At 59.4% G+C, this 55123-nt stretch carries 55 protein-coding genes and 2 pseudogenes (1 of these 57 only partly in view); 25 read left to right on the forward strand and 32 right to left on the reverse strand.

Annotation, left to right across the window (positions count from 1 at the left end):
* The first annotated feature begins 60 nt into the window (after positions 1-60).
* The 6 genes from J2887_RS05290 (at position 61) to mtgA (ending at position 5355) form a co-directional block, all read left to right on the forward strand.
* Positions 61-897, forward strand: coding sequence for a formate/nitrite transporter family protein (locus tag J2887_RS05290; RefSeq protein WP_227174683.1), 837 nt, complete (start codon positions 61-63; stop codon positions 895-897).
* 5 nt (positions 898-902) lie between these two features.
* Positions 903-2672: a bifunctional protein-serine/threonine kinase/phosphatase gene (locus J2887_RS05295; protein WP_227176053.1), complete on the forward strand. Its 1770-nt coding sequence runs from the start codon at positions 903-905 to the stop codon at positions 2670-2672.
* Between the two features lie 30 nt (positions 2673-2702).
* On the forward strand, positions 2703-3152 hold the full coding sequence (gene cynS, locus J2887_RS05300; RefSeq protein ID WP_227174685.1) for a cyanase: 450 nt from the start codon (positions 2703-2705) through the stop codon (positions 3150-3152).
* Between the two features lie 156 nt (positions 3153-3308).
* The gene (locus tag J2887_RS05305) at positions 3309-4313 is read left to right on the forward strand and encodes an alpha/beta hydrolase family protein (protein WP_227174687.1); all 1005 of its coding nucleotides are present in this window, start codon (positions 3309-3311) and stop codon (positions 4311-4313) included.
* The gene (locus tag J2887_RS05310; protein ID WP_227174689.1) at positions 4306-4656 is read left to right on the forward strand and encodes a DUF1294 domain-containing protein; all 351 of its coding nucleotides are present in this window, start codon (positions 4306-4308) and stop codon (positions 4654-4656) included. Before J2887_RS05305 ends, J2887_RS05310 begins: the two co-directional genes overlap by 8 nt.
* 3 nt (positions 4657-4659) lie before the next feature.
* Positions 4660-5355, forward strand: a complete 696-nt coding sequence (gene mtgA, locus J2887_RS05315; RefSeq protein WP_227174691.1) for a monofunctional biosynthetic peptidoglycan transglycosylase — start codon at positions 4660-4662, stop codon at positions 5353-5355.
* Positions 5356-5376: 21 nt separating this feature from the next.
* On the opposite strand, the gene J2887_RS05320 is transcribed toward mtgA, so the two are convergent.
* From J2887_RS05320 to J2887_RS05330, 3 genes are read right to left on the reverse strand one after another with little or no spacing between them, the layout of a single operon-like run.
* The gene (locus J2887_RS05320; protein WP_227174693.1) at positions 5377-5556 is read right to left on the reverse strand and encodes a hypothetical protein; all 180 of its coding nucleotides are present in this window, start codon (positions 5554-5556) and stop codon (positions 5377-5379) included.
* A gap of 3 nt (positions 5557-5559) precedes the next feature.
* Positions 5560-6570 (reverse strand): ribonuclease Z, encoded by a 1011-nt coding sequence (locus tag J2887_RS05325; protein ID WP_227174695.1) that lies wholly within the window; start codon positions 6568-6570, stop codon positions 5560-5562.
* Positions 6571-6580: 10 nt separating this feature from the next.
* A complete protein-coding gene (locus tag J2887_RS05330; RefSeq protein ID WP_227174697.1) occupies positions 6581-7009 on the reverse strand; it encodes an HIT family protein in 429 nt (142 codons plus the stop codon).
* A gap of 227 nt (positions 7010-7236) precedes the next feature.
* Here J2887_RS05330 and J2887_RS05335 point away from each other — a divergent pair, with 227 nt between their 5' ends.
* Complete coding sequence (locus J2887_RS05335) at positions 7237-9012, forward strand: acyl-CoA dehydrogenase C-terminal domain-containing protein (protein ID WP_227174698.1); 1776 nt, start codon at positions 7237-7239, stop codon at positions 9010-9012.
* A 74-nt stretch (positions 9013-9086) separates the two neighbouring features.
* Here J2887_RS05335 and J2887_RS05340 read toward each other — a convergent pair whose 3' ends face one another.
* Together J2887_RS05340 and J2887_RS05345 are read right to left on the reverse strand one after the other, a co-directional pair.
* A complete protein-coding gene (locus J2887_RS05340) occupies positions 9087-9500 on the reverse strand; it encodes a tautomerase family protein (protein ID WP_227174700.1) in 414 nt (137 codons plus the stop codon).
* Between the two features lie 10 nt (positions 9501-9510).
* Positions 9511-9810 carry a carboxymuconolactone decarboxylase family protein gene (locus J2887_RS05345; protein WP_227174702.1) on the reverse strand — a complete coding sequence of 100 codons (300 nt, stop codon included), beginning with the start codon at positions 9808-9810 and terminating at the stop codon, positions 9511-9513.
* Between the two features lie 101 nt (positions 9811-9911).
* Between J2887_RS05345 and J2887_RS05350 the strand changes: the two genes are divergently transcribed.
* Complete coding sequence (locus J2887_RS05350) at positions 9912-10793, forward strand: LysR substrate-binding domain-containing protein (protein ID WP_227174704.1); 882 nt, start codon at positions 9912-9914, stop codon at positions 10791-10793.
* Here the strand turns inward: J2887_RS05350 and J2887_RS05355 are convergent.
* On the reverse strand, positions 10790-11125 hold the full coding sequence (locus J2887_RS05355; RefSeq protein ID WP_227174706.1) for a hypothetical protein: 336 nt from the start codon (positions 11123-11125) through the stop codon (positions 10790-10792). The genes J2887_RS05350 and J2887_RS05355 overlap by 4 nt on opposite strands.
* A 100-nt stretch (positions 11126-11225) precedes the next feature.
* On the opposite strand from J2887_RS05355, the gene J2887_RS05360 reads away from it, so the two are divergent.
* Positions 11226-12032 carry a helix-turn-helix domain-containing protein gene (locus J2887_RS05360; RefSeq protein ID WP_227174716.1) on the forward strand — a complete coding sequence of 269 codons (807 nt, stop codon included), beginning with the start codon at positions 11226-11228 and terminating at the stop codon, positions 12030-12032.
* Between the two features lie 42 nt (positions 12033-12074).
* Here the strand turns inward: J2887_RS05360 and J2887_RS05365 are convergent, their stop codons facing one another.
* The 7 genes from J2887_RS05365 to J2887_RS05395 form a co-directional block, all read right to left on the reverse strand.
* Positions 12075-13010 (reverse strand): alpha/beta hydrolase, encoded by a 936-nt coding sequence (locus J2887_RS05365; protein WP_227174718.1) that lies wholly within the window; start codon positions 13008-13010, stop codon positions 12075-12077.
* Positions 13004-13387: a hypothetical protein gene (locus J2887_RS05370; protein ID WP_227174720.1), complete on the reverse strand. Its 384-nt coding sequence runs from the start codon at positions 13385-13387 to the stop codon at positions 13004-13006. Before J2887_RS05370 ends, J2887_RS05365 begins: the two co-directional genes overlap by 7 nt.
* A complete protein-coding gene (locus J2887_RS05375) occupies positions 13384-13779 on the reverse strand; it encodes a MaoC/PaaZ C-terminal domain-containing protein (protein WP_227174722.1) in 396 nt (131 codons plus the stop codon). Before J2887_RS05375 ends, J2887_RS05370 begins: the two co-directional genes overlap by 4 nt.
* Before the next feature lies 1 nt (position 13780).
* Positions 13781-15295 carry an AMP-binding protein gene (locus tag J2887_RS05380; RefSeq protein ID WP_227174724.1) on the reverse strand — a complete coding sequence of 505 codons (1515 nt, stop codon included), beginning with the start codon at positions 15293-15295 and terminating at the stop codon, positions 13781-13783.
* A gap of 64 nt (positions 15296-15359) precedes the next feature.
* Positions 15360-17504, reverse strand: coding sequence for an NHL repeat-containing protein (locus J2887_RS05385; RefSeq protein ID WP_227174726.1), 2145 nt, complete (start codon positions 17502-17504; stop codon positions 15360-15362).
* 380 nt (positions 17505-17884) lie between these two features.
* Positions 17885-18652: an enoyl-CoA hydratase/isomerase family protein gene (locus J2887_RS05390; protein ID WP_227174728.1), complete on the reverse strand. Its 768-nt coding sequence runs from the start codon at positions 18650-18652 to the stop codon at positions 17885-17887.
* A 17-nt stretch (positions 18653-18669) separates the two neighbouring features.
* Complete coding sequence (locus J2887_RS05395) at positions 18670-19293, reverse strand: TetR/AcrR family transcriptional regulator (RefSeq protein ID WP_227174730.1); 624 nt, start codon at positions 19291-19293, stop codon at positions 18670-18672.
* Positions 19294-19580: 287 nt separating this feature from the next.
* Here J2887_RS05395 and J2887_RS05400 point away from each other — a divergent pair, with 287 nt between their 5' ends.
* The 6 genes from J2887_RS05400 (at position 19581) to J2887_RS05425 (ending at position 26079) form a co-directional block, all read left to right on the forward strand.
* Complete coding sequence (locus J2887_RS05400) at positions 19581-20789, forward strand: substrate-binding domain-containing protein (RefSeq protein WP_227174732.1); 1209 nt, start codon at positions 19581-19583, stop codon at positions 20787-20789.
* A 43-nt stretch (positions 20790-20832) separates the two neighbouring features.
* Positions 20833-21612: an ABC transporter ATP-binding protein gene (locus J2887_RS05405; RefSeq protein ID WP_227174734.1), complete on the forward strand. Its 780-nt coding sequence runs from the start codon at positions 20833-20835 to the stop codon at positions 21610-21612.
* Positions 21612-22352: an ABC transporter ATP-binding protein gene (locus J2887_RS05410; protein WP_227174736.1), complete on the forward strand. Its 741-nt coding sequence runs from the start codon at positions 21612-21614 to the stop codon at positions 22350-22352. Before J2887_RS05405 ends, J2887_RS05410 begins: the two co-directional genes overlap by 1 nt.
* Positions 22353-22369: 17 nt before the next feature.
* Entirely contained in the window at positions 22370-23407 is a 1038-nt protein-coding gene (locus J2887_RS05415) for a branched-chain amino acid ABC transporter permease (protein WP_227174739.1), read from the forward strand.
* A 9-nt stretch (positions 23408-23416) separates the two neighbouring features.
* Positions 23417-24607: a branched-chain amino acid ABC transporter permease gene (locus tag J2887_RS05420; protein ID WP_227174742.1), complete on the forward strand. Its 1191-nt coding sequence runs from the start codon at positions 23417-23419 to the stop codon at positions 24605-24607.
* Positions 24608-24738: 131 nt separating this feature from the next.
* Complete coding sequence (locus J2887_RS05425) at positions 24739-26079, forward strand: hypothetical protein (protein WP_227174743.1); 1341 nt, start codon at positions 24739-24741, stop codon at positions 26077-26079.
* A gap of 83 nt (positions 26080-26162) precedes the next feature.
* On the opposite strand, the gene J2887_RS05430 is transcribed toward J2887_RS05425, so the two are convergent.
* Positions 26163-26765, reverse strand: coding sequence for a cysteine hydrolase family protein (locus tag J2887_RS05430; protein ID WP_227174744.1), 603 nt, complete (start codon positions 26763-26765; stop codon positions 26163-26165).
* Between the two features lie 154 nt (positions 26766-26919).
* Here J2887_RS05430 and J2887_RS05435 point away from each other — a divergent pair, with 154 nt between their 5' ends.
* Complete coding sequence (locus J2887_RS05435) at positions 26920-27909, forward strand: GlxA family transcriptional regulator (protein WP_227174745.1); 990 nt, start codon at positions 26920-26922, stop codon at positions 27907-27909.
* Between the two features lie 111 nt (positions 27910-28020).
* Here J2887_RS05435 and J2887_RS05440 read toward each other — a convergent pair whose 3' ends face one another.
* On the reverse strand, positions 28021-28764 hold the full coding sequence (locus tag J2887_RS05440; RefSeq protein WP_227174746.1) for a substrate-binding periplasmic protein: 744 nt from the start codon (positions 28762-28764) through the stop codon (positions 28021-28023).
* Between the two features lie 213 nt (positions 28765-28977).
* On the opposite strand from J2887_RS05440, the gene J2887_RS05445 reads away from it, so the two are divergent.
* Both J2887_RS05445 and J2887_RS05450 read left to right on the forward strand, forming a co-directional pair.
* A complete protein-coding gene (locus J2887_RS05445; RefSeq protein ID WP_227174749.1) occupies positions 28978-29418 on the forward strand; it encodes a hypothetical protein in 441 nt (146 codons plus the stop codon).
* 44 nt (positions 29419-29462) lie between these two features.
* Positions 29463-30497 carry a hypothetical protein gene (locus tag J2887_RS05450; protein ID WP_227174751.1) on the forward strand — a complete coding sequence of 345 codons (1035 nt, stop codon included), beginning with the start codon at positions 29463-29465 and terminating at the stop codon, positions 30495-30497.
* Positions 30498-30737: 240 nt separating this feature from the next.
* Here J2887_RS05450 and J2887_RS05455 read toward each other — a convergent pair whose 3' ends face one another.
* From J2887_RS05455 to bfr, 3 genes are all read right to left on the reverse strand, one after another.
* Positions 30738-31268, reverse strand: coding sequence for a hypothetical protein (locus J2887_RS05455; protein ID WP_227174755.1), 531 nt, complete (start codon positions 31266-31268; stop codon positions 30738-30740).
* 126 nt (positions 31269-31394) lie between these two features.
* The gene (locus J2887_RS05460; protein ID WP_227174758.1) at positions 31395-32036 is read right to left on the reverse strand and encodes a hypothetical protein; all 642 of its coding nucleotides are present in this window, start codon (positions 32034-32036) and stop codon (positions 31395-31397) included.
* Between the two features lie 221 nt (positions 32037-32257).
* Positions 32258-32728 carry a bacterioferritin gene (gene bfr / locus J2887_RS05465; RefSeq protein ID WP_227174760.1) on the reverse strand — a complete coding sequence of 157 codons (471 nt, stop codon included), beginning with the start codon at positions 32726-32728 and terminating at the stop codon, positions 32258-32260.
* Positions 32729-32905: 177 nt separating this feature from the next.
* On the opposite strand from bfr, the gene J2887_RS05470 reads away from it, so the two are divergent.
* Positions 32906-34489 carry an ankyrin repeat domain-containing protein gene (locus tag J2887_RS05470; RefSeq protein WP_227174762.1) on the forward strand — a complete coding sequence of 528 codons (1584 nt, stop codon included), beginning with the start codon at positions 32906-32908 and terminating at the stop codon, positions 34487-34489.
* Between the two features lie 17 nt (positions 34490-34506).
* Here J2887_RS05470 and J2887_RS05475 read toward each other — a convergent pair whose 3' ends face one another.
* Entirely contained in the window at positions 34507-35205 is a 699-nt protein-coding gene (locus J2887_RS05475) for an FMN-dependent NADH-azoreductase (RefSeq protein ID WP_227174764.1), read from the reverse strand.
* A 121-nt stretch (positions 35206-35326) separates the two neighbouring features.
* On the opposite strand from J2887_RS05475, the gene J2887_RS05480 reads away from it, so the two are divergent.
* From J2887_RS05480 to J2887_RS21810, 3 genes and pseudogenes are all read left to right on the forward strand, one after another.
* On the forward strand, positions 35327-36244 hold the full coding sequence (locus tag J2887_RS05480; protein ID WP_228752866.1) for a LysR substrate-binding domain-containing protein: 918 nt from the start codon (positions 35327-35329) through the stop codon (positions 36242-36244).
* Between the two features lie 239 nt (positions 36245-36483).
* Positions 36484-37206, forward strand: a pseudogene (locus tag J2887_RS21805) (PAS domain-containing protein); the annotation flags it as partial.
* A 102-nt stretch (positions 37207-37308) separates the two neighbouring features.
* A pseudogene (locus J2887_RS21810) lies at positions 37309-37749 on the forward strand (methyl-accepting chemotaxis protein); the annotation flags it as partial.
* Positions 37750-37756: 7 nt separating this feature from the next.
* Here J2887_RS21810 and J2887_RS05495 read toward each other — a convergent pair.
* The gene (locus J2887_RS05495; RefSeq protein WP_227174779.1) at positions 37757-39472 is read right to left on the reverse strand and encodes a PHB depolymerase family esterase; all 1716 of its coding nucleotides are present in this window, start codon (positions 39470-39472) and stop codon (positions 37757-37759) included.
* A 167-nt stretch (positions 39473-39639) separates the two neighbouring features.
* Entirely contained in the window at positions 39640-40830 is a 1191-nt protein-coding gene (locus tag J2887_RS05500; RefSeq protein WP_227174781.1) for a multidrug effflux MFS transporter, read from the reverse strand.
* A 233-nt stretch (positions 40831-41063) separates the two neighbouring features.
* On the opposite strand from J2887_RS05500, the gene J2887_RS05505 reads away from it, so the two are divergent.
* Positions 41064-41927 (forward strand): hypothetical protein, encoded by an 864-nt coding sequence (locus tag J2887_RS05505; RefSeq protein WP_227174784.1) that lies wholly within the window; start codon positions 41064-41066, stop codon positions 41925-41927.
* A gap of 6 nt (positions 41928-41933) precedes the next feature.
* Here J2887_RS05505 and J2887_RS05510 read toward each other — a convergent pair whose 3' ends face one another.
* The 7 genes from J2887_RS05510 to J2887_RS05540 form a co-directional block, all read right to left on the reverse strand.
* Positions 41934-43520, reverse strand: coding sequence for a flavin-containing monooxygenase (locus tag J2887_RS05510; protein WP_227174786.1), 1587 nt, complete (start codon positions 43518-43520; stop codon positions 41934-41936).
* A 59-nt stretch (positions 43521-43579) separates the two neighbouring features.
* Entirely contained in the window at positions 43580-44434 is an 855-nt protein-coding gene (locus J2887_RS05515; RefSeq protein ID WP_227174795.1) for an SDR family NAD(P)-dependent oxidoreductase, read from the reverse strand.
* 45 nt (positions 44435-44479) lie between these two features.
* Positions 44480-45418, reverse strand: coding sequence for a metal-dependent hydrolase (locus tag J2887_RS05520; RefSeq protein WP_227174797.1), 939 nt, complete (start codon positions 45416-45418; stop codon positions 44480-44482).
* Between the two features lie 395 nt (positions 45419-45813).
* Positions 45814-46659: a DUF72 domain-containing protein gene (locus tag J2887_RS05525; protein WP_227174799.1), complete on the reverse strand. Its 846-nt coding sequence runs from the start codon at positions 46657-46659 to the stop codon at positions 45814-45816.
* A 51-nt stretch (positions 46660-46710) separates the two neighbouring features.
* Positions 46711-47196: a DUF6942 family protein gene (locus J2887_RS05530; RefSeq protein WP_227174801.1), complete on the reverse strand. Its 486-nt coding sequence runs from the start codon at positions 47194-47196 to the stop codon at positions 46711-46713.
* Positions 47197-47299: 103 nt separating this feature from the next.
* Positions 47300-48916 (reverse strand): M28 family metallopeptidase, encoded by a 1617-nt coding sequence (locus J2887_RS05535; RefSeq protein WP_227174803.1) that lies wholly within the window; start codon positions 48914-48916, stop codon positions 47300-47302.
* A gap of 195 nt (positions 48917-49111) precedes the next feature.
* Positions 49112-49993 (reverse strand): LysR family transcriptional regulator, encoded by an 882-nt coding sequence (locus tag J2887_RS05540; protein WP_227174805.1) that lies wholly within the window; start codon positions 49991-49993, stop codon positions 49112-49114.
* 273 nt (positions 49994-50266) lie between these two features.
* On the opposite strand from J2887_RS05540, the gene J2887_RS05545 reads away from it, so the two are divergent.
* Complete coding sequence (locus J2887_RS05545) at positions 50267-50938, forward strand: type 1 glutamine amidotransferase domain-containing protein (RefSeq protein WP_227174807.1); 672 nt, start codon at positions 50267-50269, stop codon at positions 50936-50938.
* A 60-nt stretch (positions 50939-50998) separates the two neighbouring features.
* On the opposite strand, the gene J2887_RS05550 is transcribed toward J2887_RS05545, so the two are convergent.
* Together J2887_RS05550 and J2887_RS05555 are read right to left on the reverse strand one after the other, a co-directional pair.
* Entirely contained in the window at positions 50999-51205 is a 207-nt protein-coding gene (locus J2887_RS05550) for a cold-shock protein (RefSeq protein ID WP_227174810.1), read from the reverse strand.
* Between the two features lie 253 nt (positions 51206-51458).
* Complete coding sequence (locus J2887_RS05555) at positions 51459-52532, reverse strand: AraC family transcriptional regulator (protein ID WP_227174812.1); 1074 nt, start codon at positions 52530-52532, stop codon at positions 51459-51461.
* A gap of 195 nt (positions 52533-52727) precedes the next feature.
* Between J2887_RS05555 and J2887_RS05560 the strand changes: the two genes are divergently transcribed.
* Positions 52728-53603 carry a metal-dependent hydrolase gene (locus J2887_RS05560; protein ID WP_227174814.1) on the forward strand — a complete coding sequence of 292 codons (876 nt, stop codon included), beginning with the start codon at positions 52728-52730 and terminating at the stop codon, positions 53601-53603.
* 12 nt (positions 53604-53615) lie between these two features.
* Here the strand turns inward: J2887_RS05560 and J2887_RS05565 are convergent, their stop codons facing one another.
* Positions 53616-54020 (reverse strand): VanZ family protein, encoded by a 405-nt coding sequence (locus tag J2887_RS05565; protein ID WP_227174816.1) that lies wholly within the window; start codon positions 54018-54020, stop codon positions 53616-53618.
* Between the two features lie 186 nt (positions 54021-54206).
* A protein-coding gene (locus J2887_RS05570; protein WP_227174818.1) for a hypothetical protein crosses the window boundary here: on the reverse strand, positions 54207-55123 show its 3' portion. The gene runs 214 nt beyond the window's last position; only the last 917 of its 1131 coding nucleotides appear in the window; its start codon lies beyond the right edge, outside the window; it ends in the stop codon at positions 54207-54209.

Consider the following 55123-nt stretch of genomic DNA (forward strand, 5'->3'; position numbering starts at 1 on the left):
GGGTTTTTCAGCCGGTTCGTGCGTGTTGAGAGATCCCAGTTCAGAAAGAGGAAAAGACGGATGTCCTACTTAGCTCCCTCCGAGTTCGTCACCAAAATGGTGGATGCCGGTGAATCCAAGATTCACATGTCCACCCGCGACACCCTGATCCGCGCCTACATGGCCGGCGCGATCCTGGCCCTGGCGGCAGTATTCGCGGTTACCGTGGCCGTCCAGACCGGGGTGTTCCTGATTGGGGCGATACTGTTTCCGGTCGGGTTCTGCATGCTTTACCTGATGGGCTTTGATCTGCTGACCGGAGTGTTCATGCTGACACCCCTGGCGCTGCTGGACCGACGCCCCGGCGTTACCCCCGGCGCCATTCTGAGAAACTGGGGGCTGGTGTTCGTCGGCAACTTTGCGGGTGCATTGACGGTCGCCTTCATGATGGCCTTTGTGTTCACCTATGGCTTCAACACCGAGCCGGGTGCGGTCGGTGCCAAGATCGCCAGTGTGGGGGAGGATCGGACCCTGGGCTACGCCGAGTATGGGGCGGCAGGTTGGGCCACCATTTTCATCCGGGGCATGCTGTGTAACTGGATGGTGTCCATGGGGGTGGTTGGCGCGATGATCTCAACCAACGTCGCTGGCAAGGTGATCGCCATGTGGATGCCGATCATGCTGTTCTTCTTCATGGGCTTTGAGCACTCGGTGGTGAACATGTTCCTGTTCCCATCGGCGATGATCATGGGCGGTGAGTTCTCCGTCATGGATTATATGATCTGGAACGAAATTCCCACTGCGCTGGGTAACCTGGTGGGCGGCCTGGCGTTCACCGGCCTGACGCTCTACACCACCCACGTCCGCACCGCCAAACGTAAGGCCGCCGTAGCGCCGATTGATCGCGCGGCCGCCTGATGTCGATGGCAACAGACTCCGGGATGCAGGTGGCCGGGCCCCGTGAGGGGCTCTCGGCCCCTGGGCTCAGGGTCTCTGTGGGGCAGTACTCCGACCGGGGCCAGAAGCCCTGCAATCAGGACTTTGCTGGCTACCGGTTGCCTCCGGAGCCCAGGCTCAGTCTCAAGGGCCTGGCGTTTGCGATGGCTGATGGCGTCAGTTCCAGCGACGTCAGCCAGATTGCCAGTGAGACGGCGGTCACCAGCTTTCTGGACGACTATTTCTGTACCTCCGAAGCCTGGAGTGTCAGGAGCGCGGCGGAGAAAGTGCTGGCCGCGACCAATGCCTGGCTGTATGGCCAGAATCGCAGAGGGCCGTACCGCTATGAACGGCACAAAGGGTATGTCTGTACCCTCAGTGCGTTGGTGTTGAAGGCCGCAACCGCCCACCTGGTCCATGTCGGGGATACCCGGATTTATCGCCTGCGGGAGGCCGGCCTGGAACAGCTCACCCACGACCACCGCCTGTGGATGGATCATGGCCGCAGCTGCCTGAGCCGGGCACTGGGGGCCGAAGCACTGGTCGAGATCGATTACCAGGCTCTGCCGCTGAAGGAGGGTGATACGTTCATTCTGGCGACCGACGGTGTGTATGAGCATATTCCGACCGGGGAACTGGTTGCGTGCATTCAAAGCCAGCAGGCGGATCTCGACAACGCTGCCCGGTGTCTGGTCCGGGATGCCCTGGCGCGCGGCAGTGACGACAACCTCAGCATCCAGATCATCCGGGTTGACGCGTTCCCGAAGCACCCGGCCCTGCCTCTGCAGCAGGAGATCGATCGTCTGCCTTTGCCGCCTCTGCTGGAACCAGGGCAATCGCTGGATGGCTATACCGTTGTGCGGGCGCTGCACGCCAGCAGTCGCAGCCATGTTTATCTTGCGGTGGATGAAGTCTCCGGGTGCCAGTTGGTGCTGAAGCTGCCTTCGACGGATCTGCGGGATGAGGACGGCTATCTGGAACGTCTGCTGATGGAAGAGTGGATCGCCCGTCGGGTCAACGGCGGCCATGTTGTTAAAGCCGCCCCCCGCAGTCGGGAGCGCAATTACCTCTACACCGTCTCAGAGTATGTCGAGGGCCAGACACTGGCCCAGTGGCTGAAAGACCACCCGAAGCCGGAACTGGAGACGGTTCGCAACCTTCTGGAACAGGTTGCCAAAGGGCTCTATACCCTGCACCGGATGGAAATACTGCATCAGGATATCCGTCCCGAGAACCTGATGATCGACATCCGTGGCACGGTGAAAATCCTGGATTTCGGCTCGGCCCGTGTCGCCGGTATCGCGGAAGCCTCTGTGATGACCAGTCGCAGCGACCGGCCAGGCACCGCCCTGTACATGGCGCCGGAATACTTTCTGGGCGAGGTGGGCACGACCCGTTCCGATCTCTACTCATTGGGTGTGCTGGCCTATCACCTGTTGAGTGGCCGCTTTCCCTACGGCAACCAGGTGGCCAGAACCCGGACCGCCGCTGACCAACGCCGGTTGGGCTATCGCTCGGTACTGGATGATGAGCGTGCCATCCCGGTATGGGTCGACGAAACCCTCAGAAGAGCCGTTCATCCCAACCCGGATCGACGCTATCAGGAACTGTCCGAATTTATCCATGACCTGCGATCACCCAACAGCGCCTACCTCAACAAGACCCGACCGCCACTGATTGAACGCCATCCGGTGCGGTTCTGGCAGGGCGTGGCTGCGGTGCTTGCCATTGTGGTGGTGCTGTTGCTCAACCAGTGAAAATCGAACTGAAAGGAAGAGGAACCGATCATGATTCATAACCGGGAAGACGTTACACAACGGATCGTTGCCACCAAGGTGGCCAAGGGGCTCAAGTGGAAAGACGTGGCCGCTGAAATCGGCATGTCCAAAGAGTGGACCACCGCAGCGTGTCTGGGGCAGATGAGTTTCAACAAGGCCCAGGCCGAAACTGTCGGACGGATATTTGAGCTGTCGGATGAGGCCGTCGCCTGGCTGCAGATTCCGCCCTACAAGGGCTCATTGCCATCGGGTATCCCGACGGATCCGCTGATCTACCGTTGGTATGAGGTTGTCAGTGTTTTCGGCACAACGATCAAGGAACTGATACATGAAGAGTTTGGCGATGGCATTATGAGCGCTATCGACTTTTCTTTTGATGTCCAGCGTGAAGAGGACCCAAAAGGGGATCGGGTCAACGTCGTGCTGTCCGGGAAGTTCTTGCCCTACAAAAACTTCTGACGGCCAGAGGTGATCCGGAGTTGATCAGAGGCTCCCTTGCCTCTGCGACACTGGACAAACCGCATTCCCCATGCAGTAATGCCGGCTGATGCCACAAGTGCTCCCCGCAACAAGTTGGGCGAGCTGGCGTTCAGAGTCTGCAAGAGGAAGGGAAGAATGCTGTTAAGCACAGGGCAGGAGCCCGGAGTGTTGCGTCGTAGGGCGAGTGGTGCCGTTGCGGTTCTGCTGCTTCTGATTGGTGTGCTGTTTGGCCCGGCTGCCTACGCGGCGCCTGGGGCTGAGTCTGTCGAAGCCAGGGTGGTACCAAGGTCTGATGGCTCCCATGTTACCTACTACCTGCTGGAGAAGGCCTCTCAGGCGCCCAGCGAGGTACTGTTGCTGGTCCTGCAGGGCTCGGACTGCAACAGCGTACTGAACAACGAGTCGATCCTCACCGACTACCGGAATGTCTGGCCTCAGGCAGACCTGCTGCTGGTCGAGAAGTATGGCATCGACCACAGCCTGGCCTACAGCGCGGAGCCGGAACGCGCGGATTGCCCGGCTGATTACATCCAGCATGACAGTCCCGGCCAGCGACTGGACGATCTGCAGTTGGTGTTGGAGACGGTTCGCCAGCAGGGCAACTATCGTCATTACGTGGTGTTGGGCGGCAGTGAAGGTGCGGTGATCGCCAATCTGTTGTCCGCCCGCGTGCACTTTCTCAGCGCCACGGTTGCCTTCAATGGTGGTGGTCGCTTTTTCCTGGATGACGTACTGCACAGCATCGCTGCGGAGCATGACAGTGCGGAGGCCGCCGAGGGCAGCCTGCAGGAGTTCCGGGGATTCGCAGCCTTTGTGCGGAACAGCGAACCGGTCGAGCTGAATGTGAGTGGCCACGGTTTCGATTGGTGGCAGCAGATGCTCTCTCTGGACCAACTGAACATCCTGCGGGGTGTGAACTCGCCAGTGTTGCTGCTGCAGGGCGGTCAGGACCGCTCGGTAGCGCCGGCAGAAGTCGATGAACTGGTGGCGGCGGTGCGTCAATCGGGCCGTACGAACGTCGATTATCGGGTGTATCCGGCGTTGGATCACCGCTTTCTGGATACCCAGGGTAACAGCAAGCTCGATAGCGTGGTGGCAGATATCCGTGCCTGGCTAGGGGAAACGTTGACGGGTGGTTGATGGACGTGTGATTGCCATTCCCGAAGCCTGGACACTCGGATGGGTGGCCTTGGCTTATGTTGGGCTAAGTCTGCTGTTGCTCGGGCTTTATGGCTGGGACAAACGGGCAGCCCGTCTTGGCCGCCAGCGGGTGCCTGAAAAACGGCTGCAACTGCTGGCGCTGATTGGCGGGTGGCCGGGTGGCTGGCTGGGCCAACAGCTGTTTCGGCACAAAACCCGCAAACTGAAGTTTCTGTTGGTGTTCTGGTTGATGGCGCTGATCAACCTGTGTGGCCTGATCTGGCTGCTGTGGATGCTCAGGCGGGACTGGTTCCGGCCACTGATCGGGTATTTGGAGCCATAAGTGATGGCAAGAGGTTTTGTCACCGGCCGAATGCTGAAGTGGGTGACCCTGGGCGGGATGGCTTTGGTGCTGTTTATGGTCCTGGTCATCTTGCTGTTTCGGGTCGTGAATCCGCCCACCTCCGCCTTCATGGTGGGTTACCGTCTGGATCATCCCGGGCAGCCGGTGCAGCAGCATTGGGTGGCTTTCTCTGATATCTCGCCGTGGATGCCACTGGCCGTGGTGGCCAGTGAAGACCAGCGTTTCCCTCATCACTGGGGCGTGGATTTCGTGGCTATCCGCCAGGCCTTGGCGGAGTATCAGGCCGGTGAAGGCCTGCGGGGCGCCAGTACCATTACCCAGCAAACTGCCAAGAACCTGTTCCTCTGGAATGGTCGCAGCTTTGTAAGAAAGGCGCTTGAGGCGGCGATGGCCTTGGGGTTGGATGGCTTGTGGCCGAAGCAACGGGTGCTGGAGGTGTACCTCAACATTGCCGAGTTCGGCCCTGGCATATACGGCGTAGAAGCGGCCAGTCAGGCGTTCTTCGGAGTGCCCGCGCGGCAGCTCTCGCAGGCCCAGGCTGCCCGCTTGGCTGCGGTGCTGCCCAATCCCAAGGTGCTGGATGCAGGCGCACCGTCGGCCTACGTGCAGGAGCGGGTGGTCTGGATTCGTAGCCAGATGGCAAGACTGGGTGGACTGAGCTATCTCGAAGGGTTATGACCCGAGGCGCTAGCCACCTGCTCAATGGGTCTTTACTTTCTGCGTACCACAGCGTTCACAGCGGTAGATCGTCACCAGTTTGCCCTGTTTGACGTCAAACTGCTTTTCCTTACAGACCGCCCACTTGTGATAGCCGTGCTGGCATAACCCCTTGCGAGGCGTTTTTTTCTCAGGTTTCTTGAACGGAAGAATGGTTGCCATGGTTCACCTTTGGTTACGGTTCCGGGGCCTGGGATTCTGGCCGGCAGCGTCATCCTGTCGGGTCAGTGTCAGATCCTTGTTCAAGCAGTAGGTCTCGAAGTCACGAGCCAGGAACAGCTGACCGTTGAAGTGCTGCATGGCTTCGGCGGCCAACTGGTTGATGTGTGGCGCGCCGCCGGGGCCGGATTGGTAACGGGAGCTGAAGTGAGTAAGGACCAGGTTGGGTAACTGGGCCTGCTCGGCAAACCGGGCCACCTGTTCCGCGGAACTGTGCTGTGGCCAGGGGCCGACCCGATCCGCAACATCCTGGGTGTAGGTGGCCTCGTGAACCAGCACGTGACAATCCTTGCTGGCTGCTGCCAACAGGTTCGGGTCATCATTGTCACCGGCGACAATCAGCCGACGGGCCAGCCGGGGCACCTGGGTGTAGTCGTCACTGTGGATCAGTCGACCGTCCTCCAGCAGCACGTCATGGCCTTTCTGCAGTTCGCCCCAGTCCGGGCCGGCCGGTATTCCCTCCTCGATCAGCTTGTCCCGCAACAGCTGCCGTTCCAGTTTCCGCTCGGTGAACACATAGGCTCGACAGGGCACCCGGTGGGACAGTGCCACGTTGGTCACCGTGACATGATCGTCCTGCCAGTGGAAGTCCGCTGCCTCGGAATCCAGGTAATTCAGGGGGTAGCTGAGGCTGGAATCGCTGTTCTCGATCACCGCCTGGATCATCCGCTGGACCTGTGGCGGGGCTATGATATCGAGCGCCTGGGTACGGCCCAGCATGGAGGCGCTGGTAAGCAGCCCGGGCAGTCCGAAGGTGTGGTCACCGTGGATGTGGGTAATGAAGATCGCCCGCAACTGCATGACCGAGTAGCGCGTACGCAGTAGCTGGTGCTGGGTGCCTTCGCCGCAGTCCACCAGGTACCAGGGCTTGGGACCGTTGGGTGCAAGGGCGAGCCCGGTCACGTTACGGGACCGGGTCGGGGTGCCGGCGGATGTGCCGAGAAACGTGAATTCCATGGTTTGTGGCTTAAACGCCTTCGAGGTGTGGGCGAATCTTCTCTGCCAGTGCTTCCAGCCTTTCCTGCTGGGCGGGGTTGGTGGCGTGTGGTGTTGCCCGCAACTGGCCAATGGAGGTTGGAACCACGTGGAAGTGGACGTGGGGAACCGTCTGCCCGGCGCCTTCGCCATTGAGTTGCATGATCAGCGTACCCGGCACGTCGAGGGCGGTTTCGATGGCCCTGGCGATCTTCTGGGTGGTCTGGATGCAGGCGGCGGAGCCTTCCGGTGACAGGTCGTGAAGAGTTTCCGCCGGTTCCTTGGAGATGATCAGGGCATGGCCGTCTGCCTGGGGCATGATGTCCATGAAAGACAGGGTGTGGTCATCTTCATAGAGCTTGATGCAGGGCAGCTCGCCCCGGAGGATCTTGGCAAAGATGTTGTCGTTGTCATACGGCATAGCGTGAGGTCCTTGGCTGCTATCAACGAGGTGCCGTCGCAGTCTATGGCGAATGCGGTAACTGCGTCCAGTTTGCAATCCTCAATCCAGCCTTCCACAACCCGGCCTTATTGCCGAAATTGCGAAGTTTTCTCCGGATTCTCCCTTCCGCAGCAAACCGCTGCATTCAAACGACCGTATGAATGCAGCGTTTCCACTCGCAATGGCCATAAGAAAGGAGTGTATCCATGCCATACCAAGCACCCGCGAATGACCTTCGTTTCCTGCTGTTTGATGTATTGGGAGCGGATAAGCTGCACGAACTGGAGAAATACGCCGATGCGACGCCGGACCTGATCTCGGCGGTGATTGATGAGGCCGGCAAGCTGGCGGCGGAGGTGATTCAGCCGACCAATCAGACCGGTGACCGCCAGGGCTGTCGCTACGACCCCGAGACCCGCACGGTGACCACGCCTGACGGCTTCCGCGAGGCCTACAGCCGATTTGTGGAAGGTGGATGGACCGCGTTGGACGCACCCATCGAGTATGGCGGCCAGGGCCTGCCTCATACCCTGAAGTTTGTGGTGGATGAGATGGTGTGCTCCACCAACCTGTCCCTGGGGATGTACCCGGGGCTGACCCACGGCGCGATCAGTGCGCTGTATGCGCACGGTTCGGATGAACTCAAACAGACCTACCTGGAAAAACTGATTTCAGGCCAGTGGACCGGCACCATGTGCCTCACCGAGCCCCAGTGTGGCACCGACCTGGGCATGATCCGCACCCGGGCGACCCCCAACGACGATGGCAGTTACCGGATCGAAGGCTCCAAAATCTGGATCACCGGTGGCGAGCATGACCTGGTCGACAACATTGTCCATCTGGTATTGGCAAAACTGCCGGGCGCGCCGGATACCACCAAGGGAATCTCACTGTTCGTGGTGCCCAAATTCCTGCCGGAGTCCGGAGAACGCAACCCGGCCTTCTGCGGCGGCCTTGAGCACAAGATGGGGATCAAGGGATCGGCCACCTGCGTGATGAACTTTGAGGGCGCCAGGGGCTGGCTGGTGGGTGAACCCAACCAGGGCATGAAAGCGATGTTCACGATGATGAATGAAGCCCGCCTGATGGTGGGGATGCAGGGCCTTGGGCTGGCTGAGATAGCGTACCAGGAGAGCCTGGCGTTTGCCCGCGAGCGACTGCAGAGCCGGTCTCTGAGCGGGCCAAAGAATCCGGATGGCCCGGCAGACCCGATCATCGTTCATCCCGATGTGCGGCGCATGCTGATGCGCCAGAAAGTGCTGAATGAGGGCATGCGGGCGTTGGCGCTGTTTACCGGCTATCAGCTCGACCTGTCCGTTGCCCACCCCAGCGAGGCGGTGCGGGAGAATGCCGATGATCTGGTGCAACTGCTGACACCGGTGGTTAAGGCGTTTCTGACCGATGAGGGTTACAACAACACCAACTGGGGACAGCAGGTGTTGGGTGGTTCCGGCTTCACCGAAGACTGGCCGCTGGAGCAGTTGGTTCGGGATGGGCGGATTGCCCGAATCTATGAGGGCACCAACGGCATACAGGCGATGGATCTGGTAGGACGCAAACTGTTCCTGAAGGGCGGCCAATTGGTGCGGGCACTTTTTTCGGAGCTGTCCGGCTACCTGAAGGAGCAGCCGGACGCGCCGTATCGGGAGGCCCTAAAAGGGGCGATTGGCAACCTCGAGCAGGCTACAATGTGGCTGGCCAGCAACGCTCCGAAAGATCCGGAGCAGGCCGGCGCGGCAGCGTCGCCCTACCTGCGGCTGATGGCCCTGACCGTCATCGGCTACCTGTGGTCCCGCATGGCCGGAGAAGCCGAGCGTCAACTGGCCGCCGGCCAGGGCAACCGGCCTTTGCTGGAGAGCAAGCAGGGTTCCGCCCGCTACTTCTTCGAGAAGCTGCTTCCCGAGTGCGACTGGCTGCTGCGGGACATCCAGACCGGTAAGGAAAGTCTGATGGGCTTTGATAACCAACACTGGACCGGCTGATCTCAGGCCCCGATACCACTGGCTCCTGGCTATAAACCTGCTTAGGTAACGTCAGGACGCCAGGCGGTACCTTGTCATCCCTGTGGTCGCTGCTCAGCGGTATTGGCGTCCAACTCAAACATCCTGCCGCCGCCAAACGACCAGTCTTCCGATGCTGTGAACTGGATCACCACCATCACATCATCCGGGCTCAGGCCCAGGTCGTCGTGCAGCTGTTTCGCCAGGCCCTGGTACAGCGCCCACTTCTGGTCGGTGCTGCGGGGTCGGCCGGCGGTGATCTGGAACAGCACGAATTCATCGCTGCGGGTGCCAGTCAGGTAGTGGCGGTCAAACACCCGGCTGTCTGCGTCGTACTGGTCAATCAACTGAAAACAGTCGTCGGCGGGCACACCAAAGTGGGTGACCAGATTGTGATGAAGGATTCGTGACAGTTGCTGCTGAAAGGCGGCCGGTTTGCCCGACGGAATAGCGATACGTGTAAAAGGCATGGGTTTGTCCTCAGAGGGCGTTGTGGAGTCGGGAAAGGCCGGAGACGGCGGCCGGCCAACCGGCATAAAACGCCAGGTGGGTCATTGTTTCGGTCAACTCGGTGTCGGTGAGCCCGTGTTGCCTGGCCAGTGCCAAATGATCCGGCAACTGCTCCATCCGGTTCAGGGCGACCAGTGCGGCAACCGTCACCAGGCTGCGATCCCGGGGCGACAGGTCCTTGCCTTGCCACAGGTCGCCGAACAGTACCGTTTCTGTCAGTTGCGCGAGTTTGGGCGAGGCTTGTGCCAGGGTATCTCGATTAAGGGTCATGGCTGGTATCTCCAAATCAATGGTGGGGCTATACTCGCTTGCGGTTATGATTTATAAAATCAAAACTATTGGTACCAATAATTCGATAAAACAGGATGGTCATGAGCAAGCGGCCGATCACCTTTGATCTGGAAGCCCTGCGCAGCTTTGTCTGGGGGATGGAACTTGGCAGTTTCGCCCTGGCGGCGGACCGATTGAGTCGCTCCACCTCGGCGGTCAGCGCTCACCTCAAGAAACTGGAGCAGCAATGCGACACGTCTCTCACTCGCAAGGCGGGGCGGCAGCTGGTGGCGACTGAGGCCGGGGAGCGATTGCTGGGCTATGCCCGGCGATTGCTGGCACTTAATGACGAAGCGTTTGAAGCTGTGCTCCAGCTGCCTCTGGAGGGGCAGGTCCGTTTTGGCATGCAGGAGGATTTCAGTGAAACGGTGCTACCCGCGGTGCTCGGACAGTTCTCGCGGGCTCACCCCAATGTTCGTATTTTTGCCACAGTAAACCGCAATGCCGCGCTCCTCACGGCTATTCGCCAGCGTGAGCTGGACCTGGCGCTGAGTTGGCAGGATGACGTGGGCACGCCCCACAGCCAGGAATTGGCCCGACTACCGCTGCGCTGGATCGCCAGCCCTGGGTTCAATGGGTTGGCGGCACTGAGCGAGGGAGAGCCTCTGCCGCTGGTCATGCTGGAAGCTCCGTGTCTGTTACGCAGCCGCGCTATTGAGGCCCTGGACCGGGCCGGGATTGCATGGCGAGTTGCCTTTGTCAGTCGCAGCCTGAGTGGCATCTGGGCAGCGGTGTCGGAAGGCCTCGGTATCACCGTGCGAACCGAGGCCGGCATGCCGCCCCACCTGGTGTGCTTGGGCGTTGACGACCTGCCGGCTGTGGGTGATGTTGGTATCCAGTTGCACCAGGCGCAACCGCAGAGTTCCGATGTCACAACCCGATTGGCGGAGATCCTGGGTCGACAGGTGCTTGCCTACGGTTAGGCAGGTTTATTGGTGTTGCCCAGTAGCATCGTCGGCCACCAGCTTCGAAGGCTCAGGTACGCCAGTGGTGCGATTACGCCCAGCAGTGGCGTTGCGATGACAAAGGGCAGAAAGGATCGCAGTTCGCCGCCTTGTGACTGGTGGTCCCGGTACAACAGATACATGACCAACAGCAAGGCGATGGCAAGATCCAGCACCACCTGGAGGGATTCCGGGGTGGTGAACAATCCCAGAAACCAGGTCAGGAAATTCTGGTTCGAGGTGGCCAGTACCCACAGGGTGAACCCTGTGAACAGTATAAAAACCAGTGGTACGATTCGTTGCATCGTCATGATGGAGGTTCCTGTCTGAGGTGTTGTGGTGTTGTAACGGTCTCCAGCATGCCTGTGCGTGTGCCCGATGCGCACTTCCCGAAAAGGTAAGGACTTCCGAATGCCTACAGATCAATGGTCTGACGCGGTGTCGTCAGTGTCCGGCGAGCACAGCGCCTTTGGCTTTCTGTTGCGGCGGTGGCGGCGACAGCGGGGAATGAGCCAGCTCGATCTGGCGCTTGCAACCGGCGTTTCTGGCCGGCATCTGTCCTTCGTTGAGACGGGGCGCTCCCGCCCCAAGCGGGCGTTGGTTTTGACCCTGGCGGAAGCGTTGGACATTCCGCTACGGGAGCGAAATGAGTTGTTACTGGCGGCCGGATTACCCGCTGCCTACTTCGAGTTTGACTACGACAGCGCCGAGTTGTCGGTGTATCGCAGTGCCATTGCCGAACTCATTGAAAACCACCTGCCATACCCCGCACTGGTTTTGAATCGCTGGGGGGATGTGGTGGACGCCAACCGCACGGCATTTGCCATGTTTCCGGAGTTGGTGGCCGAACAGCCCGTCAACCTGTACCAGGCGTACCTGTCCTCTGATCACTGGAAAGCCGTGATCGAGAACTGGAGCGAAGTGGCCTGGGCCGCCTATGGTCATCTGCAGGGCGATGCCGCCCGTTACTGTGGTGACGAGCGCATGCAGTCGTTACTTCGGTTTATTGAGGACTGTCTGAAAGACGTGCCCAAACCGGTCAACCTCCCCAGCAGCCCATCGATCCGCACACGCCTGAACCTTAATGGCCAGGTGCTGGAAACCACCACTATGGTGGCCCGCTTTGGCCCGGTGAACGATGTGTTCCTGTCTGAACTGCGGGTGGAGATGATCTTCCCTGCAAACGACAATGCCCGACGCTTCTTTGCGATGTTCTGAGGCGGGCAGCTGCGATAGCTCGTTGGGAGTCGGCTATCGGCCTTAGTCCCGATTCAGGAACTGTGAGAGCCAGCGGTAGGTACGCTCACAGGCCTGCGGCACCAGATTCTCCAGGTTCAGGTAGGCATGGATCATGGTGTCCTCGCTGTGGTGTTGTGTGGCGATCCCGATGCTGGAGAGGCGGTCCAGGTAGTGTCTGCCTTCGTCACGCAACGGACAGAACCCTGCGGTAATCAGCCCTGTGGGTGGGTGGGCCGGGGTGACCGGCATGAACAGGGGTGAGACCGTGGTGCGGCATTCTCCGCGTTGCAGGTAGTGGTCGAAATACCACTGGATGCGAGTCTTCTCCAGCAGATACCCATTGGCAAGTTCGTCGATGGATGGGCTGGAGAGGGTGTAGTCGAGGCTGGGATAGATCAGTGCCTGCTGCCGGACCGGTAGGCTCTGGTCCTGCTGGCTTTGGGCCGCCAGTGTCGCACACAACGCGCCGCCACCAGAATCGCCGACCAGGCTTAGCGATGGTCGATAACGAATCTGATGCTGGTCCAAGTGTTGCCACAACTGCCGGATGACCGCCTGGCAGTCTTCCAGTGCGGCCGGGTAGGGGTGCTCCGGTGCCAGACGATAGTCCACTGAGACCACCAGATGGCCGGACGCTGCTGCCAGTTTTCGGCAGATGCCATCGTAAATCTGGACGCTGCCACACATGTGCCCGCCGCCGTGGATAAACAGCGCCACCGGAGTGGCTGCCTCCGGTGCAGGGTCGTAGTGCCTTAGCGAGATTGCTCGATGTGGGCCGGCCAGTTGATCATCCCAGACCCGGGCAATGGCGGGTAGATCGGTGACGAACGTCTCCGTCATTCGTGCCAGGCTTTTACGCATCAGCGACGGGGTTATCTGCAATGGCCCAGAGCCTGGCTGATTGATGCCGCCGAGCCAGCGAAGCAGGCTGGAATCCGGAGCAGGGGCTGTCAGCATTGGAACAGCACCAGTGCTTCACCCCGGCAGATGAGGCGGTCCTGCTCACCAGTGCACGTTGTCTCCAGGTTGACCAGTGCTTTATCAGGGCGCAGTCGGGATATACGGACGGTTGCTGTCAGGGCTTCGTTGGCCAGGGCTGGCTGGAGAAATGTCATGGACTGTTTCAGGTAGTTGGTGCCTTTGCCCGGCAACTCCATTCCCAGAAGGTAAGAAAACAGACCGGCAATCAGCGGCTCCGGTACACTCTCCGGGCTTTGGTCCATCTCCGCCAGTTGCCGCCACTGCTCAAGGTCGGCGTCAGTGAAACTTCGCTTGATGTGTGCTGATTGCTGCTCTGCCAGTTGCTTGAATCGGGAAAAGGTCGGGGCATTCATGGTGCGTTTCCGGTGTCAGGTTCGAGAATACAGCGTCCTTCAAGGCAGGCACTGCCATCGGCTTTCAGGATGCGTGTGGCCACGCTCAGGGGGCCTTTGTCCTGTGTTGGGGCACTGTCCACCTGGATAACAAGGTTCTCTTCTGCATAAGCCGGTGCCGGAAACATCAGTTGCTGCTCAGCCAGGCGGTGTTTGGGAAAATGGCGGTGCAGGCAGCCCCGTAACTTGGTAAACAACAGCATGCCGTGGGAGACCGTGGCCCCAAACCGGGTGCCGGAGGAGTAGTCCGGGTCGACATGGATCGGGTTGTGGTCGCCACTAAGGTCAGCAAACTGGTTGAAGTCCTGCTGGCTGAGGCGGGCTGGCTCTTCAAAATGGATGGGTGTAGACATATCAGTGATTCCGTAACGATTGTTTGGTGATCTTGCCGACCGCATTACGGGGCAGTTCTTCCAGGGCCTCAAAGATCTTGGGGATTTTGTAACCGGCCAGGTGTTCCCGGCAGAACGCGCTCAACTCGTCGGGTGTGGGCGCTTGGTGTTGCGGCATTACCGAATAGCAGGCCTTGCCAACTTCCCCCCAACGCTGGTCCGGAACACCGATTACCGCAACGTCCTCGACGGCTGGATGCTGTTGAAGTACCCGCTCGATCTCGGCGGGAAAGACGTTCTCTCCGCCTGAAATGAACATGTCCTTCCAGCGATCGACGATGTAGAAGTGGCCATCGGCATCGCAGCGGGCGACATCGCCGCTATGGAACCATCCGCCGTCACTGATGGCATCAGCAGTTGCATCCGGCCGGTGCCAGTAACCCGGAGTTATCCCGGGGCCCCGTATCAGCAGTTCGCCAGGCTCGCCGTCTGCAACATCCCGGCCCTGGGTGTCCACAATGCGCACATCCACCAGCAATTGCGGCCGGCCTACGGAGCCCGCTTTGGCAAGAACCTTGTCTTCATCCAGCAGGAATACGGTCGGGCCTGTTTCGGTCATGCCCATGCCGGTGCGAATGCGGATACCCTGATCCGCAAACTGTTGTGCGACTGAAACTGGTAGGGCCGCGCCACCGCAACCCCAGGAGCGAACCCGTTTGAGCGCGGATGTTTCGAAGGATTCTGCTTCCAGCAGAGCCTGGTAGATGGCGGGGACGCCGAAGAACACCGTCGCACGTTGTGCCAGGACGGCGAGGGCATCGTCAGCATCGAAGTTGCGGGCCACCAGCACACTGCCTCCGGCCATGAGCACCGCACTGGAGTAAAGGTTGATGCCGGCGGTGTGGAACAGCGGCAAGACGTTCAGCAGCACATCGTCCTGAGTCAGGCCGGCGGCGATACCGATGTTGAAATAGTTGGCCTCCATCATCCGGAAAGTCTGGATGACGCCCTTGGGCAGTCCTGTGGTCCCCGAGGTATACAGCAGGTACCAGGGTGTATCCGGGCTCTGGGGGGCATGGGGGCCCAATTCCGGAATCACTGCCGCCAGTGTCTTGTGATAGCTGGTATGGCCATTGGCCGGGTCTCCGGCGGCAAGGCTGATGCCCTGGACGCCGGACCGGCAAAGGTCGGCGGCCGTTTCCTCAAACTCCTGACCGTAGATCAGTGCGCGGGGAGCGGCATCGTCCATCAGGGTGCGCAACTCTGGCAGCGCCAGTCGCCAGTTGAATGGCACCAGGATGAGCCCTGCCTTGGCGCAGCCGAACAGCATCACAAAAAACTCGGCCCGGCTATGGCCCAGATAGGCGATCCGATCGCCAGCCTGGAGCTGCCACTGCCGTGCGGCGGCCGCCGCAAAGCGTGCGGCCTGGGCGTTCAGTTCCCGATAGTTGTAGCGGGTGCCGTCGTCCAGATCTTCCAGTGCCGGACGTTCCGGGGTGGTCTGGGCTCGCTGGGCGAGCAGGTCAATCATATCCATGGTCACACGTCTCGCTGATTGTTTGTTGTTGGATCGTGAGTGAGTGTTGAGACCGGCAATACGCTCATGGCTGCAGCTCGCTCCACTCGAAGCGGGTAATGCGATTACTGATCAGGGAGAATACGAAGGTGTATCCTCCGCCGTTGATGATCTGTTCCGCATCGAACAACCCGCCGGGGCGTGTGCCCAGGGATGGCGATAACCAATGGCCGAGGTAGCCCGGCCGGATCTGGCCGTCGGCATCGAGCGGTGTGGAATCCGGATCTGACCAGGCCCGCGCAAGCATGTTGAATCCATCGGCAACGAGCATGGCTTGCTGGTCGTCATTCCAGGCCAATCCAGCCGGTAGAAAAAAACTGTCTGGAACCAGGGTTGGTGGATGATCGTAGGTGCCGCCACCATCTCCCATCTGTCCGAGGTGTTGTCCGGTTGCCGGGTCAAAGAGTTGGACCCTTTGGTTGCGACGATCTGTCACATAGACTCGATTAGGTCGTGCCAGGATGCTGCCGATCTGGTCGAAGGTTCCAGCAGCCCCCTGTGCGTAGAACGCTGGGCCAAGTTGCCAGCTGTCACCCAGGTCATTGCCTTTTTGCGGATCGGGAGAGCCAGCGTTCCAGGTGTAGTCGAGAGTGTTGGCGATAGAATTAAAGTCGAAGCGCCAGAGTTGATTGCCGAAGCTGGAAATGAACACCGGGTAACTCTGCCCATCGGCACTCTCGCCCACTGATATCGAGACCGGGTAGTTGGCATCGCTAAGAGAAATGGGTGGCGTGGGCAAGTTGCTGGTGCGGTAGCCAAGGTTGAATATGTTGTCGAGATTGCCCTGGTCGTCATAGATACGAAGGCTGCTGTCGCCGGTATAAGGCCAGGGCAGTGTGGCGTCGGATGCGACAAGCACTGCGACGCGGTCCTGCATGGTGCTGTCTTTGAAAGCGGTAATGCCGGTAACGCCATAACTGATGTCGGTGTCGGCAAAGCGGCCAAGGTACTGGCCCTGTGGCGTGAAAGCGCTGATTCGAGTATTCGGCGTGTCACTTACCAGCAGTACCTGCCGGTTGCCAAGCCAAGCCAGTCCACTGGCTGAGTGCAGCTGTCCTGGAAGATTTCGCGGGTGCCCCCAGAACTCGTGGTGGCTCATACCCCCAACTCCTGCTGATACCGAGCAGCGGATGAGGTCGTCGCCGTTGGCTGTGCTCCAGCACTTCTTGACACGGTTGTTTCCGGTATCGCTGACCAGATGTACACGGGCATTGCCATAGAACTGGCCCCAGGCCCAGATGTCCTCGCGATAAAACGAGCCATCGGATCGAACCAGTGGTACATGATCGTTGGGCAGCTGGAATGCGGTGTCTTCGGTTGCGGCGGTGACGGGGGCTCGCATCAGCACTTGATGAATACCTAGTTGGCCGTACTGCCACTGACTTTGGGCATCACTTTGCAGTGTTGCCCGGTACCGAACCGGCTCTGGATCAGTTGCCCCTGACAGATTGACGAACTTCAATATGCGGCCGTTATAGGTGTCGGCCACATAAAGGTTTCCTTCCGAGTCGGTCCTGACGCCACGAGGTCGTTTCAGGTGATCTGCGTTGCCGTCTGAATTGGTGAATCGCCCGAGCATGTCCACCAGGGTCAGTTGCCCTGTCACCGTATTTGCCCGGAAAATCTTGATCCGATTGTTGCCATTGTCAGCAATGTATATATACATCGCCTGCTGATCCGGCGTCAGGTAGTACGTAACACCTTGCGGAATTCTGAAACCGTCCCGCTTATTTGGTGCCTCGTGATAGTCATCGTAATGACTGGAGTCAGTTCCATAGTTCTTGTCGACACCACGGATGATCGGTCCTTCCGGCTGAAAGTTGCCGTCCGTGCCCTGCCAGCCCAGGGTTTGAATCAGTGTTGCCTGATAGTTGTTGTCAGGATCGAGTCGAAACGCTTTAAGGCGGTGATTGAACTCATCAGAGACGTAAAGGAACCCTTGAGGGGTAACGGTCAGGTTCCGTGGCAGCATCAGCTCCGTGCCGTTCCCATGCCCGGGCTGCCCGATTGATGTGACGTAGGCGAAGTCGTCCGGGTTACCCGGTGATGGTCGGAAGAAATGGATCTGGTGGCGGCCAACGTCATTGACATAAAGTCCTGCCAGTCGATCGTCCTGGGCTTCCGAACGGGACAGGAATGCGATGCCCAGTGGAGCCTGAATGGATGGCACCGAGCTGTGCGGGCTGTCGTCGGCAATGACCTGATCCTGATCATCCAGTCGACCAATCTGCTGTCCATCAAGGTCCAGTACCTGAATCCGGTGGTTTCCCATGTCGGCGACATAGACCCTTGCCTGATCTGCGGCGCCAGTCAGGGAATCCTGATCGTAGGTAACGGTGGTCGGAGTGTTGAACTGGAACTGCTGGTGCGGTGGCTGAGAGGCCAGTTCCGGGCTTCTGTCCTCATCCGCAAAAGTCTGAAACGCCAGACAGTCTATCGAAAGCATAGCGGCTACCAGTGTGCTACCAACCCTGGCTGCGTGTCGTTGAGTGCTCATCAAATGTCCCCTTGTGCTTGTTGTTAGGGATGTGTGTGGGTGAGGCTTCGTGCTCAGGGCGCCCGCTCAAGAAACTTCGCCATGCCAAGATGAGCCTCGTCCGTGGTGATTTGGGCCAGGAAGTGCTCGTACTCCCTTTGCAGTTGCGCGGCTGTCTGTGTCAGGTCTGGGCGATTCAGGGTGAGGGTGTGGCGGACGCTGCCGGGTTGGCGGTGGCAAAGGATGTCGGAAATGTCGGCCACCTTCCCGGGGAATGCGTCATGGTCAGCTAGGTAGTGTGCCAAGCCGTAATCCAGCGCCTGTTGGGCTGTGATCGTGCGGTTGGTGAGCTGAATCTCCAGAGCCCGGGAGGGACCGATACGTTGCCCCATCAGGTTGCTCCAGCCTCCGTCAGGGCTGAAACCCACCACTGTGTACCAGGGGGCAAAAGTGGCTCTGGTACTGGCGACAACCACATCCGACGCCAGCACCAGTCCCAGTGACCCTCCGGTCACCAGGCCCTGTACGGCGGCGATGGTGGGGCAGGGCAGGTCGAGCAGGGTCAGGATGGTTCTGTTCAGGCGACCAACCACGGCCTTCGCATAGTCGACCCGTTCGCTGCGTGCGGTGGTAAAGAACGCCCGGACATCTCCGCCGGATGAGAACGAGGCTCCCTCGGCGTCGAGAACAAGCACCCTGGGAGGATCCTGGCGACAGTTCTCCAGCGCGTTCAGCAGGTCATCCAGTAGCGCTGGTACCAGGGCGTTGTGTCGTTTCGCGTGCGTCAGCGTGATCCTGGCGGTGTCACCGATGCGTTGGTAGCGAACGTAGTGGTTGCTCATGATGGTTCCTTTTCCGGTTAGCCTTTGGGGTCCAGCGCCAGGCCATGGGAGAGCAGATCGGTAATGGATGCGACGATGTCGTCAATGGGTACGTCCTGTTCCCACAACGCAAAGCGAAGTCCCAGAAAATTGGAGAGTCCCATCAGCGCCCAGATTCGAACTTCGTCGTTCCCCGGGCGAACTTCGCCCTTCCGGGTGGCGTCCGCCAACATGCGCAAATAGCCTCGTCCGAAGGCTTCGTAGTACTCCCGATAGATCGTTTCATCCACAAACTGCGCTTCCTGCAGCACCCGGTACAGCGAGGGATTGGCCGCCACATACTGGAGAAAAGCCTTCAGCCCCAGGCCTTCGGCCTCAATCCGGTTGCTGGCGTTTTTCACCTCGCTGGCCAAGTGTGCGCGGAGTTTCTGACCCATGTCCCGAACCAGCTCCCGCAGCGTGTCCTCCTTGCTGGCGAAGTAGGTGTAGAACGTACCCTGGGCCACGCCGGCCAGCCGGGTTATGTCGGATACGCCGGCCTGGTGGTAGCCCATGGAGCCAAAGGCTTCCTCTGCCGCCTTAAGGATCTTTGCCCGGGTGCGGGCACCACGCGCAGTTTTCGGCGCGCCGGGAGTGCTGGTTTTACTGTCGTTTTTCGTCATCTTCATGCCTGTCGATTAAAATCCAAACCTGAATTGGTTGTCAACTTGTGATTGATTTTTGATGATTGATGTTGTTTGTTTCGTTGCGACGTAAAATGATTTATTCATTTTAAAACAGTTGATTAAAAGGCTAATTCGAGTTTTGTGACCTTTCCTTCTGGGGCGATCTGTTGACGATACCTGAATCAGTTGTCATATTCTGTGTGGCTTCAAGGTTGATTCAGGTGCGTCACCGTGTCGATCTGAAAGCGGATCTCCAACAACAAATACAAGGGAGCAATGCCCGTATGAAACGTTCACTGTATGCCTCTGTACTGTCGATGGCGCTCCTGTCGCCGGTCCAGGCGGACGATGCCTTCCGAGTGGCCCATGTTACCGATTTTACCGGTGCTCTTGCGCCCTACGCTGAGCAACTGCATATCGGTATGAAACTGGGTTTCGAGTATGCCACTGACGGTTCTATGGCGGTCGCCGGTCGCCAGATTGAGCTTCTGAGAAAAGACTCCCAGCTTGACCCGGCCCGAGCCCGGATGCTGGTGGAAGAAGCCTACGGGGAGGATGACGCCCACATGGTTGTCGGACCTGTGTCCTCTGGCGTTGCCCTGGCGACGTTGCCGCTTGCAGAGGAATACGAGCGAATCATCATGCCGGAAGGCGTGGCGGATGCCATCACTGGCGAAAGCTGGAACCGATATGTGGTTCGAGTTGGCCGCAACTCATCCCAGGATGCGGTGGCCAACGCGGTGGCACTGGGAAAGCCGGGTGTCTGTGTGGCAACCATCGCTCAGGACTACGCCTTCGGTCGTGATGGCGTAGCGGCCTACAGGGAGGCGATGGACGCAGCTGGTGGCCAGGTGGTTCACGAGGAATATCTACCACTGGACGCGACGGACTTTACCGCTGCCGCGCAGCGCCTTTTTGGCGCACTCAAAGATCGTGATGACTGTGACCAGGGTCGTTACATCTTCACCATCTGGGCGGGCTCATCCAATCCGCTGGCCCGTATCAAGGATCTGGAACCGGGTCACCATGGTATTGAACTGGCCGCTGGCGGCAACACGCTTGCCGCGATGGTGGGCTACTCGGCGTTTCCGGGGATGGAAGGTGCGGGTTCCTACTATTTCGAGTCACCGGCGAACGATATCAACGGCTGGCTGGTTGATACCCACTTTGAGCGTTATCAACAGGCACCGGACTTCTTCACCGCCCAAGGGTTCTCCCAGGCCATGGCCATTGTTGCGGCTGTTCGCGCGGCTGATGGCTCTTCGGATGCGGAGGATCTGATCGAGGCCTTCCGTGGGTTGCGGTTTAAAACGCCCAAAGGTGACATGGTGATTCGCTCCGAGGACCACCAGGCATTGCAGTCGATGTACCACTTCCGTATTGCGCAGGAAGAGCGCAGCGACTGGTTCTCGGACCGTGCGGTGACAGCGGGCGTTCCCGAGTTGATTCGCGCCATCCCCATTGAAGCCATGGACATTCCGGTTCGCAACTGAGTGTTGGGCCTTCAGGGGGCTGATGCGATAGGAGGAGTGCGCAATGAGCTTTGATTCCCCGGTTCTGGAGACCCGGAACCTGTCGATCCATTTTGGCGGCCACAAGGCGGTGAATGACGTGAGTTGTCAGTTTCACCAAGGCACGCTTACCACCATTGTCGGTCCCAATGGGGCCGGCAAGACCACCTGGTTCAACCTGTTGTCCGGCCAACTGCGGGCAACCCATGGCCAGGTGTTGCTGCAGGGCGAGGATCTTACCTCTCTGAGCGCTGCTGCCCGTGCTGACAGAGGGTTGGGACGAGCCTTCCAGCTGACCAACCTGTTTCCGGGGCTGACTGCCCTGGAAAACGTTCGCCTGGCGGTGGCGTCTCGTCATCACACCGGCCACGTGTTCTGGCAGATGTCTTCCCGGCGTCGGGATATTGCCGACCGGGCCTTTGAACTGCTGCAAACCGTATCCATGGCCCATCGTGCCGACAGTCTGGTCGCGAACCTGCCTCATGGTGACCAGCGCAAGCTGGAGGTGGCACTGCTGCTGGCGCTGGAGCCACGGGTCTTCATGTTTGATGAGCCCACGGCCGGCATGAGTGTTGACGAGGTACCGGTAATCCTGGAGTTGATCGCCGAGATCAAGGCGCGTCAGGACAAGGTCATCCTGCTGGTGGAGCACAAGATGGATGTGGTGCGGTCACTGTCAGACCGCATCGTGGTGCTGCATAACGGTGAGCTGGTTGCTGACGGTGAGCCGGCGGAAGTCATGGCCTCGCCGTTGGTGCAGGAAGCCTATCTGGGCTCAACCGAGCCGACGCAGGGGGTGGCCTGATGTCTTGTACAGACAATGCGACGCCGGCCCTTACCCTGACCGGTGTTCACGCCAACATTGATCAGTACCACATTCTTGAGGGCGTGGACCTGTTGGTACCGAAAGGCGAACTGACGGTATTGCTGGGGCGCAATGGCGCCGGCAAGAGCACGACGCTGCGTACGATCATGGGGCTGACGACGGTGACGTCGGGGCAGATCCGCTTTGGCGGGCAGGACATCACTGGCTGGCCGACGCCGCGAATTGCCCGCGAGGGTATTGCGTTTGTGCCGGAGCACATGGGGGTCTTCGGCCAGCTGACCGTGCGTGAAAACCTGATGCTGGCTGCCGTCAGCGGCACGATGGACGAGGAGCGACTGGCCTGGTTGCTGGCGCTGTTTCCACCTTTGAAGAGATTCTGGGACCGGCCGGCCGGCAATCTGTCCGGTGGCCAGAAGCAGATGCTGGCGATTGGCCGGGCCGTGATTGAGCCGCGTCAGTTGCTGCTGATTGATGAGCCAACCAAGGGGCTGGCACCGGCAATCATCAATGACCTGGCGGACGCTCTGGATCAGCTCAAATCCCAGCGTGTCACCATCCTGCTGGTTGAACAGAATTTCAGCTTTTCCAGGCGTCTGGGGCAGTCGGTGGCGGTGATGAACGACGGTCGCGTTGTTCATACCGGAACCATGGCCGATCTGGCGGAAGACGAAGCCCTGCAGCATCGCCTGCTGGGGTTGGGTTTGGGCGAACACCAATAGAACAAGGAGAACCTGGTATGTCGACCCTTGAGCAGTCGGTTGAGACGGCTTCGCCACACTGGTGGGCCGTGTTTCAGCGATTCCGTGATCAACATCCGCACTGGTTTCTGCTGTTGGCGATGATGCTGGTGGCATTGTTGATGATGGACTTCAGCACCTGGCTGGTGCTGACGATAAGTGGTGCCGCCATGGGAGCGATGCTGTTTCTGATGGCGTCAGGCATGACTCTGACCTTTGGGCTGATGAACGTGCTGAATCTGGCCCATGGTGCCTTTATTTCCCTGGGTGCCTACGCCGGAGCCACGGTGTTGCTGTTCTGGTTGAATGATCAGGCTGCGGCGTCGTCGCTCTGGCTCAACCTGGCCAGTGTGGTGCCGGCCCTGGTGTTTGCGTTACTGGTGGCGAGTGTTATGGGCCTGGTGTTTGAGAAGCTGGTGATCAAGCCGGTGTACGGTGACCACCTCAAGCAGATTCTGGTTACGGTCGGCGGCTCTATCATCCTGATGCAGTTGATCGAAGTGGTTTGGGGTGGCAATGAGATTCCAGTGCCCCGCCCCGAGGCGTTCAGCGGTGCCGTGGTAATCGCGGGCATTGCTGTTGAGAAGTACCGTCTGCTGGCGGTGGTGCTGGGATTGCTGGTCTATGGCCTGATGACCTGGATCATCGAGCGCACGCGGGTGGGCATTCTCATTCGCGCGGGCGTCGAAGACCGCGAGATGGTCGAAGTGCAGGGTTATCGCGTGCGTCTGCTCTTTCTGGGAGTGTTTGTGGCCGGATCCGCGCTGGCTGGTTTGGGCGGTGCGATGTGGGCGATGTATGAGGAGCTGATTACGGCCCACATGGGGGATGAGCTGATGATCTCCGTGGTGGTGGTGATCATCCTTGGCGGCCTGGGGTCGGTCAAAGGGTGCTTCTTTGGTGCAATCCTGGTGGGGCTGATCAACCTCTACGTTGGCTTTCTCGAGCCGCGACTGGCTGCTGTTGCGACAGTGGGTCTTATGGTGGCGGTGTTGATGTGGCGGCCTCAGGGCCTGATTCCGGTCATTCGGGTGTAGGAGATGACGATGTTGACGACCCTGTTTTCCGGGGACTCTCCCCGAAGTCGCCCTCTGACCATCGTGTTGCTGGCCATGATAGCGATCCTTGCCTTGGGGCCATTTCTTTTCCCTGGTGTACGTGCCTTTTCGATGATGGGGATGATTTGCGTGTTCATCATCCTGGTGGCGTCCTACGACCTTATGTTGGGCTACACCCACATCGTGTCTTTCGCCCACACCATGTTCTTTGGCATTGGCGCCTATGGCGTGGCAATGGCTACGTCTGCCTGGGGCAAAGGCTTTGATGCAGTGCTCCTGGGCGCGGCGGCGGCATTGCTGCTGACCGTCATTCTGGCTCTGCTGTTGGGGCTGCTTTCCTTGCGGGTGAAAGCCATTTTCTTTGCGTTGGTGACCCTGGCGGTGGCCTTTGCCTTCCTGAGCCTGGTCACCCAGCTGTATCCGATCACCGGTGGCGAGGATGGCATGCGGGTTCGGGTGCCAAGGGAACTTGGCCCGGCGTTCCGGCCAGTGGAGGGATCGCTGGTGGGGGTGAGTTTGCCCGATGCCCTTGCGGCCCTCGTTGGTCAGGCGGCCTGGAGTGATGTGTTGTTCGACGTGCGCGTCACCGGTCGGACGTTGATGTATTACGTTGCCTTCACCGTCTCGGTACTGGTCTTCCTGTTCCTGCTGCGGGTGGTGAACTCGCCCTTTGGTAAGGTGCTTCAGGCTATCCGGGAAAACGAGTTCCGGGCCCAGGCGCTGGGGTACAACACCGTGCTTTATCGCACGGCGGTGGTCATTCTGTCGGCGTTGCTGGCTTGCGTTGCCGGGGTGCTGTTCGCGTTGATCAACCGCTACGTCAATCCCGAGAACACTCTGGCGTTTGAGCTGATGGTATTCATCCTGCTGATGTGTGTCATCGGAGGTATGGGCACGATGTATGGCGCGGTGGTTGGCGCAACCCTGTTTTTGCTGGCCCAGAACTACCTTCAGGACCTGCTGAAGCTGCTCGCTCAGCAATTAACCCCGGACAGCACCCTTGCTCACCTTGTTGGGCCCGAGCGCTGGTTGCTCTGGTTTGGCCTGCTGTTCGTGCTCAGTGTGTATTTCTTCCCATCCGGCGTGGTGGGCCAGTTACGGCAATGGTCCGCACAAACCCGCCGCCAAGCCCCGCTGGAGGACGCCAAGCTGGGCCGTCCCAACCCACAGTCGCGGTAATACAGGGGTGACCGATCGGTCACCCAGCTTCCGATCCCAAGGTCTCTCGATTCCAGGCTACCTCCCCGGTGGGCCGGGACGCGTACGGCCTTGATACAGCAACAACAATAACCGAAAGAGAGGTAGCAACAATGACAGCGAAAACCATCAAGGCACCATTTTTCATACCGGCACTCAGGGCGGGTGTGATGCTTGCCATGGCAGGCTCGGTCTCCACCGCGATGGCGGCGGACCTGAGTTTTGACTGGGGCGCCGACTACCGTGCGTCCGCCTTCTACATCCAGTCGGACAGTCTGGACAGTGGTGGCCGTTATGACAGTGACAATGACAACGGTCTGGCCCATCTGATCCGGGTTCGGGGCACGGTCAAAGACGTCGAGAGTGGAGCGTCACTTCACGCCAGTGTGGAACTGGCCGGCGATCGATGGAGTGGGGATTACCGTCACTACGACACCACGGCGCCCCGCAGTTACAACCGGGGCAGTCGCAGCGACAATGTGCGGTTGGACCAGGCCTATGTGCAACTGCCGCTGGGGGATGCGACCGCACGCATTGGCCGCATGGCGGCGAACTTCAACAACTGTTTCCTGGTGTGTGATGACCGCAGGGATCGTGCGCTTGTCATGCTGCCGACGGACTATGCCACGCTGATCAGCGTTTACGACCGCCGCGCGGATACCGACAGCTTCTTCAATCAGGATAACGGCGACCTGCTGGCGTTCGGTGGTGTTGCCAAGCCATTCGGTTGGACGGCCGAGCTGATCTACATCCACTGGTTCAATAATTTCACCGGTGATTTTGGTGACCCGGCTGCAGAGGGCGCGCCGGACCCGTTTGTACTGCAGGATCTGGACCTGTTCTCCGGTCGCTTGGCTGGTAGCCTGGGCGGTGTGGCGGATCTTACCGTTGGCGGAACCTGGACCGCCAACGGTAAGGCGGATCTGGCCGACGATGGTCGCTTCTTCATTGGGCAATCCTGGTCTGGTTACCTTCGCGTCGGCAAGCGCTATGGTGATCTGTCTCTGGACGCGCAGTATGTGACGACGCGGGATGGTGGTTTGATCTCGCCGGGGTTTGATACCTACGCCAGCATCATTAACAGCAACCCGGATGCCACGAACAGCCCTAACAGTCTGTATCGGATGGGGGGCGCCTACGGGATCCGGGAGCTGGACGAAGACCTCCTTATTGGCCGAATTGGCTATCAGTTGACACCGAAGCTGGATCTGGCGCTGGCGGTGGGGCAGCTGTCGGTGGGTACCCAGGCAGGTGATGATGACAGCATGGTGTATGACCTGCACGCCGGCTATCAGGTCACGGACCGGGTACGGCTGTGGAGCCGGCTGGGATGGCTGCAGGCCAATGATCAGGGCTCACTGACCAGCAACTCCCTGGTGGGCAGTTTGCCCAGCAATAGCTTTGCAGACGATGACCTGCTCACCGCAAGCCTCAACCTGAGTGTTGAGTTCTGATACCCGGGGAGTGAACCAGAGACTCCCCAAGGTCCCGTCTGGTTGATCCGCTGTGCCACTGAAAACCAGACGGGACGTTGGGTTCAGTCCGGCACGTCAGCCGCTGACGGCACCACAACCGCGGGCAGGTCTGAAAGTGCCGCCAGGGCTGCTTCGTGGATCTGGGCGGCGGCAACCGCCTCGCCGGATAGTCGGGATGGGAGTGCCCGGGTGGCGGTGGCTGCACCGACCACCGTGGCACGGAAGCCAAGGGAGAAGGCGCCTCTCGCCGTTGCGTTCACACACATGTGGGACATGAACCCAACCACGATCAACTGATCGATGCCGGCCTGTTTTAGCTGGTCCTCCAGATCGGTCTGCACGAAGGCGTTGGGGAAGTGTTTGGTGATGACCACTTCGTCTCCGACCGGGGCGACCGGATCGGCGATCTGGCCAATCTCCTGCTGGAGATCGAATGGCGAGCCCGGGCCGGAATCGTGCTGTACATGGAACACCGGCCGGCCAGCGGCACGGAAGCGCTCCAGAAGGACACGGCATTGCTCCAGGGCCGGCTCAATGCCTTCGAGTTTCATCCCCCCCTGGCGATAGGTGTTCTGGGCGTCAATGATCACCAGGGCGGATTGGCCAATGGCGCTGGGGGTGTTGCCGAGGCCGGAAAGGTCGCGAAGGGTGGTGGGTTCGGTCATGTCGACTCCTGGGATTGGTTGCTCTGCTTGTCTTGGTGGTGGACTCCGTTGGGGGCGCTTGCCAGTTCTATTGGTGCCCTTTGGGAGGTGGCCCTATTATTCGCGGAAGCGGGCTCCTATACTGCGGGCGGAACTGGCATAAAAAAGGCTGAAAGTGACAACTGCAAGGATCCACATAGGCATTGCCCATTACCCGGGGGCGCTGTTGTCTGCGGTGCAGGGGCTGGCGGAGCAGTTCTTCCTGGCAAACCGGATCTGTCGTGAGCGGGGCATGGGGGAGATCTTCCAAACCATCGTCTTTGACAGCCGCCAACTGGGCCGCGAGGAAGGGGGGCTGCCTGACACCCTGCAGGTCGTGATCCTGCCACCCTGCCTGGATGATGACGCCTACCTGGAGCCACCGCCTCCACTGTTGGAATGGATTACCCGGCAGCATCGCGGTGGAGCGATCGTGTGCTCGGTGTGTGCCGGTGCCTTTGTGCTGGCACAGACGGGCTTACTCAATGGTCGCCGTGTCACCACCCATTGGGCCCTGGCGGATGCCTTTGCCGCGCGCTTTCCTGAGGTGCGTGTTGATAGCGGAAAACTGTTGATCAACGACACCGACATCATCACCGCTGGCGGCCTGATGAGCTGGGTGGACCTGGGGTTGGAGTTGGTGGCCCAGTTCAGCGATTCCCAGGTGATGCGCCAGTTGGGCAAGTATCTGATTGTGGACACTGGTGCCCGGGAACAGAGTTACTACCGGAGCTTTACACCAAAACTGGATCACGGAGATGAGGTGATTGTGCGTGTCCAGCACCAGCTGCAACGGGAGTTTTCACAGCCTTTGAAGGTGCGGGATCTGGCCATGCAGGTGCATCTGACTGAGCGTACATTCCTCAGGCGTTTTGTCAGCGCTACCGGCCTTAAGCCCACCCACTATATCCAGCGACTGCGTATCCAGAAAGCGTGTGAGCTGATTGAGACCAGTGCCCTGGCCTTCGAACGTGTTGCGGAGAACGTAGGGTACGAAGACCTCAGTGCCTTTCGGAAGACCTTTGTCAGGATCACCGGACAAACGCCGAGAGAGTTCAAAAAGCGGTTTGTTGGTATTGGTCCGGGGCAACGTAATGGCACCGTGACAGCGGAGGATGGCGCCTGAGGACAGAGTAGAGAACAATCGCAGGGCGGGGCGGTGATGGATACCGTGGGCAGAACAGCAGGTGGCTTTGATTGCGCCACCTGCCTGCGCTATCTGGGGAGGAAGTACGACCTAGAAACCGTAGGATCGGGAGATGGTTTGCATCTCGCCCGAGTTTACCAGGCTCTCGTAGCTTGCCTGCAGGGCACGGATGGTTTCCGGATCTGTCCCCTTGTGGATCGCCAGGTACATCGGTGTTTCGCGGAAAACCAGCACCTTCTCAAGGCCGGTGACGTCTGAGGCGTCCGCCGCCAGGTAGGGGCCAGCCAGACCATCAGCCACCCAAAGGTCGATCTGGTCCTGCACCAGGCGACGGGCATTGAGGCCGTTGTTGCTGATCGCCGCAACGTTGAACCCTTTCTCGGTCAGGTAGTTGGTCATGATGTCGCCTTTGTAGCCACCGATGCGGTAGTTGCGGGCGTCATTCAGATCGCTGAGGCGAATGCTGGAACCTGGCTTGGCGAAAAGGCTCCATTCAATGTTGGCCAGGGGACCAACCCATTCGAACATTGGCTCCCGTTCTTCTGTTTTGGAGACACAGTAGATGCCGTGGTTGGGGTGCTGCTCGGTCCGGTTGAGACCGTAGCTGAGATCCCGCAACTTGATGCTGTACTCAATGTTGGCCTGCTCAACCAGCGCGGTCAGTACATCGGTGCACAGACCGGTGATCTCCGCCTTGGAGTGCGCGAACGGCTGACCGTTGGTGGTCATGTTGTAGGGAGGGTATTGCTCGGTGTAGAGACGCAGTTCGCCGGTGGCGGTTGCGCAGCCGGCCATCAGCAGCAGCGCCGCTGCAAGTCCGAATGTCTTTCTCATGATGTCAGGTCACTTATCAGGATGGATGGTTTGGGACGCCGGTATGGTAAGTGAACAAATATCCATCAGAATAGCTCGGGTTCTTCTTGTTTACATCCTCATTAATTGCTGAATGACTGTGGCGAACGTCGTATTCCTGACCAGCGCAGGTTGACCTGCCGGAAGGGGTCAGCAAGAATCCAGATCGTATGGCATACGGATATGGGCCCCAAAATGGAAGTGTATTCTGCTTTTTCGCTTTCCCCTGTCTCAGACACCCTCTCCTCCCTGATTGATGAAGGGGGGCGCGAGCTGTGCCGGATTGCCGGCCTGGTTCTGGAGAAATCCTTCCGGCTGGCCGATGGTCGCTTCCTGCTGGTCACCACCGATGACTGTCCTTTTGAAGAAGGGATACACATTACGTTGCTGCGCAGTGATGGCCAGATTGATGAAAGTCTCGCTCGCGTCGTTCCATACCAGCCCGCCGTACTTACCGGAATTTCGTCGCTGGCCGACGATACGTTAGAGATCACAATCAGCAATCAGGAACGCTTGGTTGTTACCGTAGATTTCAGTGGCCATCGAGCCCCGCTGCAGTTCTCAAAATGCGGTTTCAAATCGGACCGGAAGTTGTTCGAACCAAGGTATCTGAGTGTTTCGCCTGCTCAGGCCTGATCGTTCGTCATCGTTCTTTGGAATGGCAATTAAGGAGATAACAAATGGAAGTGAACGACCAGTTGGTGAGTGACCACCAAACGGAGCATGCCATCCGGCAAATGGAAGTACAGGCGGTGAACTTTGCCTATCGTTTGACGAATGATTTCAACGTGCGCCAGGAATACATGCGAAAGACCCGTGAGGCTGCCGATAACCTCCGGGCTGCATACAAGAACGGCGATATCTCCGCCCGGGAGGCGGCCAATGCCGCCAACCAGATGCGCAATGAGATCATGGAGTTTGCCCGTTCAAACTCCAGTGATCTGGGGCGTGCCAAGGCGAAGGCGCTCAAGGCCAGAGGGCTGGATCTCGATCTGTTGGTTGAGAAATATGCGAATCGCCGTTACAGCAAGTCGTTCACAGCCTTGTCTGAAGCTGAGCGCGGGCGGGTTTACCTCGACATCGTTGACAGCTCCGGTCGCTCCAACCCCAGGGTGAACGCTGGCGTTCGCCGGCTGGGCATGGCCAGCAAGGGGCTATGGGTGCTGACGGCCTGTCTGGCGACCTACAACATCGCAACGGCGGAAAACAAGACCAAGCAGGCAGGGCGGGAAGCTGCGAGTATCGGTGGCGGCTTTGGTGGTGGCGCAGCCGGTGGTGCCGTGGCGGGAATCTGGTTTGGCCCGGTGGGCGTGGCCGTTGGCGTTGTGGTTGGAGGTACTCTGGGCGCCATCATGGCGGATCAGATCTATGTGGAGGTTGCCGGCCCTGACGGTGAGTTTGCCCGCAACTTCATCCCCCGTTTTACCAGTGTCTTTGGTGTTGATGAAGAGGGGATGGCAAAGGCCCTGCATCGTGAGGCCCGGTACGAGCTGGGCAAGGTACGCAGCGTCTTCCGGGAGCTGGTGGACAAATACAGCACCGATGCCGACGACGTTGCGCGATACTACATCGCCCAGATTCGCCAGACCCGGGGAATTGCGTTCAGGGCTCTCCAGCAGGATATCGGTTTACGGAACCTGCTGATCCGAATTCTGGACGATGGCTGGACCACCGCTGATGAGAAGCGGGACATCGAGTTTCTGCAGCGTCTCTGAATCGACCGCCTTGCTGGTCGGACACCATCTGTCCAGCGGGCGTCCCCTTTGTATGGGGTCACCTGGGCTCTGTCGATCCGAAAGATAATCAGGTGGGACAGCGCGTAACGAAACACTGGCGTGCCCTGATTTACTGTTCACCCTCACTCTTCTGACGTCAGGTGCGATTATATCGCCCAAGAGCCTGTTATTGCAGGCCCTACGGGCTTGCTGAGGCGATCGAAGTCACGAACTCAGGTGCTACAAAATATCCGGGTGGCGATCTACGTGCCAGCGGAAGTGCAGAGCTTCAAAGGGAAGGTTGCTTCGTAAGCGTGCAGCGACGAAATACTTGGAGTCTTCCGGGTATGGGGGTATTGCTGCAGAAGCTGATTCAAACATTCCGAAATTGACGGACAGTCTCCCCTCATAGAGTTCTGTGGTTCCCGTGGCCGTAACTTTCACCTCATTTCCCTGATCATCCACGAGTATTACATCAGGTGAGACGACCGCTCCGTCTGCTTCTCTGAAGAGGTCAAAATAATGAGCGCTGTCGGATAGATCATGATCCAGATTCGGGTCGTATTTTTCGTTGCTTACAACGATATGAAAACGTTGAAGTCCCCGCCTGTTCAATTCGAGGGGAGAGGCAAACTCGATGGTTTGCCATTGCTCATCCACGACCATGGTAAGACGAATCACTTGATCTTCGGGAAACTGATCGGTCGAAGCCGAGCAACCTGAAGAAAGGAGGCTGACGGCTACGAGTAGTAGGACGGTAGGCATTTTCACTAGGACGCCTCCTGAAGGTCTCCGGCCCGGCAGTGTGGGCCTGGCTTAATCCAACAGGGGCCCCAGCGACGGAAAACGCGCGAATAAGTTCGCTGCAAAAGAAATGTGACGAAGGTCCGTTTCTTCTCAGCGACGCTCGATCGACTGAATTCCACCATTGTCGTGCAGGCGGGTCAGTTCGGCCTGGGTGAACTCTGCGTAGCCTGAGTAATAGCTGTCCTGGGAGGCTGCGCCCGAGCTGATGTCCTTTCGCAGACCTTTGGATTTGTTATACACCGTATCGCCAATCTGGAATATGACGGCCTCGGGGGCGACCTTGGCGATCCGCATCAGACCATAGCGGTAGGGACTTTCGGTGTCGTCAAATACGTCCCGAACATCGATGATGTAGTAGTCATGGACCTGCGGTGCGGCGATATAGGCGGCTTCCTGCTGGTTGTCCTGGTAGATACCGAAGGCGATGGCAATGACGGCAACGATGGCCAGCGCCAGTCCACTGAACATCGGCAGGGTGTTCTTTTTGGTGAAGACGGCCTTCTTCAGCTGAGTGGCCAGGTCGTTGGGCAGCTCATTGCCAACCAGGGTCTTCTTGCAGTGGGTGCACTCGATGCCGACTTTCTGCGACGTGACGCAGGTCGGAATCTTGTAGAGGTGGAAGTAACGCATCAGGCCAAAGCTGTTGAACTGGTTGCTCTCGCAACTTGGGCAGTCGATACCTTCGATCAGTTGGCCAGCAATGACCTTGTTATTGGAACCCCAGACAAGCATAGGTGTCTCCTTCAATTCCCTTGAATATGATGACATCAGGAGACCCGCTGGCTGGGTACGACCGGCACCAGCCGGTGTAGCCACGACGAACTCCCTTTCGCCAGTGATTGTCGGCAGACACCTGTCCTGTGCTGCCGGCGGCTATTATCCCCGTCGGTTGCGGCGGGGACAAGGTGCGGGCGAGATTTCGTGATTCCCCTGCTAGACGATCAGCAGCGTCGTTAGCCCGCCTGGGATTGCAGGTAGTTCTGCAGGCCCATGCGGTCGATCAGGCCGAGCTGCTGCTCCAGCCAGTAGGCATGGTCTTCCTCGGTGTCGGCCAGCAGGGGCTCAAGCACGGCACGGGTCTGGTAGTCCTTTTCCGATTCGCATAGCTCGATAACATCTTTTAGCGCCTTATCAACGTCGTACTCCAGTTGCAGGTCGTTCTTCAGCATGCTGGGCACGTCGGTGCCGATGTTGAGGCCATCCCGTTTGGTCATGTCGGGGGTGCCTTCGAGGAACAGAATGCGCTCGATCAGCGCCGATGCGTGGTCCTTCTCCTCGGTGAACTCGTGGTCGATGCGTTCGAACAGCTTGGTCAGTCCCCAGTCCTGGTACATCCGCGAGTGAATAAAGTACTGATCCATCGCCGCCAGCTCGCCGGCCAGTAGTGCGTTCAGGGCGTTGATGATGTTCTGTTTGCCTTTCATGGTGAAGTCTCTCCGTTATGTCCTGGGCATGGTTGCCGATACTGTATCCCAAGTTCCCTGGTGGGTGTTTGATCAACATCAGCTAATCCGTGGCTCCCGGAAGTGCCGGAGCTCTGGCTTTCAGCCACCAACGTCGTTATGTTCAGGCGATCTCAGCAATGGATGGCAATGAACATCATGACGTTTCGACCCTGGATTAGAGTCCTCGCATCCTTTTTTCTGTTTTCCCTGCCGGCTTTGGGGCTGGGTAAGACGTTCACCTACCACGGCATGGCGGGTAGCGATCCCGTCACGATGATTCTGGCGATCCAGTCAGACGGTCGTGCCGAGGGGCGCTTCGAGCATGGCAGTCAATCCGTGGCAGTGACTGGCGTCCTGGTCGATGGCGAGCTGAAGCTGAGAGCTGATGGTGAGCCCGATCGTCCGGACGAGCGTTTACTGGGACGTTACCGGTCACAGTCGCAGCGTTTTGGCTGGCCCCCGGAGGATGCCCTGGAGCACTATCCGGTGACGTTGTCCGGGGAGTGGACCGCCGGTGACCAGCGTCGAGCCTTTGAGCTGGCGCTGGAGCCTTTCGGTGATGGGCGACTCAGTTGTGAGGAAATGCGATCCCAGCCTGAACGGGTATTCCGGCAACAACCGGACCTCGGGTCGGGCCATGGCTCGCCATTGAGTGTGGAGTACGATTGCCCGGAAAGCCTGCTGAAGCAGGATTTCCTCAAACGCCTGCATGAACTTGCCGAGACCCTGAACGGTTCGGGTAATCTCAGCCTGATCTGTGGCGGCACGATCGAGTATGCCAAGAACCGGTATTTCCTGTTCCGGTTGCTGAAAGCGGGGTTTGTGCCGCGACAAAACCCTGATCAGCGGCAGTGGGGGCCATCGCGAGACGAGATGTTGAGCTACCTGGCGTATTGGTCCGTGCAGAGTCTCTACAATCGGCGCCTCTACGAGGTGTTTGTGGACGAAATGGCGCTGGCGGAGCGCCGGCTGGCCCGGCACTATGCGGTCACCTCCGGGTTGAACGGCGACGAAGCAGCCCAGGCAGCGGCCAACGGCATTGAGCTCTACCTGAGACGGGCGGCCGGAGCTGCACCGGCCCGGGATCGCCGGCCGCCGCCGTTGCTTGCGGCCTTGCTGGCCGGGCCGACAGACTTGCAGGCTCTGGACCGGTTGATTCGCGACAGTGACCCCCGGACTTTGTCCCGGGCTTTGAGCGCCGCCCTAATACTGGAGCGTGGCGACGCCACCATCAACCGGCTGTTGACGGCTGTGCCTGATCTCAATCACAGCCACAATCCCGACCCCGGTTACGTTCAGAGTAGCGAGCCCCCTTTATTCGCCAGCCTGACCCAACCGGAGCGTGTGCGGCAGCTGCTGGCAGCGGGTGCGCAGGTGGATAGCCAGAACGGGTTTGGCAAGACCGCGCTGTACTACGCCATCCAGTTCAACCGCCTGGACGTCGCCGAGCTGTTGATTGCCGCAGGGGCGAATGTGAATCACCAATACCCGAGTGCGGAAGCGCTGGACAGTGGCGAGCGACGTTGTCGCTACAGCATTCGCCGGGGACTGCGAACACCGCTGATGCACGCCGCCCAGCATGCCGGGCCGGAAATGCTGTCAATGCTGCTGGAGGCCGGCGCCGACCTGGGGTTGAAGGACGATCTGGGTGACACGGCGCTGGCCTATGCCGAACTTGGCGGCAAGCCAGCCAACGCCGATTTCCTCAATCGTCACCTCATGCTGCAACCGGCCCCCTGAGGCGGAGCCAGGAACCGTCAGGCCGGCACCGCGGTGGTGTCGGCAAGTTCCGCCAGCAGTTGATCTGCCAGCGCATCCACCTTCTTGTTGGCATTGGCGACAGATGCCGCCAGCAGATCGCCACCGGCCTCCTGATACTCAATCGCCACCCGGTGGATACGGTTGATGCCGATAAACTCCAGTACCGTCATCAGCGCCGGTTCCAGGTGATTCATGTGAGCCAGCGGGCCACCTGGCTCAAACCCTTCGCCACCCCGGGCGGAGAGGATGATGGCCTGGCGAGGCCGATCCGCCAGTAACGGCGTGAATGGGTCCTCCGGTTGGCTGGGATCGAAATCCACGGTACGGCCGACGCGGACGATCTGGTCGACCCACGCCTTGAGGGCGGCGGGCATGCCGAAATTGTACAGCGGCGAACCAATCACCAGCACATCGGCGGCCACCAGTTCATCCACCAGGCGGTCACTTTCCGCCAGCACGTCGGCCATCCACGGTTGTCGGCGCGCTTCCGAAGCGAAGGCGGCTTCAATCCAGCGCTGGTCAATGAAGGCCGGGGGCGAGAGGCCGACTTCCCGATGGCTGACCGGGTCGTTCGGACGTTCCTCCCGCCAGCGGTGGATAAAGCGATGGCTCAGGTTGCGGCTGTGGGAACCGTGTTCGTCACGTCCGGCCAGGCCCGGGCGGGCACTGGCGTCGATGTGCAGGATACGGGGCATGGTGACTCCTTGATGTCTGAGTTGAATTCAGGTGCTTGTGTCAGCAAAATCAGGCTATCGCTCAGTCAATATTGGCGACAAACGATCATTTTTTCTTGATACAGATGAGTTGGGTTCATCCATTATGTCCAGACGTTTGCCATCCCTGTCTGCGTTACGTGCCTTTGAGGCGGCCGCCCGGCATGAGAGTGCCAAACTGGCGGCTCAGGAACTTTCTGTCACCGCGACGGCCATCAGCCATCAGATTCGTGGACTGGAAGAGTCGCTGGGGGTAGCGCTGTTTGTCCGTAAGCCTCGCCAGTTGATCCTGACGACCCAGGGGAAAGAACTGCTGCAGGTGCTTGAGACGGCTTTTGACAACATCAGCCAAGCCGTTGAGCGCCTCACTGTCACGCCCAGTCGCCCGGCGGTGACACTCTCCACCACACCTGCCGTAGCAGCGCGGTGGCTGCTGTCTTGGGTCTGCATGCTGCGGGTGTCCCATCCGGAGATTGACCTGCGTATCCACGCTTCCCATGAGCCGGTGGCGCTGGATGGCGTCACGGCGGATCTGGCGATCCGTTATGGTGATGGTCAATGGCCCGGCCTGGTGGCAGAGAAATTGTTCGACAACTACTTCATGCCCGCCTGCAGTCCACATCTTGGGCTACAGAATCTGGCGGACTTGCCGAAATACCCTTTGATACATTTTCATCCCCAGGGCGCCTCGGTGACGCCGATGGACTGGGCCGGCTGGCAGAAACAGGCTCAGGTACCTGGTCTGGATGTGACCGCGGGTCTGGAGTTTTCGGACGAGACCCATGCCATCGCCGCCGCCGTTGGCGCTCAGGGGGTGGCTTTGATGAGCCGGCCGTTAATCGAGGACGAGCTGGCGGAAGGGCGGCTGGTGCAACCCTTTGGTCCGGAGCTGGAGGGCAAGCCATTCTACCTGGTGTACCCGGAAACCCGCCGCCAGGACCCGGTGATCCTGGCGATCCGCGATTGGGTGCGGAACGTGCCTGGTGGTCTGTGCACCCTGGCGCCTACTCGGGTGTCATGATCGGCCATGAGTGATCGGTGGCCGGCGATGCCAGCGTATTATTGGCAGTCGGGGCTCTCCGGGCCTAGTCTCAACATTGTGTAGTGCTGTCGTATTTCGGTATTCGCGACAGCCTGTTTTCAGCGTCGTCAGCGGGTGGGCCGCAGGATCTTTCGACGACTTCCGCCATAAAGGACCCTATCGCCATGTTTGGCAGAGAATTGCGTAAAGAAAACGCCGAATTGAAAGAAGAGCTCCATATGCTCCGCCAGTTGGTGGACGACGTGTCTCAGGAGTTGTTGGTACTGAACTTGGATGTCCGGGGAGTAATCACATCTCACAACCACAACTTCCTGATCGAAACCGGTCTGGCTGAGAAAGACCTGGTCGGCCATCACATCAAGGACCTGGTTCCCTCGTTCCTACGCAGTACTCCTCATTTTGACCGGATGATGTCGGCCCTGAGCAATCATGCGGTCTGGGTAGGGGCCTGGCAGATTCAGAACAACCGGGGGGAGCATCTTTGGTTGCGCTCTACTCTCTGTCCGATCAAGAGTGTGGATGGCAAGCTGGATCATTTCACGATCTTTGCCAATAACCTTACTCGCACCATCGAGGGCTCCCGCGAGCATGAGAACCTGATCCAGGCCATGCAGCGTTCCACCGCGGTTATCGAATTTGATATGTCTGGCCATGTGTTGGCGGCCAACGACCTGTTCCTGAACTCAATGGGGTACTCACTGAGCGAGATCAAAGGCAAGCACCACCGGATATTCTGTCCTCCTGAGGTCTACAACTCACCGGAGTACGAGCGCTTTTGGGAGCAGCTTCGACACGGCAATTTTATTGCAGAACGCTTTAAGCGGGTCGACAAATACGGTCGAGATGTGTGGCTTGAAGCGTCCTACAACCCTTTGTTGAATGCACGCGACGAATACTACAAGGTGGTCAAGTTTGCCACCGTGATCACTGATCAGGTGCAACAGGAGCAGGAAGTGGCCAGGGCTGCTGGTGTGGCCTTCGAGACCTCCCAGGCAACGGATGCCAGTGCCAAACGGGGCATGGAGGTGATGCAGAACACCGCTGCGGTGATGGGGCAGTTGGCGGAGCAGATGGTCAAAGCCGCTGAGGGCATTGGTAATCTGGACAAACAGGCCCAGATGATCAATGCCATCATGCAGAACATCAGCAGCATTGCCGAACAGACCAACCTGCTGGCCCTCAACGCCGCCATTGAGGCAGCCCGCGCCGGCGATCAGGGCCGCGGGTTTGCCGTGGTGGCGGATGAGGTGCGACAGCTGGCGTCACGCACCTCGGAGGCGACCGATGAAATCTTTGGCGTTATGGGGCAGAACCAGAGCCTGACGTCAGATGCGGTCAGCATCATCGAAGGTGGCAAGAAGCAGGCCGAAGAAGTCCGCGAACTGGTGGACGAAGCCAGCGACGTCATCAATGAGATTCAGGACGCCGCCAAGCGTGTTGTCGATGCGGTCTCCCAGTTCGCAGACCGATTGAACCAATCCTAGTGTCCCGCTACGGGCATTGGCCGCTCTGGTAGTGACCAGGTGCTGTCTCTCTCACCCACGGGGACAACCCGGCCACTGCCCCCAGGTAGTCATCCCCGCCGTAGCTGAAGTAACCGCCTGCGTAGTAGGCCCGGCCGGCAAGGCTGTGGTTGAGGTTGGTGTCCTGCCAGTCGGTGCAGACGGTGTCGCCTGGATTGCCATCGTCGCCGCAGGCGGCCGGTTCGCTGCTGTACCAGCTCCCCGGGACGCCTTCATGAAGTGTTACCTGGCTCCAGGTATCGAACGACCCGCCGATATCGATGTTATCTCCGCTGGCGTAAGCCCGTAGATTGGAGGTGCCGCCAGCATAAGCCCGCCCTGTTGCGATGTGGGTGTAGGGCGAGGCAGTGGCTTGCTCACAGGTTTCAATGGGCGTGTTGGGATCGACGACCGTGACGGTTCGCTCCCGGGTTGTGGTGTTGTCAGCGCTGTCGGTGGCCGAGTAAGTGCAGAAGTAATCACCAACTGTGGTGGTGTCGACGTCGCTGCAGTCTGCGGTGACGCTGAGCTGACCGTCTTCGCTGTCTTCCGCCGTCGCTCCGGGATCGGTGAAGGGCTCGCCCAGGTTCACCGTCATTGGGTTGTTTCCAATCAATGTGATCACTGGGAAGCCGCTGGTACTGCCATTTTTCGGGTGACGGTCGAAGAAATCCCAGACGATGTCGGGATAGCTGGGGCCAACCCGTACTGACCACTTGCCGTTGTTGCCATGCTCTCCGCCGATCCAGTAGTGACCATGATCGGTGTCTTGCAAGTTCGGTGTGGCCAAGGGGCCGTCCAGGAATATGGTTTCCACCAGTGAGCGTTGGCCGGCCTGACCGTTCTCGGTATAGCGGGTGTGCTGGCATTGATGGCGGTCCTGATAGTACGGCGAGCAGGCCGTTGACGAGGCTTCGCTGTTACCCTGGGAACTGCCGTCACTCCCAAACACCTGCAGGTGGGCGTCCCGGATGTTGTTGGCCGCTGTCTGCAAAACCGTACAGTCATTGGCGTTCTGAAGAACCATCAGCGGGATGGGGTAGTCATCGTCCAGCTCAGCCGCCATGTCTGAGGCCACCTGTGACACGCTGTGAAAAGACGCGCTGCCCGGGCATTGGCCAGTCAGAGATACCGAGGCGGCATCCTCACCGTAGGGCAGTCCAGAGGCGGCGGCTGCAGCGGCCCAGTATTCGTTGTGTGCAGTTGCAGCGACAACCGCCATGGCGCCGCCAGAGGACAGGCCGGTGATGTATAGCCGCTCGGGATCGATGGCAAACGCGTCCTCAACGGCAAGGCCGATTTGATGCAGATCTTCGACTTCTCCGCGGCCTTGGTGACGATGATGATCAAACCAGAAGCCCCAGCAGTTTTCATTGCGCAGACCGTCATAGCTGGTGATGAACGGGGCGACCAGCACGAAGCCATACTGGTCCGCGGCTGCGGTAAGACCCCAGTCAGCGAGCACGTCGGCGTTACTCTGTTTGCAGCCGTGCAGAGCCATCACCATCGCTGCCGGCGTGGTGAGATTGTCCGGGACATAGACCTGGTAGTCCCTGGCGCGGGACTGGCTATAGGCCTGTTGTGGCAGGGTGTAGCTGTAAGTCTGTCCGGCCATTGTCGGAGCGCTCGTCAACGACAGCACCATGGAGACAACGGCGAGAGCCAGCAGGCTGAGCTGTGTCAGCCGGGTTGGATAAACAGTCATTGGCAGTTCCTTCTTGTTGGTTTTGTTTCCGCCACCAGAATGAAGAAAGAACCGTGCCAGATTGGCAAGCCGTTGATTGGCTGAGGGGAAGGTATCCGGCTGGTCTTAAGGTGACCTGTCAGCCGGACACCGGTGTCTGGAAAGCCGGACTGGCCGGTTTCGCAGGGTCAGGCTGCAGCCAGTTCCCTGGCAACCGCCCGCGGGGCACCCAGGGCAAGCAGGACCGCACCGCAGGAACAGGCCAGCATACTGACCACGATGGGCAGCAGGGCATGGCCGCCAAACACCGAGGACAGCGCGCTTATGCCGCCGGCAATGGTGAACTGGGACGCGCCCAGAAGGGCTGCGGCGGTGCCACCGAGGTGGGGGAAGAACTCCAGTGCGTTGGCCATGTTGTTGGGGACAATACCGCCCTGGCAGCCAATTGCGCCAATGATGCAGGCTACCACCAGCCACAGCGGTCCATTCATTGCCACCACCGCGACCAGGGCCACCAGTGCGGCAAACTGCATGATCACCTGCACCCGCAGCAGCACCACGGATGAGAACCGACGCAGCAGTGGCCGATTGATCAGGTTAAGGGTGGCCATCAACACGATGTTGGCGGCAAACAGAATCGAAAACTGGCTGTTCGACAACCCAAGCCACTCCTGGTAAATGAACGAGGAGTGAGTGATGAACAGCATCATGGTGCTGAAGCACAGCACCTGGATGCCAATGAATCGCATGGTGGTGCGGTGTTTCAGCACCAGCAAGTAGTTGGTGACCAGAGTCTTAACCGGGGTGGTCGCCCGGGGGCGTGGTTGCAGTTTGGGAAACAGCGCCAATTGCAGTGCCAGCACCAGGAACACGGCGTAGCCCGCGAGCACCAGGAAGATGCTGTGCCAGTCGCCAAACGACAGCATCAGCGCGCCGAGGGAAGGCGCCGCGGCCGGGGCAATGAACATGATCAGGCCGATCATGCCGAAGAGGCGTGCGGCATCCTGGCCGCCGACCTGGTCCCGCACAATGGCAGGTACCGAGACGGCGCAGAAAGCGCCGCCAATGCCCTGGGCAATCCGCCATACCACCATGTCGGACAGTGACCCGGCCTGGGCGACCATCACACCGGTGATGGCAAAGATGGCCAGACCGCCGAGCAGTATCGGACGACGACCGTAGCGGTCGGAGAGCGGGCCGCCCACCAGTTGCGCGAGGCCGAGGGTGGCGACGTAGGCGCTCAGGGTCAGGCCGACATCGCTGTGGGGAATGCCGAAACCGTCTGCGATACTGGGAAAGGCTGGCAGGTAGGCGTCCAGCGCCAGCGGGCCGAGGGCCACGGTCATTCCGAGCAGAAGAGCAAGGTGAAAATGAGACAAGGGCTACCTCCTTAGTAGGTAGATAGCTAACAGTATTTGTCCGGCTCCGGCAATGAGCAGTTTCCGAAAAGTCTTATGTAACAAATGGTTGTATTGACAGGAGGCGGGCGCTGCCGGAGGAACGGAATGGTAACCCGACAGCGGCCCCGGCTTCGGTAGAATAGTCGTTAACCAGAGGCTCCTTAACGGCTCCTTGAATAACCCGTATGAGACGCTCGTGAGGAAGTGTGTTGATGAACCGAAACTCGTTGATCGCCGGTCTGCTGGCTGCCGCCACCCTGATGAGTGGGTGTGCCAATCCCGAGACACCGCAGGAAGTGTCCCGGCTCTTCTGGCAATCGGTGATCGAGAATGACGCCAGTGAAGCAGACGACTACTCCACGCTGGTAAACGAAGCGGCTTTTGATGGCTTTGAGCGGGACTGGCGGGGCGTGACGGTTCAGTGGGGCCGGGTGGTTATCGATGGCAATGAGGCCCGCATCGAAACGGTGCTTGAGGGCATGGCTCGCCAGACGACTCCGCTGGAGACCACCACCTACCTGGTCCGTAAAGGCGATGAATGGCTGGTGGACTATTACCGCACCGGCGATGCCCTTGCGCAGGGACCACTGTTTGAACAGGTGATTGGCAAACTGGAGCAGCTGGGCCAGGATCTCCAGGCCCGCTGGTCAACCCAGTCCAGTGAGCTGGCGGACGACATTGAGCGGATGACCCGAGATCTGGAAAAACAGGCAACCCTGGCGAATGAGCGTTTTACCCTTCTGTTGGAGGATTACGCCGGCAAACTGGAACAGCAGCTGGAAGCCCTGTCCCGCTCCATAGAGGAGGCTTTGGAGCAGCACCCGTCTTCAACTCCGGAAGACCGGCGTCGGCTCAACCAGGCGGTGATCCGGCTGGACGACCAGAGCCAACGCCTGCAGGAGCCCGATCTGCAATCGGTGGCGATGACCACCCAGGTGGCCGCCGAGACCCGGCTGACCCTGGCCCAGCTCGGCGACGAATTCGCCGGCTATAAAGCCGAATGGAATCAGCGGGTCAGTGACATGGAGAGTGAACTGGCGGCGCTGTTCCGCCAGTTCACCGGCGCGGAGAGCTGATCGCTCTTATTCGGTCACCGCTTCCGCCTTGCGGCGTCGAGTGCGATTCGATTTCACCGGTTTGGGCGCTTCGGCCTGGCCGTAAGTGAGATCGTAGTCCTCCAGGTTGAAGACGTTCAGGCGTCGTTTCAGCGCCTGCAGTGACCAGGGCCAGGCGGCGAAGTTACGGCCGTTCTGGTCCAGGTAGTAGCTGCTGCAGCCGCCGGCGTTGAAGACCGTGGTCTGCAGGTTCTTCTGCACCCGCTCGTTGTGGGTTTTCAGTACATCGGATTTGATGGTGAGCTTGCGGATGCCCCGGTCGCGGATCTTCAGCAAGCCATCAATGATGTAGTCGAGCTGTGCTTCCGCCAGCTGGATGAAGGAATCGTACACCAGCACATTGGGTCCAAGGATCAGGAAGGCGTTCGGGGTGTTCTCGATGGCAGTACCGAGGTAAGCCTCCGGCGAGCTGCTGGCCCACAGGTCTGCCAGGCGTTCGCCACGGTCGTTGAAGACCTTCTGGCCAATGGGCGGGTGAGACACATCAAACCCGGTGCCCCAGATGATCACGTCCACTTCCCGCCGCTCACCATTGGCGGCGATCACCGTGTTGCCCTCAACCTTCACCAGACCACTGGCAATCAGTGAGGTGTTGTCCGCCTGCAGGGCCGGGTAGTAGTCGTTGGCAAACAGAATACGCTTGCAGCCGATGTCGAAGTTCGGCGTCACCGCCTTGCGCAGGGTAGGGTCTTTCACCTGTACTTTCAGCAGTTGCCGCGCCGCAACATTCACCGGCTTCAGGAAGGCCGGGTTGCGCAGGCCGAAATTGATCACATTCAGTGAGCCGGCCACCGCTTTGCGCCAGCTTTGCTGGATCACGGGGAAGCGCTCAATGGCCTGCTTGCTGCTCTCCCCCAGCGCCATGTCCGGCTTTGGAAGCACCCACGGAGCGGTGCGCTGGAACACCGTCAGCTCTTTGGTCTGAGGCTGGATCTGGGGGACGAACTGGATCGCGGATGCGCCGGTGCCGATGACCGCGACGCGTTTGCCGGTCAGGTCCACATCATGGTTCCAGCGGGCGGAGTGGAACATCTCGCCTTTGAAACTCTCGAGACCGGGAATGGCCGGTATCCTGGATTCGGTGATCGGACCGGTCGCGAACACCACGGTGCGGGCGAGGTATTCGCCGTTGCTGGTATCCAGGCGCCAGAGACCGGCATCGTCGTCCCAGGCAGCCCGCTCAAGGGCATTGTTGAACTCGATCAGAGGGGTGATGCCAAACTCATCGCTGACCCGCTCCAGGTAACTGAGAATCTCGGGCTGCTTGGCAAACAGGTTGCTCCAGCGGCTGCTGGGGGCAAACGAGTAGGAGTAGAGCGACGATGGCACATCACAGCCACAGCCCGGGTAGGTGTTTTCCCGCCAGGTGCCGCCCACGCGGCTGGCTTTCTCGATGATCTTGAAGTTGTGGTAACCGGCCTTGTTGAGCTTGATGGCGGTGGCAAGCCCGGAGATGCCTGCGCCGACGATGAAGGTGTCGTAAATCCTGACGTTGTCGGACGGGGATGTTCTGGCGGCTGCTCGCCGGGTTTTCTTGGGAGTGGAAGTAGCCATGGGATGAAACCGTATTGGGTGACTGGGGAGTTAATCAGGGGCTCCTTACGGAGCGACCGTTATTTGAAGAGCCGGTACGACAGTCCCAGGAATCTGGTGTAGAGCGCAGGTGATGCGCGCTTCATCATCCAGAACAGCTTGGCGTCAATCTGCGGCGTGGTGTAAAGCTGTCCGCGATCGAGCCGGTCCAGGGTGAGACGGGCCACATCGTCACTGGTCGTCATGGCGTAGTTCATCAGGGCATGGTCGGCGAGTTTGGAGTAGCGGCCGGGAATGCGTCCGTTCTTGATGATGTTGGTTGGCACCAGGGTCGGACACAGCACGTTTACCCGGATGTCGTACTTCTTCAGTTCCGCCGACAGGGTTTCCGACAGCGCCAGCACCCCGGCCTTGGTGACGTTGTAGGCGCTCATCTCCGGCGCCGCGGTGTAGGACGCGGCGGACGCGACGTTGATGATGGCGCCCCGACCGAGTCGCTTGAATTGCGGCACGAAGTAGTGGCAGCCATGGATTACGCCCCACAGATTGACGTCGGTGCACCACTTCCAGTCCTCCAGGGGCAGCTCGTCGAAACGGCCGCCGAGGCCGACGCCGGCGTTGTTGATGACCAGGGTGGCGGGATGGCCGAAGAAGGTTTCCGCTTTCTCCGCCAGGGCCTTCATCTGCTCGGCATCGCCCACATCACACTGCACGGCATGACCCGTCGTGGCGCCCGCCTGCCTGATACGGTTGACGGTTTCCTCCGCCGCTGCGAGGTTGATATCGGAGCACACCACGGAACCATGGCGTTTGGCCAGTTCCAGGGCAAAGCTACGGCCAATGCCGCTGCCGGCACCGGTCACTACCGCATAGGCGTGGCTGCTCGGAGCGGGCTTTCGGTTGAACAGTGATTTCATGCTGAACGGTGATCTCATAGAGGCAAATCCTGAAATGGGTGGCCAATCGCACATAGGCATGGTTCAGGCCCGTACTGGCGGTACCACCTGTTTAACGAAGTAGGGGGTTAACAGGCCGGTTTCCGGATGCAGCAACCGTTCCTTGTAGTACTCGAGGTACTCGCTGGTGTCGTGGTCGTTGGGGTGGAAGTCCGGCCGCAAGTAATCGAAGACGTGGCCCAGGGTGCTGCCATACACACCGTTCTTGCGGCCGATCAGCAGGCCCAGACTACGCTTGGCGTCTTTCCAGAATCCCAGGCTTACCAGTTTGCGGGGGTTGCGCAGGAACGGAATGGCAACGCCACCGAGCGGCACCAGGAACCAGATGGTGAACAGCGCCAGTGCGAACCCGGTGATTCGCAGCAGATAGCTGCCGGACAGCTCCTGATAGACGTCGTAGGCGATGTCCTTGTGCTCCGCCTCTTCCAGCATGTGCCACATCCACAGGCCGCGCTGCTTCTCATCTTCGCTGTGAAAAAAGTTGTCTTCGTGCTTCATCATGAATTCCGCCAGCACTGCGGTGAAATGCTCGATACCCGCCATCAGCGACAGTTGCAGGCGATGGGGGAAGCGTTTGAAGCCATAGTTGAAAAAGTTCTCGGCCAGAAAACGGTAAAGTGGCACCGGAAAGCGGTGCTCCTTGAGAATCTCGTTCCACTCTTCATGGACTTTCGAATGCAGCGCCTCCTGGCCGATGAGGGAGGTGACCCGCTGTTTCAGTACCGGATCGGTGAGAAAGTCCCGGTGGTAACGGGCGGTGTCGATGACCAGGTCTTCGCCGTAGGTCAGGAAGATCGACAGCGCCTCGAAGTAGGCGGAGGCCAGTTCGGCATTCAGGTAGAAGTTCGGGTCCGCATCCTGGGCATTGAAGTCGAACTTCATGTGGCGAATGGGCACTTCCGGCTTTTCTGCGGTCTGGGCACTGGCTTGGGATACCGGTTGAGCTGCGGTCGCGGTCGTCATTGGGGAAACCTGTCCTGAATCGTCATCATGGGTGTGGCCAGACGCTGCGGAAGGGGGACCGGTATGAACGTCTGGCCTGAGTGGCACAATCAATACACTCCTTGCAGGCTAAGCTGATCAAATGTTCGGATTCAATTCGGAACTCGCGTTGTTCAAGGCCGGGAGGGGCAGATGATGAGTCGTTTCTGAGATCCCGCCATACCGCACTCCACAGCGGTTTTCGGTGGAGTGGTGGCGATGGTGTCTGGGGTGGGAGAGGTGCTTACCGAATGCTTGTTCGGGTATTGTTTTAGAGGATGACCGATCCTGTCGGTTGCAGATCAGGCCGTTTGGCCCGAAAGGTCATTGTCGATTGGCCGCAACGGCGCCCTAGAACATTCCCCTAGAGCGCCCCCCTAGAACAGCCCCAGCTGGGGCGCTTCTGTGGTGAGTTGCAGTTCGGGTACTCCGGGGGCCCGAGCGTGCAGGAGTTCGCTCCAAAGCGCTGCCAGTGACAGGGCGTCGCCATTGTCAGGCATGTGCATGAATACATAGGGGGATCGCCCCTGCTCCAGCCACTGGCCAACGCGCTCGACCCAGGGGGCGAGAAAGGCCCGGTTTGATTCCAGATCCGGGTGGCCGATGTAGCGGACCATCGGCGGCGCGTCCGCCGGTAGCAGGTGGACCGGAACACGGGGTTTCTTGCGTTGGGCGTCGACAATAACGTCCGAGTCTGCGGTGGCGGAGAACAGGGCGCGACTGTCAAGACAGACCCGGGCGGTGTTACGTTCACGCAAGCCGCGATTCAGGTGGCGTTCGACTTCGCCTTTCTGAAAGAACGCCGGATGCCGTACTTCCACCGCACATCGCAATGGAGACGGAAGGCTCTCAAGAAACTGCCAGAGGTTGTTCAGGTGGGCGGGGCCAAAAGCGGCGGGCAGTTGTAGCAGAAATGGGCCGAGAACATCCTGCAGGGGCGATAGTATGGTCAGAAAGTCGGTTACCGTTTGGCCGACGCCTGACAGCAGCCGATCGTGAGTGACCTGCCGCGGAAACTTGAATACGAACCGAAAGTCGTCCGACACCTGGGCCCGCCATTGCCGGCATTGTTCCTGGCTGGGTGTGGCGTAGAACGTGGTGTTGCCCTCGACGCAATTGAGTACCCGGCTGTAGCGGGACAGTGGGGACGGCCCCGGGGCCAGTTGGCTGTTCCATTTCGGGTCCTGCCACTGGGGGCTGCCAAGGTAGTAGGGAAGGGACATGACGCTCTCTGCTGGTGCCATTACGGAGACGGAGTATGCCGTGGTGTGTTCTCAGGCGCCAACCCCTGTGCGGTAGAAGCCCTGGGCGTCCAGGGCCCGGCGGACCTCTGCCACCATCACATTCGGTAGTTGCCGGTAGTCGGGATAGGGCGTCAGCAGCAGGTGGGCCTGATTGTCGATGGCGATAGCGGAGCCTGGCGTCAACGGCTGCGCCTGATGGGTGTCGATCCCGAACCGGGCCAGGTTGTCCTGGCCACCGATCCAGTGCCAGCTTGGGGGTATTGCCTCCAGTTCAGCGCTGAAACACAAAGCGGTGTCCCCGAACAGGGTCGTGTCCCGGTAGGTTCGCCAATCATCCGGTTGCGGACTGGCAACCTTGGCGAGCAGGGTGATGATCTTACGCCAGTGATTGGTGTTCCGGGCTATCAGGTCCCGGGCATCAGGGCGTTCAGCCAACTGCGGCAGGCCATCTGGTTGGTGGGGGAGATAAAGCCGGAGTTTCGGGGCCGTTGAGCCGATACGGGTGATCTCTGTCATGTCGATGCGCCGGGGCTTACCTGTCGTATGTATTCGTGGTTTTAAAGCACAAGGGGCTGCCGGAAGGCAGCCCCTTGTGCAGGAGGGAAACGTTAAACGGATACTACCGGATCCACTTGTCGCCCCAATGGGTGGCGGTGCGCTGCTGTGCTGAGCGAAGCACGCCAACGGCCGGAGCGCTTTCCTCGGCGGCGTCGATCTCATCATCGATGAGCTCTGTGGACAGGGACAACCAGCTGGTGACAAACGCCGCGGCGTCGCCGTTCAGCTCCAGGGCCAACTCATCAATGTTGGTCAGGTCATCGCAGCCGGAATGATAGCAGGGATCAAAGGCCACACCCGCTTCGCCACCGAACTTGGCGGCCTGCTCCTCGGTCTTCAGTACCTCTGCGCCAGTGAACAGGCCACCAAAGGCGATGCCGTCCTCGAAGAACTGGGCGTAGTCGGAGCGGAAGCTGATCTCGGTACCCTCGAAGGCAATGCCCCGAAGGTCAAAGTAGCGCTCGAACAGGGCCTCAGTGGCTGCCGATCCTGGCGGTCCCTGAAGCCCGAAATCGGAGCCGTCGCCATCATAGATGAAGTTGCCAAAGTTCGGCGAACCGATCATGTCGTAATTGAGGTAGACCTTGATACGGTCCTTTTCCGCCTGGGACAGATTATTGACGTAGTAGGTCGACCCGACCAGGCCGGCTTCCTCGGCACCCCACCAGGCAAAACGTACCTGGTTGTTGGGAAAGGCGCGCTTCATCTGCAGCGCCAGCTCCAGCAAGGCCGCACTGCCCGATCCATTGTCGTTGATACCGGCACCTTCATAGACCGAGTCCAGATGGGCGCCGGTCATCACCACGTTGTCGGGATTGCCGCGGCTGGTTTCGGTGATCAGGTTGAAGGTCTCGGTTTGCTCCCGGACCACATCGGTGACTACGCGTACTTCGACGTCACCGGCTTCAACCCAGGCCGCGCCGGTGTCGTAGCTGGCGAACACGGCGGGAATGCCGCCGGCATAGTCATCGCCCAAAGTGGCGTTGAGCAGGCCCTTGCGATCTTCGGTGTCGCCCTGATTGAAGATCACCACACCGGCCGCACCGGCATTGGCTGCGTTTGAGGCTTTCTGGCCAAAGGTGCAGGCACCGCGCTGTACGACCGCAATGGCTCCGGCCGGGAAGCCGGCAAAGTCCTCGGCTTCGCAGCCGCTGGTGGAGGTGTTGCCGAGCCCGAGCTGGGCATCAACCCCAACGGCCAGGCCAGATACATCGCCAGGTTCGGTTTGGGAAAGATAGGTGAAATCCTGATCCCAGACGTAGCTCTGTGGCACCGGGGCCAGCGCCTCCAGAATGCCTTCGCCTTGCGGGTAGTAGGCGTTGAACGGGAAGGGCTGGATCGAGACCTCGTAGCCAACGCTTTCCAGTGTGGTCTTGAGGTAGTCGATGGAGGCGTCGTAGCCCGCCAGGCCGGCTGCCCGGTTGCCGTCATTGGCTTGGGCAATGCCATACAGGCGATCCAGATGGTACTGCACGCTGGAGGCCTGCATACACCGTGGCAGGCCGAACGGCGTGCTGTTCAGCAAGCCAAAACGACATTCAAACGGGCCGAGCTGCCCGGGACTCCAGAAGTCGTTGAGGATGTCCGATGAGGCGTGCTGATTGGGTGCTGCGTGTGCCGAGAAGGTAAAACAAAGGGAGGTTAAAGCCAGGGTACGGCTGAACGTGCTGATAGTCATTGTAGTTCTCCAATCCTGGGAGTTTTTTGTCGAGGAGCTTGCAGTTGCTCCCTGAACCCGCTTTTGGCGGGCGTTCAGCACAGGAGCCCGAAAGGGTAACTTTCGGGGTTCCCGGGCACCGTGACTTCCTGAGGTGCCAACGAACAGACTAGACGTGGTTTTCTGGCGCTTCCAATAATTTGCGACTCGCGTGTGTTATTCCTCCCAATCGCGGAAGTAATCCAGCAGATGATCGATCGCGAGTCTGGCCCTGAGCGGCTGGAAGCGGCGGTTGTGGTAGACGATCCAGCTGCTGCCGCCTCGGCTCCAGTAGGGCTTAAGTACGGGCATCAGGTTGCCGTTCTCCACGTTCCCCAGAAAACTGCTCTTGGGCATGTAGGCGATGCCAAGGCCTTGTTTGCAGGCCTGTACGATAGCGTTGGCATTGTTGCTTCGCCAGCGACCGCGAACCCGGAGTTCGAAGCGTTGGCCGTCCCGCTCGAATCGCCAGAGGTCGTTGTTGGTGACGAGGCAGCTGTGGTGACGGAGCTGATCCGGGTGGGTTGGTGTGCCGTGCCTGGCAAGGTAGTCGTCACTGGCGGCGGCCATCATGGGGCGGTCCAGCAGCTTGCGGGCAACCAGACCGGAGTCCTGTAGGCGACCATAGCGAATGGCAAAATCAATACCGTCGTCCACGAAGTTGACCATGCGGCTGTTGAAATCCATGTCGATGGTCAGCTCTGGGTGGTTGCTGGCAAAGTCGAGCAGGGCTGGTGCGACGTACTGCTCTGCGAAGGCTCCAGCGGCACTGACACGGAGGGTCCCGTTTAGCGTCACCTGCTCGGCACTGATCTGTTCATTGGCCTGCTGCAGTCCGCTCATCAGCTCCTTGCAGTGCTGGTAATAGCGCTCGCCGGCACCGGTCAGGCTCACCAGTCGGGTGGTACGGGCGAACAGGGCTGCTCCCAGGCGGGCCTCCAGCCGGGCTACCTGTCGGCTGACATGGCTGGTGCTGACGCCAAGTTGTCTGGCCGCTGCCGAAAAGCCCTGGCAGTCGGCCACGGTCACGAATTCGGGAATGCCGTCAAAGCTGTCCATCAGAGCTATCCATCAGAGCTATCCATCAGAGCTATCCATTAGAGCTATCCATTAGAGCTATCCATTAGAGCGGACCCTCAGGGCTATCCCTGGAATCGGTTCTGCCAAGTCTACTGTTGTTATATGGCAATGGTCATTTGTCATTTTCGGTGATTATCACTTTTATGGCGACTAATTACACTGAGTCAGAGCTTCCTTAAGGGGAATCGAACGGGCATTCCCGGATGCCTGCAAGTCAGAAATCTGAGTCAGACAGAAACAGGAGAACGCGTTATGAAAAAAATACTGATCTTTGTGACCAATCACGGCACCCTCGGCGACACCAGCGAACCTAACGGCACTTTTGCGCCGGAACTGACTCATGCGTTGAAAGAGATCCTCAGCGCCGGATTTGACTACGATCTGGTGTCCATCAATGGCGGTAAGGCGCCCTTGTATGGCACTGATATTGAGGGAGATGAGGTGAACCGCGAGATTCTGGCCGATGACACCTTCCAGAATCGGATCAACAACACCCTGCCGGTAACGGCTGTACGGGTGGAAGACTATGACGCCATTTTCTATCCTGGCGGTTTTGGCCTGTTGTCAGATCTCGCAACCAATGACACGGTCGCCAGCCTCAGTGCGCAGCACTACGAAGGGGGCGGTGTTCTGGCGGCGGTATGCCATGGCCCGGCCGGATTATTGCCGATCACCCTGAGCAATGGAGAGAGGTTGCTGGCGAGCAAGGCCGTGACCGGTTTTACCCGGGAAGAGGAAGTGGATTACGGCACTCTGGACAAGATTCCATTCCTGCTGGAAGAGGCGCTCGCCCGCACCGCACGCCAATACAGCAAGACTCAGCCCTGGCAGGAACTGGTGGTGGAGGATGATCGGGTGATTACCGGCCAGAACCCCGCCAGCGCCCACGCCGTTGGTGCAGCACTGGTTAAGCGGTTGGTCTGAGTAACCGACAGGCACAAAAAAAGGCAGCCGAAGCTGCCTTTTTTATTCGTTGTCGCTGATTTACAGCGGAACAACGTTCTCTGCCTGAGGGCCTTTCTGGCCTTCAGTTACAGTGAATTCAACCTGTTGGCCTTCGGCCAGGGTCTTGAAGCCACTGCTTTGAATAGCGCTGAAGTGAACAAAGACGTCCGGACCGCCTTCACGAGTGATGAAGCCAAAGCCCTTGGATTCGTTGAAGAACTTAACGGTGCCAGTGATAGTAGACATAGATATAAATCCTGAAATCAAATATTTTATTGTGTCGCCGACATCGACAGGATGTTCGGTCAACGGTGCGGGAACTAATAAACAGGCGTGATCAGAAACAGGACGGTGTACTACTACTGGGAACGTCTTATTCGTGAACTGCTGTGCTAACTCTTTCCTACGAGCGTCACTGTACTCTGATTTTTCTGAATAAGCCAAGCTTTTCTTTGTAGGCAATAGCCGTGATGCCAAATTGTTGGTTCCAGAACCGGGGTCACGGCCCGGCGGGATTGCCCTGTCGGCGGCGCCACTGGCTGGGTGTGAGGTTGTTCCAGGCCTTGAAGGCGCGGGTGAAATTGGCGGGTTCGGAGTAGCCAAGCAACTCGGCGATGCGGTGAATTCCCAGTTCCGGCATCACCAGCAGCTGGCGACTGTCCCGTTGGCGGGCTTCTTCCAGCAACTGTTTATAGTTGTAGCCCTGTTCCTGCAACCGTCGCCGCAACGTTCGTGGTGACAGACACAGCTGTGCGGCGACCTGCTCGGGGGAGGGGTATCCGGACGGGCCGGGGGTCAGTGCTGTTCGGGTTCGCTGCAGGACGTCGCCATCGCTGTCCATCAACGCGCTTTCCCGTTCGCACTGGCTGATAGCCTGGGTGAGTCCCTCCGGGTTGGCGGTGGGGAGCGGCTCGTCCAGCCAGGCTTTATCGGAATGTATCAGTAGCCCTGCCTGCGGCATACCGAAACGCACCGGTGGCAGGTAGGGTCGCCAGGTGTCGAAGCCGAGAGGTGGGTCACCCTGCAACCAGAGCTCCTGATGCACCGCCAGCGAGGGTGACACCAGTTGCAGCCCCCGAAACATGCTGGTCAATGTCGAGCTGAACAGGGGCTCCCGCAGGTTGACGGAAATCGGCAACTCCGGCACCAGCTCCAGCATCAGATCGAAACCTTCTTCCGTAACCATCAGCAGCACGCCGCGACCTCGCAAGTGCCAGAATCGCTTGAGGATCTGAGTGGCCTGTCGGGCCGTGTCCGCGCACATCAGGGCGTAGCCAAGGCTACCGTGCGCAGTCAGTGGCAGTCGCAGGCCCGCCTGGAATCCCAGGGTGGTGTCGCCGGTTAGTGCCAGTGCGGATTCCAGGATGCGCGAGCTGGCTGCCAGGGACAGGCGACCGGCGGGATCATCCAGAACATCGCCTGCCAGACCCGCGCGAGCGAGCACCCGGTCACCGCTTACACCCAGCGACTCAGCGATCTCCACAAACATCCGTGGATAGGTGACAGGCTGGTTGGCCTGGTGAACCCAGGCTGGTTCTGCGGGTGAGTGAGAATGGGGGAGATTGCGGGACACGGCTGGCCACCAATGACAAGTGCTTTGTCCGGCCAGCATCTCACGCGGACGTGCAATCAACCATTACTTTAGAGGCCATAGCGCAGTAATCAGTGGAACGCCCATTGGCAGAATAACCACTGGAATGAGCCAGCACTGAGACAGAACAACAGCTAATGAAGCAGAACAACAACGAGCTGATTGAGGAGAATTGAGATGAACGCTGTTGCCAATGCCATCGCTCGGGTATCCAGAAATGCCTCGCGCACGGTTGCAACGCCAGCCGGCCTGGTACCGACCGTGCGTCGGCCGACATTTGACCTGGCGGCGGATGTCCCCAGGTACTGGTGGGACAACAATCCCGTCAAAACCCTGCTGTTGGCGGCACTGTCCTCCGGCTTTCCACCGGGGGAAAAGTTCTTTATCGATTCGGTGCGGTATTACCAGGATCGAATCCGCGATCCGGAGCTTCAGAAGGCGATTCGGGGATTTATCGGGCAGGAGGCCCATCATTCCCGGGAGCACAAACAACTGAATGGTTTTCTTGAGGAACGTGGAGTTGGTCTGGGTCGGCTGGAGCGCGAGGTCGAAGACTTCATGAACTGGATGCGTCGCAACTTCAGTCCCGAGCGCCAACTTGCCCATACCGTGGCTGTCGAGCATTTCACGGCGTTGATGGCTGAGGAATTCCTGCTCAAGTATGACGCCCTGGATGAGATGGACCCGCGGATGGCGCCAATCTGGGCCTGGCATGCCATCGAGGAGTCGGAGCACAAGGCGGTTGCGTTCGATGTCTACCGAGCCATCGGAGGCAGCGAGGCGGTGCGGCTCTCGGAAATGCTGGTGGTGAGTGTGGTGTTTCCGGTGTTCACCAGTCTTCACGTGCTCCAGTTGATGAGGGAAGACGGTCAGCTTGGCAATCTCGGAGCCTGGGCCAGTGCCGCAAACTACCTGTGGGGACGTCCGGGGGTATTTCGGCGGCTGTTACCGTCCTACTTCAAGTACTACAGTCCGCGCTTCCACCCCTGGAATCACGATGCCCGTGACCTGGTCGAGAAGGCCAAACGGCGCTGGCTGGGAGCCAACGCCTGACCTTCGGCCGGGTCAGTCGGACAAACGGTTGCCCGACGCTTTACCCTGGCAGCGAAACACCAAAGCGCTGGCCAGGGTAAACAGCAGAATACCGATTGCATCTGCCAGCAGATCCTGCGCATCCAGGGTTCGGTGGGGTAGCCAGGCCTGACTTAACTCCTCTCCCACTGCAAACACGGTGACAGCAAAGGTGCCAAAGTAGACCCGCAGTGGCCCGACATTCAGAGTTTTCAGCTCTAGTGCCAGATTCAACACGAACGTCATCAGTCCGTAGAGCAGCAGGTGGGCAAGTTTGTCCTGGAAGGGCAACAGCCGCACCAGCTCCAGGGGCAGTCGGCTACCCGTGTCAGCCAGATAGATAATCCACAACAACAGCGCAAACAGAATCAGGGCAAGCCAGCTCAACGGTTTTTTCATCAGTCCACCACAGGTCGGAAGAAGGCAGCAGCGTCGCTCCCTAGATCCAACCATGTTGCCGGCCCGGGGTGGCAAAGCCGGGCCTGGATTGTGATGAAATGTGGCTGGCCTGCCGATGAGTTGCGTTTGTTTGAGCCGCGGGCGCCATTTCTTATCTGATGGCTGAACGTTCGCCTGAACGTGGCCTTACCACCCCATTCGGCGGTCGGAGTTGAAGATGAATACTGTCGGAATGTGGGCCAGTGAAATGCCCAGCAGCGTGACTGTGCCGGCGATGAACTGGTCAATCAGTACGCCGACATCGAACGACAGCGTCAGGTAGCTGTTCAGGCTGAAGAGCGAGACCCCGTAAAGACACACGAAGATCAACGGCAGTTTGAATATATAGTCGTCGAAAAGTCGCACCCGTTCGCCGTGGGCCAGCAGGTACAGCAGCAAAGCCGGTATCGCGATGTTGATGGCCAGGGTGGGGATGCTTTCGGGCAAAACGAGGCGGCTCGCAAACACCATCAATAGCATCAGTATCGGGTAGCCTGCGAACGTGGCTAGTGGGGGGCGCTTGCGTTTCACCCGCTGGATCAGTTCAGACGGCGGCGGTACCTCGTGCTTGCAGGCGTGGCGGTAGAAACGTTTGTAGTGGGCATTGGCCAGGGGGCGTGAGGTCCACCATGAGCCGGTGTTTGCCCGGAACAGGAAGGGGCGGATACTGACGTTGCAGTCTTTCCGGCTGCGTTGGTCCAGTTTTGCCAATTGTGGCTGGAGTTGGTCGGCATCGCCCCGCTGGTCCACCACGATGATGTCGTAGTTGACGGCGGTAACCTGCTGACGGAAGTCCTCCGCCTGCTCTTCCGGGGTTTCATCCCACGGGTCGATGTTCAGCTCGTGCTGGATGATCGGAGCCAGCGTCGTCAGCGTTTCCCGGGTAATGTTGGCGGGCAGGCTGTTGTTGAAGACCAGCACGATCCGGCAGGTGCGGCTCCCCCACAGGCGAACCAATACACGGGCGGCGCTGCCGGCCAGGCTGCGTAACTGCTGGGACGCGAGCAGGACCTGCTCGGAAACACAGTCCGCCTCCAGCAACTCGGCAACGCCGCCGATGGGGC

Source organism: Marinobacter sp. CA1, from assembly GCF_020546665.1.
Classification (GTDB): domain Bacteria; phylum Pseudomonadota; class Gammaproteobacteria; order Pseudomonadales; family Oleiphilaceae; genus Marinobacter; species Marinobacter xestospongiae.

What these genes read in the sequence shown, in the direction of transcription:
- J2887_RS05395 (WP_227174730.1), bottom strand. Translation starts at nt 19,293, where the DNA reads ATGACGAAAAACGACAGTAAAACCAGCACTCCCGGCGCGCCGAAAACT.
- J2887_RS05545 (WP_227174807.1), top strand. Translation starts at nt 50,267, where the DNA reads ATGAAAAAAATACTGATCTTTGTGACCAATCACGGCACCCTCGGCGAC.
- J2887_RS05565 (WP_227174816.1), bottom strand. Translation starts at nt 54,020, where the DNA reads ATGAAAAAACCGTTGAGCTGGCTTGCCCTGATTCTGTTTGCGCTGTTG.
- J2887_RS05360 (WP_227174716.1), top strand. Translation starts at nt 11,226, where the DNA reads ATGCCTACAGATCAATGGTCTGACGCGGTGTCGTCAGTGTCCGGCGAG.
- J2887_RS05415 (WP_227174739.1), top strand. Translation starts at nt 22,370, where the DNA reads ATGTCGACCCTTGAGCAGTCGGTTGAGACGGCTTCGCCACACTGGTGG.
- J2887_RS05475 (WP_227174764.1), bottom strand. Translation starts at nt 35,205, where the DNA reads ATGCCCCGTATCCTGCACATCGACGCCAGTGCCCGCCCGGGCCTGGCC.
- J2887_RS05450 (WP_227174751.1), top strand. Translation starts at nt 29,463, where the DNA reads ATGGAAGTGAACGACCAGTTGGTGAGTGACCACCAAACGGAGCATGCC.
- mtgA (WP_227174691.1), top strand. Translation starts at nt 4,660, where the DNA reads ATGGCAAGAGGTTTTGTCACCGGCCGAATGCTGAAGTGGGTGACCCTG.
- J2887_RS05305 (WP_227174687.1), top strand. Translation starts at nt 3,309, where the DNA reads ATGCTGTTAAGCACAGGGCAGGAGCCCGGAGTGTTGCGTCGTAGGGCG.
- J2887_RS05505 (WP_227174784.1), top strand. Translation starts at nt 41,064, where the DNA reads ATGAACCGAAACTCGTTGATCGCCGGTCTGCTGGCTGCCGCCACCCTG.
- J2887_RS05380 (WP_227174724.1), bottom strand. Translation starts at nt 15,295, where the DNA reads ATGGATATGATTGACCTGCTCGCCCAGCGAGCCCAGACCACCCCGGAA.
- J2887_RS05460 (WP_227174758.1), bottom strand. Translation starts at nt 32,036, where the DNA reads ATGCTTGTCTGGGGTTCCAATAACAAGGTCATTGCTGGCCAACTGATC.
- J2887_RS05335 (WP_227174698.1), top strand. Translation starts at nt 7,237, where the DNA reads ATGCCATACCAAGCACCCGCGAATGACCTTCGTTTCCTGCTGTTTGAT.
- J2887_RS05345 (WP_227174702.1), bottom strand. Translation starts at nt 9,810, where the DNA reads ATGACCCTTAATCGAGATACCCTGGCACAAGCCTCGCCCAAACTCGCG.
- J2887_RS05425 (WP_227174743.1), top strand. Translation starts at nt 24,739, where the DNA reads ATGACAGCGAAAACCATCAAGGCACCATTTTTCATACCGGCACTCAGG.
- J2887_RS05290 (WP_227174683.1), top strand. Translation starts at nt 61, where the DNA reads ATGTCCTACTTAGCTCCCTCCGAGTTCGTCACCAAAATGGTGGATGCC.
- J2887_RS05400 (WP_227174732.1), top strand. Translation starts at nt 19,581, where the DNA reads ATGAAACGTTCACTGTATGCCTCTGTACTGTCGATGGCGCTCCTGTCG.
- J2887_RS05525 (WP_227174799.1), bottom strand. Translation starts at nt 46,659, where the DNA reads ATGTCCCTTCCCTACTACCTTGGCAGCCCCCAGTGGCAGGACCCGAAA.
- J2887_RS05520 (WP_227174797.1), bottom strand. Translation starts at nt 45,418, where the DNA reads ATGACGACCGCGACCGCAGCTCAACCGGTATCCCAAGCCAGTGCCCAG.
- J2887_RS05390 (WP_227174728.1), bottom strand. Translation starts at nt 18,652, where the DNA reads ATGAGCAACCACTACGTTCGCTACCAACGCATCGGTGACACCGCCAGG.
- J2887_RS05355 (WP_227174706.1), bottom strand. Translation starts at nt 11,125, where the DNA reads ATGACGATGCAACGAATCGTACCACTGGTTTTTATACTGTTCACAGGG.
- J2887_RS05410 (WP_227174736.1), top strand. Translation starts at nt 21,612, where the DNA reads ATGTCTTGTACAGACAATGCGACGCCGGCCCTTACCCTGACCGGTGTT.
- J2887_RS05445 (WP_227174749.1), top strand. Translation starts at nt 28,978, where the DNA reads ATGGAAGTGTATTCTGCTTTTTCGCTTTCCCCTGTCTCAGACACCCTC.
- J2887_RS05405 (WP_227174734.1), top strand. Translation starts at nt 20,833, where the DNA reads ATGAGCTTTGATTCCCCGGTTCTGGAGACCCGGAACCTGTCGATCCAT.
- J2887_RS05440 (WP_227174746.1), bottom strand. Translation starts at nt 28,764, where the DNA reads ATGAGAAAGACATTCGGACTTGCAGCGGCGCTGCTGCTGATGGCCGGC.
- bfr (WP_227174760.1), bottom strand. Translation starts at nt 32,728, where the DNA reads ATGAAAGGCAAACAGAACATCATCAACGCCCTGAACGCACTACTGGCC.
- J2887_RS05510 (WP_227174786.1), bottom strand. Translation starts at nt 43,520, where the DNA reads ATGGCTACTTCCACTCCCAAGAAAACCCGGCGAGCAGCCGCCAGAACA.
- J2887_RS05560 (WP_227174814.1), top strand. Translation starts at nt 52,728, where the DNA reads ATGAACGCTGTTGCCAATGCCATCGCTCGGGTATCCAGAAATGCCTCG.
- J2887_RS05535 (WP_227174803.1), bottom strand. Translation starts at nt 48,916, where the DNA reads ATGACTATCAGCACGTTCAGCCGTACCCTGGCTTTAACCTCCCTTTGT.
- J2887_RS05420 (WP_227174742.1), top strand. Translation starts at nt 23,417, where the DNA reads ATGTTGACGACCCTGTTTTCCGGGGACTCTCCCCGAAGTCGCCCTCTG.
- J2887_RS05295 (WP_227176053.1), top strand. Translation starts at nt 903, where the DNA reads ATGGCAACAGACTCCGGGATGCAGGTGGCCGGGCCCCGTGAGGGGCTC.
- J2887_RS05340 (WP_227174700.1), bottom strand. Translation starts at nt 9,500, where the DNA reads ATGCCTTTTACACGTATCGCTATTCCGTCGGGCAAACCGGCCGCCTTT.
- J2887_RS05375 (WP_227174722.1), bottom strand. Translation starts at nt 13,779, where the DNA reads ATGTCTACACCCATCCATTTTGAAGAGCCAGCCCGCCTCAGCCAGCAG.
- J2887_RS05330 (WP_227174697.1), bottom strand. Translation starts at nt 7,009, where the DNA reads ATGCCGTATGACAACGACAACATCTTTGCCAAGATCCTCCGGGGCGAG.
- J2887_RS05430 (WP_227174744.1), bottom strand. Translation starts at nt 26,765, where the DNA reads ATGACCGAACCCACCACCCTTCGCGACCTTTCCGGCCTCGGCAACACC.
- J2887_RS05495 (WP_227174779.1), bottom strand. Translation starts at nt 39,472, where the DNA reads ATGACTGTTTATCCAACCCGGCTGACACAGCTCAGCCTGCTGGCTCTC.
- J2887_RS05530 (WP_227174801.1), bottom strand. Translation starts at nt 47,196, where the DNA reads ATGACAGAGATCACCCGTATCGGCTCAACGGCCCCGAAACTCCGGCTT.
- J2887_RS05540 (WP_227174805.1), bottom strand. Translation starts at nt 49,993, where the DNA reads ATGGACAGCTTTGACGGCATTCCCGAATTCGTGACCGTGGCCGACTGC.
- cynS (WP_227174685.1), top strand. Translation starts at nt 2,703, where the DNA reads ATGATTCATAACCGGGAAGACGTTACACAACGGATCGTTGCCACCAAG.
- J2887_RS05325 (WP_227174695.1), bottom strand. Translation starts at nt 6,570, where the DNA reads ATGGAATTCACGTTTCTCGGCACATCCGCCGGCACCCCGACCCGGTCC.
- J2887_RS05470 (WP_227174762.1), top strand. Translation starts at nt 32,906, where the DNA reads ATGACGTTTCGACCCTGGATTAGAGTCCTCGCATCCTTTTTTCTGTTT.
- J2887_RS05365 (WP_227174718.1), bottom strand. Translation starts at nt 13,010, where the DNA reads ATGCTGACAGCCCCTGCTCCGGATTCCAGCCTGCTTCGCTGGCTCGGC.
- J2887_RS05350 (WP_227174704.1), top strand. Translation starts at nt 9,912, where the DNA reads ATGAGCAAGCGGCCGATCACCTTTGATCTGGAAGCCCTGCGCAGCTTT.
- J2887_RS05515 (WP_227174795.1), bottom strand. Translation starts at nt 44,434, where the DNA reads ATGAGATCACCGTTCAGCATGAAATCACTGTTCAACCGAAAGCCCGCT.
- J2887_RS05320 (WP_227174693.1), bottom strand. Translation starts at nt 5,556, where the DNA reads ATGGCAACCATTCTTCCGTTCAAGAAACCTGAGAAAAAAACGCCTCGC.
- J2887_RS05370 (WP_227174720.1), bottom strand. Translation starts at nt 13,387, where the DNA reads ATGAATGCCCCGACCTTTTCCCGATTCAAGCAACTGGCAGAGCAGCAA.
- J2887_RS05550 (WP_227174810.1), bottom strand. Translation starts at nt 51,205, where the DNA reads ATGTCTACTATCACTGGCACCGTTAAGTTCTTCAACGAATCCAAGGGC.